Origin of the sequence: Thermaerobacter composti, from assembly GCF_033582035.1 — a bacterium.
GTDB classification, from domain to species: domain Bacteria; phylum Bacillota; class Sulfobacillia; order Thermaerobacterales; family Thermaerobacteraceae; genus Thermaerobacter; species Thermaerobacter composti.
In genome coordinates this window covers 1-57671 of the sequence record NZ_CP132508.1, presented here as the reverse complement: position 1 = coordinate 57671, position 57671 = coordinate 1, and the positions used below count along the sequence as shown (strand labels likewise).

The 57671-nt window shown below is 73.4% G+C and carries 45 protein-coding genes, 9 tRNA genes, 3 rRNA genes and 1 other RNA gene (1 of these 58 running past the window's edge); 3 read left to right on the top strand and 55 right to left on the bottom strand.

Annotated elements, in window-relative coordinates; translation table 11 throughout:
• The 22 genes from yabQ to metG form a co-directional block, all read right to left on the bottom strand.
• Positions 1–536, bottom strand: the 5' portion of a protein-coding gene (gene yabQ, locus Q5761_RS00290) for a spore cortex biosynthesis protein YabQ (RefSeq protein ID WP_318750759.1). Its footprint begins 124 nt before the window's first position; 536 of the gene's 660 nt are visible here — the first part of the coding sequence; its start codon is at positions 534–536; the stop codon falls past the left edge of the window.
• 46 nt (positions 537–582) lie between these two features.
• Positions 583–879 (bottom strand): sporulation protein YabP, encoded by a 297-nt coding sequence (yabP, locus tag Q5761_RS00285; RefSeq protein WP_135224659.1) that lies wholly within the window; start codon positions 877–879, stop codon positions 583–585.
• 615 nt (positions 880–1494) lie between these two features.
• Positions 1495–1767 (bottom strand): HU family DNA-binding protein, encoded by a 273-nt coding sequence (locus Q5761_RS00280; RefSeq protein ID WP_135224658.1) that lies wholly within the window; start codon positions 1765–1767, stop codon positions 1495–1497.
• Positions 1764–2732, bottom strand: a complete 969-nt coding sequence (gene mazG, locus Q5761_RS00275) for a nucleoside triphosphate pyrophosphohydrolase (RefSeq protein ID WP_318750758.1) — start codon at positions 2730–2732, stop codon at positions 1764–1766. The genes Q5761_RS00280 and mazG overlap by 4 nt, the downstream gene beginning before the upstream one ends.
• 38 nt (positions 2733–2770) lie before the next feature.
• Complete coding sequence (spoVT, locus tag Q5761_RS00270; RefSeq protein WP_135224656.1) at positions 2771–3331, bottom strand: stage V sporulation protein T; 561 nt, start codon at positions 3329–3331, stop codon at positions 2771–2773.
• 403 nt (positions 3332–3734) lie between these two features.
• Entirely contained in the window at positions 3735–7388 is a 3654-nt protein-coding gene (gene mfd / locus Q5761_RS00265; protein ID WP_318750757.1) for a transcription-repair coupling factor, read from the bottom strand.
• Positions 7385–8005 (bottom strand): aminoacyl-tRNA hydrolase, encoded by a 621-nt coding sequence (gene pth, locus Q5761_RS00260; RefSeq protein WP_318750756.1) that lies wholly within the window; start codon positions 8003–8005, stop codon positions 7385–7387. Before pth ends, mfd begins: the two co-directional genes overlap by 4 nt.
• Positions 8006–8092: 87 nt before the next feature.
• Positions 8093–8731, bottom strand: a complete 639-nt coding sequence (locus Q5761_RS00255; RefSeq protein WP_318750755.1) for a 50S ribosomal protein L25 — start codon at positions 8729–8731, stop codon at positions 8093–8095.
• Positions 8732–8943: 212 nt separating this feature from the next.
• Entirely contained in the window at positions 8944–9891 is a 948-nt protein-coding gene (locus Q5761_RS00250) for a ribose-phosphate diphosphokinase (RefSeq protein WP_135224653.1), read from the bottom strand.
• Positions 9878–11278, bottom strand: coding sequence for a bifunctional UDP-N-acetylglucosamine diphosphorylase/glucosamine-1-phosphate N-acetyltransferase GlmU (gene glmU, locus Q5761_RS00245; RefSeq protein WP_318750754.1), 1401 nt, complete (start codon positions 11276–11278; stop codon positions 9878–9880). The genes Q5761_RS00250 and glmU overlap by 14 nt, the downstream gene beginning before the upstream one ends.
• A 92-nt stretch (positions 11279–11370) precedes the next feature.
• On the bottom strand, positions 11371–11850 hold the full coding sequence (locus tag Q5761_RS00240) for an RDD family protein (protein ID WP_318750753.1): 480 nt from the start codon (positions 11848–11850) through the stop codon (positions 11371–11373).
• Between the two features lie 5 nt (positions 11851–11855).
• A complete protein-coding gene (locus Q5761_RS00235) occupies positions 11856–12335 on the bottom strand; it encodes a peroxiredoxin (RefSeq protein WP_135224650.1) in 480 nt (159 codons plus the stop codon).
• A 307-nt stretch (positions 12336–12642) separates the two neighbouring features.
• Positions 12643–12927 (bottom strand): SpoVG family protein, encoded by a 285-nt coding sequence (locus Q5761_RS00230; protein ID WP_135224649.1) that lies wholly within the window; start codon positions 12925–12927, stop codon positions 12643–12645.
• Positions 12928–13045: 118 nt separating this feature from the next.
• Positions 13046–14470: a threonine ammonia-lyase gene (gene ilvA, locus Q5761_RS00225; RefSeq protein WP_318750752.1), complete on the bottom strand. Its 1425-nt coding sequence runs from the start codon at positions 14468–14470 to the stop codon at positions 13046–13048.
• Between the two features lie 85 nt (positions 14471–14555).
• Positions 14556–15371: a pur operon repressor gene (gene purR, locus Q5761_RS00220; protein WP_135224648.1), complete on the bottom strand. Its 816-nt coding sequence runs from the start codon at positions 15369–15371 to the stop codon at positions 14556–14558.
• A complete protein-coding gene (locus tag Q5761_RS00215) occupies positions 15364–16236 on the bottom strand; it encodes an NTP transferase domain-containing protein (RefSeq protein WP_318750751.1) in 873 nt (290 codons plus the stop codon). Before Q5761_RS00215 ends, purR begins: the two co-directional genes overlap by 8 nt.
• 75 nt (positions 16237–16311) lie before the next feature.
• The gene (gene ispE, locus Q5761_RS00210) at positions 16312–17301 is read right to left on the bottom strand and encodes a 4-(cytidine 5'-diphospho)-2-C-methyl-D-erythritol kinase (protein WP_318750750.1); all 990 of its coding nucleotides are present in this window, start codon (positions 17299–17301) and stop codon (positions 16312–16314) included.
• 316 nt (positions 17302–17617) lie between these two features.
• The gene (locus Q5761_RS00205; RefSeq protein WP_135224646.1) at positions 17618–17905 is read right to left on the bottom strand and encodes a Veg family protein; all 288 of its coding nucleotides are present in this window, start codon (positions 17903–17905) and stop codon (positions 17618–17620) included.
• Positions 17906–18086: 181 nt separating this feature from the next.
• The gene (locus Q5761_RS00200; RefSeq protein WP_318750749.1) at positions 18087–18563 is read right to left on the bottom strand and encodes a ribonuclease H-like YkuK family protein; all 477 of its coding nucleotides are present in this window, start codon (positions 18561–18563) and stop codon (positions 18087–18089) included.
• A 47-nt stretch (positions 18564–18610) separates the two neighbouring features.
• Positions 18611–19552 (bottom strand): 16S rRNA (adenine(1518)-N(6)/adenine(1519)-N(6))-dimethyltransferase RsmA, encoded by a 942-nt coding sequence (rsmA, locus tag Q5761_RS00195; RefSeq protein ID WP_318750748.1) that lies wholly within the window; start codon positions 19550–19552, stop codon positions 18611–18613.
• A gap of 87 nt (positions 19553–19639) precedes the next feature.
• Positions 19640–20587, bottom strand: coding sequence for a TatD family hydrolase (locus Q5761_RS00190; RefSeq protein WP_318750747.1), 948 nt, complete (start codon positions 20585–20587; stop codon positions 19640–19642).
• Positions 20584–22662, bottom strand: a complete 2079-nt coding sequence (gene metG, locus Q5761_RS00185; RefSeq protein WP_318750746.1) for a methionine--tRNA ligase — start codon at positions 22660–22662, stop codon at positions 20584–20586. Before metG ends, Q5761_RS00190 begins: the two co-directional genes overlap by 4 nt.
• A gap of 1646 nt (positions 22663–24308) precedes the next feature.
• On the opposite strand from metG, the gene Q5761_RS00180 reads away from it, so the two are divergent.
• Positions 24309–24557 (top strand): AbrB/MazE/SpoVT family DNA-binding domain-containing protein, encoded by a 249-nt coding sequence (locus Q5761_RS00180; RefSeq protein WP_174266693.1) that lies wholly within the window; start codon positions 24309–24311, stop codon positions 24555–24557.
• 389 nt (positions 24558–24946) lie between these two features.
• Here Q5761_RS00180 and rsmI read toward each other — a convergent pair whose 3' ends face one another.
• The 21 genes from rsmI to Q5761_RS00075 all read right to left on the bottom strand — a co-directional run bounded on the left by rsmI (position 24947) and on the right by Q5761_RS00075 (position 41916).
• Positions 24947–26131 (bottom strand): 16S rRNA (cytidine(1402)-2'-O)-methyltransferase, encoded by a 1185-nt coding sequence (gene rsmI, locus Q5761_RS00175; protein ID WP_318750745.1) that lies wholly within the window; start codon positions 26129–26131, stop codon positions 24947–24949.
• Between the two features lie 5 nt (positions 26132–26136).
• Positions 26137–27087 carry a hypothetical protein gene (locus Q5761_RS00170; RefSeq protein WP_318750744.1) on the bottom strand — a complete coding sequence of 317 codons (951 nt, stop codon included), beginning with the start codon at positions 27085–27087 and terminating at the stop codon, positions 26137–26139.
• A gap of 25 nt (positions 27088–27112) precedes the next feature.
• Complete coding sequence (locus Q5761_RS00165; RefSeq protein WP_135225934.1) at positions 27113–27442, bottom strand: cyclic-di-AMP receptor; 330 nt, start codon at positions 27440–27442, stop codon at positions 27113–27115.
• Between the two features lie 5 nt (positions 27443–27447).
• Entirely contained in the window at positions 27448–28230 is a 783-nt protein-coding gene (gene tmk, locus Q5761_RS00160) for a dTMP kinase (RefSeq protein ID WP_135224638.1), read from the bottom strand.
• A gap of 384 nt (positions 28231–28614) precedes the next feature.
• Positions 28615–28689, bottom strand: a tRNA-Asn gene (locus tag Q5761_RS00155).
• Between the two features lie 32 nt (positions 28690–28721).
• A 5S ribosomal RNA gene (rrf, locus tag Q5761_RS00150) occupies positions 28722–28838 on the bottom strand.
• A 93-nt stretch (positions 28839–28931) separates the two neighbouring features.
• Positions 28932–31915, bottom strand: a 23S ribosomal RNA gene (locus Q5761_RS00145).
• 208 nt (positions 31916–32123) lie between these two features.
• Positions 32124–33731 (bottom strand): 16S ribosomal RNA (locus tag Q5761_RS00140).
• The 16S, 23S and 5S rRNA genes sit together here with 3 tRNA genes alongside, the layout of an rRNA operon.
• A gap of 300 nt (positions 33732–34031) precedes the next feature.
• Positions 34032–34104, bottom strand: a tRNA-Glu gene (locus Q5761_RS00135).
• A 4-nt stretch (positions 34105–34108) separates the two neighbouring features.
• Positions 34109–34179 (bottom strand) — tRNA-Gln (locus Q5761_RS00130).
• Between the two features lie 112 nt (positions 34180–34291).
• On the bottom strand, positions 34292–35821 hold the full coding sequence (gene gltX / locus Q5761_RS00125; protein ID WP_318750743.1) for a glutamate--tRNA ligase: 1530 nt from the start codon (positions 35819–35821) through the stop codon (positions 34292–34294).
• 202 nt (positions 35822–36023) lie between these two features.
• Positions 36024–36317 carry a pro-sigmaK processing inhibitor BofA family protein gene (locus tag Q5761_RS00120; RefSeq protein ID WP_318750742.1) on the bottom strand — a complete coding sequence of 98 codons (294 nt, stop codon included), beginning with the start codon at positions 36315–36317 and terminating at the stop codon, positions 36024–36026.
• 28 nt (positions 36318–36345) lie between these two features.
• Positions 36346–36825, bottom strand: coding sequence for a YaaL family protein (locus Q5761_RS00115; protein ID WP_318750741.1), 480 nt, complete (start codon positions 36823–36825; stop codon positions 36346–36348).
• 164 nt (positions 36826–36989) lie between these two features.
• Complete coding sequence (gene recR / locus Q5761_RS00110; protein WP_318750740.1) at positions 36990–37589, bottom strand: recombination mediator RecR; 600 nt, start codon at positions 37587–37589, stop codon at positions 36990–36992.
• Positions 37590–37605: 16 nt separating this feature from the next.
• On the bottom strand, positions 37606–37932 hold the full coding sequence (locus Q5761_RS00105; protein ID WP_167758944.1) for a YbaB/EbfC family nucleoid-associated protein: 327 nt from the start codon (positions 37930–37932) through the stop codon (positions 37606–37608).
• Positions 37898–40144 carry a DNA polymerase III subunit gamma/tau gene (gene dnaX, locus Q5761_RS00100; protein WP_318750739.1) on the bottom strand — a complete coding sequence of 749 codons (2247 nt, stop codon included), beginning with the start codon at positions 40142–40144 and terminating at the stop codon, positions 37898–37900. The genes Q5761_RS00105 and dnaX overlap by 35 nt, the downstream gene beginning before the upstream one ends.
• Positions 40145–40530: 386 nt before the next feature.
• Positions 40531–40794: signal recognition particle sRNA large type (gene ffs, locus Q5761_RS00095), an RNA gene on the bottom strand.
• Between the two features lie 62 nt (positions 40795–40856).
• A tRNA-Ser gene (locus Q5761_RS00090) sits at positions 40857–40943 on the bottom strand.
• Between the two features lie 208 nt (positions 40944–41151).
• Positions 41152–41238, bottom strand: a tRNA-Ser gene (locus tag Q5761_RS00085).
• Positions 41239–41258: 20 nt separating this feature from the next.
• Positions 41259–41759: a tRNA adenosine(34) deaminase TadA gene (tadA, locus tag Q5761_RS00080; RefSeq protein WP_135224631.1), complete on the bottom strand. Its 501-nt coding sequence runs from the start codon at positions 41757–41759 to the stop codon at positions 41259–41261.
• Positions 41760–41843: 84 nt separating this feature from the next.
• Positions 41844–41916 (bottom strand) — tRNA-Arg (locus Q5761_RS00075).
• Positions 41917–42287: 371 nt separating this feature from the next.
• Here Q5761_RS00075 and Q5761_RS00070 point away from each other — a divergent pair.
• Entirely contained in the window at positions 42288–42749 is a 462-nt protein-coding gene (locus Q5761_RS00070) for a QueT transporter family protein (RefSeq protein WP_135225933.1), read from the top strand.
• Between the two features lie 427 nt (positions 42750–43176).
• On the opposite strand, the gene Q5761_RS00065 is transcribed toward Q5761_RS00070, so the two are convergent.
• Together Q5761_RS00065 and Q5761_RS00060 are read right to left on the bottom strand one after the other, a co-directional pair.
• A tRNA-Arg gene (locus Q5761_RS00065) sits at positions 43177–43251 on the bottom strand.
• Between the two features lie 21 nt (positions 43252–43272).
• Positions 43273–43364 (bottom strand) — tRNA-Ser (locus tag Q5761_RS00060).
• Positions 43365–43554: 190 nt separating this feature from the next.
• On the opposite strand from Q5761_RS00060, the gene Q5761_RS00055 reads away from it, so the two are divergent.
• Positions 43555–43824, top strand: a complete 270-nt coding sequence (locus Q5761_RS00055) for a DUF2619 domain-containing protein (RefSeq protein ID WP_135224618.1) — start codon at positions 43555–43557, stop codon at positions 43822–43824.
• Positions 43825–43914: 90 nt separating this feature from the next.
• Here the strand turns inward: Q5761_RS00055 and Q5761_RS00050 are convergent.
• From Q5761_RS00050 to dnaA, 10 genes are all read right to left on the bottom strand, one after another.
• Positions 43915–44001: transfer RNA gene (locus Q5761_RS00050), tRNA-Ser, on the bottom strand.
• 51 nt (positions 44002–44052) lie between these two features.
• Positions 44053–45333 (bottom strand): serine--tRNA ligase, encoded by a 1281-nt coding sequence (gene serS, locus Q5761_RS00045; protein WP_135224617.1) that lies wholly within the window; start codon positions 45331–45333, stop codon positions 44053–44055.
• Between the two features lie 202 nt (positions 45334–45535).
• On the bottom strand, positions 45536–46642 hold the full coding sequence (locus tag Q5761_RS00040; protein ID WP_318750738.1) for an AIR synthase family protein: 1107 nt from the start codon (positions 46640–46642) through the stop codon (positions 45536–45538).
• A gap of 308 nt (positions 46643–46950) precedes the next feature.
• Positions 46951–49383, bottom strand: a complete 2433-nt coding sequence (gene gyrA / locus Q5761_RS00035) for a DNA gyrase subunit A (RefSeq protein WP_318750737.1) — start codon at positions 49381–49383, stop codon at positions 46951–46953.
• Positions 49384–49619: 236 nt separating this feature from the next.
• Positions 49620–51527, bottom strand: a complete 1908-nt coding sequence (gene gyrB / locus Q5761_RS00030; protein ID WP_318750736.1) for a DNA topoisomerase (ATP-hydrolyzing) subunit B — start codon at positions 51525–51527, stop codon at positions 49620–49622.
• A gap of 115 nt (positions 51528–51642) precedes the next feature.
• The gene (remB, locus tag Q5761_RS00025) at positions 51643–52089 is read right to left on the bottom strand and encodes an extracellular matrix regulator RemB (protein ID WP_167758842.1); all 447 of its coding nucleotides are present in this window, start codon (positions 52087–52089) and stop codon (positions 51643–51645) included.
• A gap of 56 nt (positions 52090–52145) precedes the next feature.
• Positions 52146–53546, bottom strand: coding sequence for a DciA family protein (locus Q5761_RS00020; protein ID WP_318750735.1), 1401 nt, complete (start codon positions 53544–53546; stop codon positions 52146–52148).
• A complete protein-coding gene (recF, locus tag Q5761_RS00015) occupies positions 53543–54826 on the bottom strand; it encodes a DNA replication/repair protein RecF (protein WP_318750734.1) in 1284 nt (427 codons plus the stop codon). Before recF ends, Q5761_RS00020 begins: the two co-directional genes overlap by 4 nt.
• Before the next feature lie 25 nt (positions 54827–54851).
• Positions 54852–55961 carry a DNA polymerase III subunit beta gene (dnaN, locus tag Q5761_RS00010; RefSeq protein ID WP_318750733.1) on the bottom strand — a complete coding sequence of 370 codons (1110 nt, stop codon included), beginning with the start codon at positions 55959–55961 and terminating at the stop codon, positions 54852–54854.
• 339 nt (positions 55962–56300) lie between these two features.
• Positions 56301–57671 (bottom strand): chromosomal replication initiator protein DnaA, encoded by a 1371-nt coding sequence (dnaA, locus tag Q5761_RS00005; RefSeq protein WP_318750732.1) that lies wholly within the window; start codon positions 57669–57671, stop codon positions 56301–56303.

The following is a 57671-nucleotide window of genomic DNA, read 5'->3' as shown; positions in this document are numbered from 1 at the left end:
AGGACGAACCGGCGCAGCCGCGCCGCCACCGGCGCGATCAGCGCCCGGTGGACGGGCGCCAGCAGCGGGGCGAGGAGCCACCGGAGGGGGCGCGTCACCGGCATCAGCAACCAGCCCACCAGCGTCCGCAGGCCCGCCATGCCGCGACGCACGGCGCGCGCCAGGGCGCCGGCGGCCCGCCGCGTCCCCCGCCCCAGCCGGATCACCCCCCCGCCGACGGATCGGTACGTCGCGGTCAGGGCCGGCAGGAGGACGGGGGATCCGAGGCCCGCGTACAGGCCTAGGCCAAGCGCCAGCCCGAGCAGGGTGAAGGCGCGCACCTGGCCCCAGTTGCCCAGGCCCCAGGCCAGCACGACCAGGGGGAGAGCGATCGCCCAGAAGGCGGCGTCCAGCAGCGCATCGAGCCAGGGCCGCCGGGTCGGGCCCCCGTCCAGGACCCGTCGCAGGGCCCGAAAGACGTCGAACAGGAAGCCGAGGATGATCCCCAGGGCCACGTCGACGGCCATCATGTAGGTCTGCACGGTCAGGGAGAACATGCCGGGCCTGACCCCGCTTCCCCCTGGCGCCCGACGGGGGGACGCCTCACTGGAAGAGCCGCTCCAGCAGGTGGCGGCGGTCGCGCCGGCGCGGGGTGGAGTCGTCGTAGGCCAGCTGCGCCACCCGGCCCGTCATGCGCAGCCGGCCCTCCTCCAGGTTGAGCTCGTGGATGTGCAGGCCCTCGCCGCGGACGGTGAGCCGACCCATCACGGTATCGAGCACCACCGTGCGGTCGTCGAAGTTCTCCACCCGTTGCACGCCGTCCAGCTCCAGCCGTTCCCGGCCAACCAGCGTCAGGTTGTGGCGTCCCCGGTTGCCCGGCGCAGCCTGGCCCTCGGCCACGGCCCGGACCCCCTTCCTGCGGCCCCGGCGCCGGGCCCCCGCCGGCCGGGCCGAACCGGGGCCACCCCGTGGTTCGCCGGGACGGCCTCGAGGCGGCGGGGACCCCGCGGGATGGATCCACGGCGCTCTCGATCATGGATATGCCTGGACGGGGAGGCTATGTGCCGGGCCCCTGGCCGCGCCGATCAGGGGCCCGGCCCGTGGACGGGGAGGCCCGGTTCGGGGCCCGGGGACGCCACGGCTACGGACCGCGCCCCGGGAGACGGCGGTCGCGTGCCCGACCCGAGGGTGCGGCGATGCGCGATGGCCCTCGGCCCTCCGGTGCGTCGCTCTTGGCGTGCGATACGGCGACGCGCGGCCGCCTTCGGCCTCTCCAGCTGGGCGACGCGGGGTGGTCCTTGGCCTCGCCGGTGCGGCGAAGCGGGGTCGTCCATTGGCCTCTCCGACTGGGCGACGCGGGCGACCACGGGCGGCAGACAGGACGAGCGCCGGCACCGGTCCCGCAGGGACCGGTGCCGGCGCTCGCGTGCCCCATGCCGCTGGCGCGGGTCGGCCGCCCCCTCGGTCCGGTCACGGCCTCGGGCAGCGGCCTCCGGCGCCCAGGGAGCCGACGCCCTACTTCACCATCTCCCGCAGCTGCTTGCCGGGCTTGAAGGCCGGGACCTTGGCCGCGGGGATGGTCAGCGTCTGCCCCGTCCGTGGGTTGCGCCCGGTCCGCGCCTGGCGCGTGCGTACCTCGAAGGTGCCGAAGCCCACCAGCGAGACCTTCTCACCCTTGGCCAGCGCCTCGCTGACGGACTCCACGAAGGCGTTCACCGCCCGCTCGCTGTCCTTCTTGTTCAAGCCGGTCTTCTCCGCGATGGCGTTCACCAGCTCGGGCTTGTTCACCCACGCTTCCCTCCCCTCGCGTCGGGTCGAATTCCGCTTGTGTGTTCTGCGGACGAGGCCTGAATCCTCCCGCGCTCCTGGGCCTTGGCGGCCTCCCACAGCCGGTCGAGCTCGGCCGGCGACAGCTCCGCCAGCGTTCGCCCCTGGCGACGGGCGTGCTCCTCCATGCAGCGGACGCGGCGGCGGAACTTGCGCACCGCCCCCAGCAGGGCCGTCTCGGCGTACACCCCCCAGTGGCGGCCCGCGTTGACCAGGAGGAACAGGACGTCGCCCAGCTCCTCCTCGATCCGCCGGCTGTCGCCCGTCGCCACCGCCGCGTCCAGCTCCGCCAGCTCCTCGTCCAGCTTGGCGCGCACCCCGCGGGCGTCGGGCCAGTCCAAGCCGCTCCGGGCCGCCCGCTCCTGCACCCGGTAGGCCTCCACCAGGGCCGCGGGGGCCCCTCGGGCGACATCCGGCGAGGCGTCCTCGAGGTCGCGCCCCGGCGCGGCCGCCGCCTCGGCTGGGCCGGCCTCGGCCTGCGCCGCCTCGGCCTGCTTGATCGCCGTCCACAGCCGTTGGACCTCGGCCGGGCTCCGGGCCTCGGCGTCACCGAACACGTGGGGATGGCGGCGGATCAGCTTGTCCGCCAACGCATGGCAGACGTCGGCGATGGTGAAGGCCCCCGCTTCCGCGGCGATCTGGGCATGCAGGAGGACTTGGAGCAGGAGGTCACCCAGCTCGTCGGCCAGGTGGCGGGCATCCCCGGCGTCGATGGCCTCGACCAGCTCGTACGCCTCTTCCAGCGCGAAGCGCCGCAGCGACCGGTGCGTCTGGGCGCGATCCCAGGGACAGCCGCCCGGGGCCCGCAACCGCCGGACCAGTTCCACCACCCGGGCGAATCCGTACGGGTCGTTGGCGTCCCCGGCGGCGGGCGTGCCACCGGTTCCCGCGGCGCCGGGCCCTTCGCGACCTTGGCCTTCCCTCACGGCAACCCCCCCGGGCGGGGGTTGGACGCGCGCACCCGTCAATCCTCCATCTGCTTGCGCAGTACGGCGGCGGCCGTCTCGGCCAGCTTCAGCTCCAGCTCGCCCATCTGCACGGCGGGATCCTTGGAGGCCAGGATGACGGCGCCGATCACGTCCCCCGTGGCCAGGATGGGCGCGATCACGTACGCGGAGAATCGCTCGTCGGTCTCGTCGTCGGCCAGGAGGGTGCCCCCTTCGGGGTGCTGGGCCGGGCGGTTGCGCAGCACGGGCTGCCGCTGGGCCATGGCCGCCTCCACGGCGCCGCCGATGCGCTTCTCCATGAACTCCTTGCGCGGTGCGCCGGCCACGGCGATGATGGCATCGCGGTCCGCCACCAGGGCGATGTGGTTGACGGCCTCGTGCAGCGAGTCCGCCAGTTCCTTGGCGAAGTCGCCCAGCTCCCCGATGGGCGAGTACTTCTTCAGGATGACCTCGCCGTCGCGGTCCACGAAGATCTCCAGGGGGTCGCCCTCGCGGATGCGCAGCGTGCGTCGGATCTCCTTGGGGATCACGACCCGGCCCAGGTCGTCGATGCGGCGCACGATGCCCGTCGCCTTCATCGTCACCCCTCCTCGCCTGGTTCGTCCGGTGGTCCGCGCGGTCGTCGTCCGGTGCCTCGTTCCGGCGTCGGGCCTGCGCAACCAGGCGCCGGGCCCGGGCCGGGCGCGGGGGGCCCGGTTCCGCGCCGGGGCGGTCAACGCTCTCCGGGATAGGTTCTTCGCACGCAGGCGTCCCTTCTCGAGGGACGATCATCGCGAAGACAGTGTGCCGCCAAGAAATTTCCGCTATTCTGCCACGCTGCCACCCGGTGGCCCCCCGCGGCCGCTCGCTGCCTCGCACCCCGCCGTGCTGGACCCACGGACTCAGGGAGGAGGGCTCCCGCGGACGGCTGCTCCGGCCGGGGTCCCGGCGGCCGGTTCGTCCCCCGGTCGGGAACGCCCGCCCGTGTCCCGGCCCTGCTCCTCACCGCCGGGACGGTCGGGACGCCCCCGCCGCCGTCGGTTGCGCCTCCCCGGCCTGCGGCCCGGCCGCCCCCGCGGACGCCGCGGCCCCCTCGCCGCCGCCCGGGGTGTGACGCCACAGCTCCCGCAGGATGCGCCGCAGCGCCGTCAGGACCTCGCGTTCCCCCAGTCCATCGGTGCGGAAGAACGCGGCCGGCCGGCCCCGCACCGGCTGGAGCCGCCGGCCCAGTTGGGGCCGCAGTGCCTCGCAGGTGCGCGCCAGCGCCTCCGCCTGCGGCGGCACCGCCTCCAGGTCGATGCGCGTCCCCTGCTGCTCGATGCGGAAGACGCCACAGCGCGAGGCCAGCTGCCGGATCTCGGCCAGCGCCAGGAGGTTGCGCACGGGCTCAGGCGGCGGGCCGTAGCGGTCCTGCAGGGCTTCGCGCACCTCGGCCAGCTCGGCCGGCGTCTCCGCCAGGTTGACGCGCTTGTAGAACTCGATCTTCTGGCGGGCGTCGCGGATGTAGCCGTCGGGGATGTGGGCGTCGACCACCAGGTCGACCACCGGCTTCAGCCGCGCCGGCCGCCGGCGGCCGCGCAGCTCGGCCACGGCCTCCTCCAGCAGCTGGGCGTACAGGTCGAAGCCGACGGACAGCATGAACCCGTGCTGCTCGGGTCCCAAGAGGTTGCCGGCGCCGCGGATCTCCAGGTCGCGCAGCGCCAGCTTGAAGCCCGCGCCCAGCTCGGTGAAGTCCTTGATCGCCTGGAGGCGCTTCTGGGCGTCTTCCGTCAGGACCTTGTCGCGCCGGTAGGTGAAGTAGGCGTACGCCACCCGGTCCGATCGCCCGACCCGCCCGCGCAGCTGGTAGAGCTGGGCCAGACCGAAGCGGTCGGCGTCCTCCACGATCAGCGTGTTGACGTTGGGCATGTCGAGGCCGGACTCGATGATCGTGGTGCAGACCAGCACGTCCGCCTTGCCCGCCATGAAGTCGACCATCACCCGCTCCAGCTCGCCCTCCGGCATCTGGCCGTGGGCCACCGCGAAGCGAGCCTCGGGGACCAGCCGCTCCAGACGCCGTCGTACCGCCTGGATGCTCTGGACCCGGTTGTGGACGTAGAACACCTGGCCGCCCCGCCGCAGCTCCCGCTGGATGGCGTCGCGGACCAGGGACTCGTGCCACTCCACGACGAAGGTCTGCACCGGGAAGCGGTTCTCCGGGGGCGTGTCGATGCGGCTGAGGTCCCGGATGCCCGCCAGCGCCATGTGCAGCGTGCGGGGGATCGGCGTGGCCGACAGGGTGAGCACGTCCACGTTCTGCTTCAACTGCTTGAGCCGCTCCTTGTGGGCGACGCCGAAGCGGTGCTCCTCGTCGATGATCAAGAGCCCCAGGTCCTTGAACCGCACGTCGGGCTGCACCAGCCGATGAGTGCCGATGACGATGTCGATGGTCCCCTGGGCCAGGCCGGTCAGGATCTCCGCCTGCTCCGCCGGCGACGCGAAGCGGCTCAGCGTGCGGATGGTGACGGGGAACGGGGCGAAGCGTTCCTTGAAGGTACGCTCGTGCTGGTAGGCCAGCACGGTGGTGGGCACCAGCACGGCCACCTGCTTGCCGTCCTGCACGGCCTTGAAGGCGGCCCGCATCGCCACCTCGGTCTTGCCGAAGCCCACGTCGCCCACCAGCAGCCGGTCCATGGGCACGGGCCGCTCCATGTCCGCCTTGACGGCGGCGATGGCGGCCAGCTGGTCCGGCGTCTCCTGGTAGGGGAAGGCGTCCTCGAACTGCCGCTGCCACGGCGTGTCCGGGCTGAAGGCGTGGCCGCGCACGGCCTGGCGCGCGGCGTAGAGGGCCAACAGCTCGCCGGCCAACTCGCGCACCGACTCCTTGACCCGCTGCTTGACCTTGTGCCACTCGCCGGAACCGAGCTTGGCCAGCCGCGGCTGGTGCCCTTCGGCCCCGACGTACTTCTGGACCAGCTCGATCTGGTCCGTCGGCACGTAGAGCCGGTCGCCGCCGGCGTACTGGATGGTCAGGTAGTCGCGGTGCACCCCCTGGATCTCCATGGTGCGCAGGCCGAGGAACCGGCCGATGCCGTGGTGCACGTGGACCACGTAGTCGCCCGGCTTCAGGTCCACCAGGCGCTCCAGGGCCTGCGCCTGGGTCTCGGCCCGTTCGGCGGCGGCCGTGGGGCTGCGACGGCGGGCCACCCGCCGGCCCAGCACCTCGCGCTCCGTCAGCACCACCCAGCGCAGGGCGGGCACCTCGAAGCCCTCGCTCAGGGCGGCCGGCGCCACCCGCACCTCCCCGGGGTCCGGGACGCCGAGGGCGGATGCGCTCCGCGCCGCCACGTCCCCCGCGGCCAGGGCCTGTTGCACCCGACGAGCCCGCTCCTCGTCGCCCGCCACCACCAGGACCCGGTAGTGCTGGCGCTGCCAGGTGCGGATCTCCTCTTCGAACAGATCCCACTGGCCGTGGAACATGGGCGCCGGCCGAGCGGTGATGGCAAAGACCTGCCGCGGCTCGGGGCCCTGGCCGGGCGCCCGCGCCAGCAGGGAGAGGTACAACACCGGCCGCGAGGCCAGGGCGCGCCACAACCCGCCCGCGTCCAGGTACAGGGATGCCTGAGCGGGCAGGATCTCCCCGCGGACCAGGAGATCCGCCTGGCGCTCCTGCCACTGCCGCTCCCGGTCGGCCACCGCCTCCTCGAGGGCACGGGGCTCGACCCCCACGGCCAGGGCGGGTCCCGGCGCGTAGTCCAGCAGCGTGGCCATCTCGGCCACGAAGAGGGGGAGGTACCGCTCGGCCAGGTCCACCGCCCGCTCGGCCTCCAGGCGCGCCAGGTCCTGCTCCAGCCGCTCCAGCAACTGGCGCACCGCCCCGCCGCGGCGCTGCCGGGTCTGCTCCCGCAGCCGCTCAAGCTCCTCTGCCAGGCGGGCCAGGCCGCGGCGCCAAGCCGGTTCGTCCAGCACCAGCTCGCGGGCCGGCACCAGCTGCGCCCGGTCCAGGCGCTCGGTGGAGCGCTGGGTCGTCGGGTCGAAGCGGCGCAGCGACTCGATCTCGTCGCCGAAGAACTCGATGCGCAGGGGCTCGCCCGCGGGCGGGTAGACGTCGACGATGCCGCCGCGCGCGGCCAGCTCCCCGGGGCGCTCCACCTGCTCGACCCGCTGGTAGCCCGCCGCGACGAGCCGGGCCAGCAGCGCATCGCGCTCGAGCCCCTGTCCCGGCTCCAGGTCGAGGAGACCGGCCGCCCACTGCTCGGGGTGGGGCAAGCGGCGCGCGACGGCGGCCACCGGGGCCACGACGATGCACGGCCCCTGCCGGATGCGGGCCAGGGCCTGGAGGCGGGCGGCGGCGAGTTCGGGGCTGGTCGCCAGGACCTCGAAGGGCAACACCTCGATGGCGGGGAAGACCACCACGCCGTCCGCCGGCACCCAGGCGCGCAGGTCGGCGGCGAGGGCGTCCGCCGCGCCCTGGTCCGCGGTGAGCACGAAGAGGGTCCGCCCTGTGGCGGCGGCCAGGGCCACCAGGAGGCTCGCCGCCGCCGACCCCGCGATGCCATGGACCGCCTGGGCGGGCAGTTCCCGGCGCACCCCTCCCGCCAGGGAGGGGAACTCCGGCAGCTGCTGCCACAGGCGCAGGAGCTCGTCGGTGAGGTCTTGGGCCGGTCGCCCCGTCATGTCTCGCCTCCGCCTCCGACGGCCGGGTCCGCCCCCGCGGACGGCCACGGCGTGGGCCCGTTGTAGCGGGACATGGCCCGCTCGAGCCCCGCGGCCAGCACCGCCAGGATCGCCTCCACCGCCCGCCGCACCGCCGCCTCCACCAGCGGCCGTTCCATGGGGGCAAAGGGGGCCAGCACGTAGTCCGCGGCGTCGACCCCCCGCGGCGGGCGCCCGATGCCCACCCGCAGGCGGGGGAAGTCGTCCCGCCCCAGGGCGGCGATGATGGACGCCATGCCGCGATGGCCGCCCGCGCTGCCCCGCGGGCGCAGGCGCAGGTGCCCCAAGGGCAGGTCCATGTCGTCGTAGACCACCAGGAGGTCCCCCGGCGCCACCCGCCAGGCCCCCACCACCTGACGCACCGCCTCTCCGCTGCGGTTCATGTACGTCTGCGGTTTGAGCAGGACCACCGGCTCGTCGCGCCAGGAGGCCTCGACCCACAGGGAGGCGAAGCCCCGGCGCCAGTCGGCCGCGCGCAGCCGCCGGGCCAGGGCATCGACCACGGCAAAGCCCACGTTGTGCCGGGTCCCTTCGTACTCGGGCCCGGGGTTGCCGAGCCCGACGACGATCCGGGGCACGGTGCCGCCCCTCCATCCCTCCGAAGATCGAAGCGATCCACCGGGCCGGGCGGGGCCGCCGCCGATCCCGTCCCCGCCGGCCCCAGCTCAGCTCGCGCCCCCGGCCGGCGCCGCCGCACCAGTCCCTCCCGCGGTGCCGCCCGCCTCGGACTCGGTCCCGGCCTCCGCCTCGGGCTCCAGCTCCTTGGGCGGCAGCAGGACCGCCACGATCTCGTCCGGTTCGTTGAGCACCCGCACCTCGGCCGGGATCGGCAAGTCCCGCACGCGCAACTCCTCGCCCACCGGCAGATGGGCCACGTCGGCCTCGATGGCCGCCGGCAGGTGCCGCGGCAGGCACTCGACCTCCAGCTCCGCCAGCTGGTGCTGCACGATGCCGCGCTTCTCGGCCTCCTCGACGCCCGTGAGGACGACCGGTACCTCCGCGCGCACCGGCTCGTCCTCCTTCACCTCGAACAGGTCGACGTGGAGCAGATCGCCCCGCACGGGGTGCCGCTGGATCTCCTTGATCATGGCGTTCAGCTGGCGGGACTCCCCGTCGCGGACGAGCTCGACCCGAAAGACGCCGCGGGCCTCGCCGGACGCCAGCAGCCGGTGGAACTCGCGGGCGTCCAGCCGCACGGGGAAGTTCCCGCTGGGCCCGTAGAGCACCGCCGGGATGCCGCCCTCCCGGCGCACCCGCCGGGCGTGGCCGGGTTCCCGGGGTACCGCACGTAGCACGGCTTGCACCAGGACGTCCCTCCCGACCGACAGGTTTGGCGCGCCGCCACAAGCCGGCGCTAGTTTAGCCCGCGGGCGCCCTGGGTGTCAAAGGCGCGCGGTCGCACCCGCCGGAGCGCCGACCGGCCCGGGCGACGCGGGGCCGACCGCCGCGCCGGCACGACCGCGCTCGGCGATGGCCGCGATGCCCGTCCCGAGGCGTCGCGGCCGCTGGCCAGCGATCAGGTGAAGAGGCGGCTGACGGAGAGGTCCTCGTGGATGCGGACGATGGCCTCGCCGAAGATGGGCGCGACGGAGAGCACCTTGACCCGCGCCTTCTCCGCCCCCGGCGGCAGGGGGATGGTGTCGGTCACCACGATCTCCTCGATCGGCGCCTCGGCCAGCCGCTGCAAGGCGTTGCCCGAGAAGACGGGGTGCGTGCAGCAGGCGTACACCGCCTTGGCCCCCAGCGCGATCAGCGCCTCGGCCCCGTGGCGGATGGTGCCGCCGGAGTCGATGATGTCGTCGATCATGATGGCGGTGCGGCCTTCCACGTCGCCGACCACCGACATGACCTCCGCCACCCCCGGCTCCGGCCGCCGCTTGTCGATGATGGCGATGGGGACGCCCAGCCGATCCGCCAGCTCCCGGGCGCGGGTGACGCCGCCGTGATCCGGCGAGACCACCACCGGCCTCTCCAGCCGCTTGCGGGCGAAGTAGTCGGCCAGCAGCGGCACCGCGGTGAGGTGATCCACCGGCACGTCGAAGAAGCCCTGGATCTGGCCGGCGTGCAGGTCCATGGTGACCACGCGGTCGGCGCCGGCCACGGTCAAGAGGTTGGCGACCAGCTTGGCCGTGATGGGCTCCCGCGGCCGGGTCTTGCGGTCCTGCCGGGCGTAGCCGTAGAAGGGCACGACCGCGTTCACCCGCCACGCCGACGCCCGCTTCAAGGCGTCCAGCAGCACCAGGAGCTCCATCAGCGTGTCGTTGGGCGGGTGGCAGGTCGGCTGGATGACGAACACGTCCGCCCCGCGGACGCTCTCGTTGACCGAGACCCGCACCTCGCCGTTGGCGAACCGGCCCAGCTCCAGGTCGCCCAGGGGGACGCCGATGTGCTGCGCGATGGCCCGCGCCAGGGCCGGGTTGGCGCTGCCGGCGAACAGCTTGAGCCGCCCGCTATCGTACGCCATCGCCGTTCCTCCCCCGTACCCGCTGGCGCCAGCGGGCCGCCCACCCTTCCTTGTTGACCTGGCGCTCCCGGGCGATGGCCAGGGCGTCGGCGGGGACGTCCTGGGTGACGGTCGAACCGGCGGCGACGTACGCGCCGCGGCCGACCCGCACGGGGGCGACCAGGTTGGCATTGCAGCCGATGAAGGCGCCGTCCTCGATCACGGTGGCGTGCTTGCGGTGGCCGTCGTAGTTCACCGTCACCGTCCCGGCCCCGATGTTCACGCCGGCTCCGACCCGCGCGTCGCCCAGGTAGGAGTGGTGGTTGACCTTGGCCCCCTCGCCCACCTGGGCGTTCTTGAGCTCCGCGAAGTTGCCGATCCGCACGCCGGGGGCGATGCGACAACCCGGGCGCACATGGCTGAAGGGGCCGACGCGGCAGCCGTCGCCGAGCTCGCTCTGCTCCACCACCGAGTACCAGACCTGCACGTCGCGCCCCAGCACGCTGCCGACGATGTGGGCTCCCGGCCCCAGCCGGCACCCCTCGCCGATGCGCGACCCCGCGGCCAGCACGGTATTCGGGTAGATCACCGTGTCGCGGCCGATCTCCACGTCGTCGTCGATCCAGGTGCTGGCGGGATCGATCAGGGTGACGCCCGCCGCCATCCACCGCCGTCGGATGCGCTGGCGCAGGGCGGCCTCCGCCCGGGCCAGGGCCTCGCGGTCGTTGACCCCCTGGACCGGCTCGGGATCCGGCGCGGGGACGGTCTGCACCTCGAGCCCCTGCTCCCGCAGGAGGCGCACCACGTCCACCAGGTAGTACTCGCCCTGGGCGTTGGCGGGGGTCAGCCGCCGCAGGGCGGCGAACAGCGGCTCCCGCCGGTAGCAGGCGATGCCGGTGTTGACCTCCCGGATCGCCCGTTCGGCGGCGGTGGCGTCGGCCTCTTCCACGATCCGGACCACCCGGCCGCCAGCGTCGCGGACGATCCGGCCGTACCCCGTGGGATCGTCCAGCTCGACCGTCAGCAGCGTCGCCGCCGCCTGGGACCGGCGGTGGGCGGCGATCAGGCGCTCCAGCACCGGCCCCTCGAGCAGCGGCATGTCGCCATAGAGCACCAGGACGTGGTCGGCTTCCCCCACGGCCGCCTCGGCCGCCAGGACGGCGTGGCCGGTTCCCAGGGGCTGCGACTGGACCGCATAGGCCACCCGTTCGCCCAGCCGGTCCCGCACCCGCTCCGCCTGGTGGCCGACCACCACCACGATCCGGTCGACACCCGCCGCCTCCGCGGCGCGCACCACGTGCTCGACCATCGGCCGGCCGGCCACCTCGTGCAACACCTTGGCACGGTCGGAGCGCATGCGCTTGCCCAGGCCGGCGGCCAGGACGACCGCACACAGCCGTTGGTCCACTTCGGCGCCCTCCCCGGGGCAACGACTCGACCCCAGCCGGGGCCCATCGGCCGGGGCGGCTGCAGGCCATCGGCCCACCCTGGGCGGCGGACCTACCGGCCCCCTCCGCGGGCGGCGGGTCCCGGTGCCTGCCGCCAGGGCACCCACCGGATGGCGTGGGTCCCCGCGACGGCGTCATGCCAGGCACGCCGCGGCCGCCCCTCGCTCCCCCCCAGCAGCGGCCACCAGCCCGCGCCCAGGGCCACCGTCCCCGCCACGCGCGCGACGAACCGGACCAGGGCCCGCCGCGTCCCCGGCGGGCGGCCGTCGGCGCCGACGACGCGCACGCCCACCGCCAGCTTCCCCAACGTCATCCCCCAGCGGCCCTCGCCCACGGCGAAGTACGCCGCGGCGGTGGCCGCCATCACCGCCAGCCCCAGGCCCACGGCCGCCCCGCCCCAGCGGGCGTCGGCCACCGCCAGGACGGTGAGGCCCGTCACGTTGCCGAAGGCGCTCAGCAGCGCCAGGTCGATGGCGCCGGCGACCCAGCGCAGGACCACCGGGGCCGGTTCGTCCCGATCCCGTGGCGCCACCGCCCTCAGCCCTGGAGTTCGGCCAGGGTGCGGCGGATGGCCTCCTGGTCGGGGAGCACCTTGGGGTCGTCGGTCACCCAGCGGTAGCGGATCACGCCGTCCTTGTCGATGACGAACGCCGCCCGCTTGGCCACGCCACGCAGGCCCATCAGCTCGTCGTAGTACACGTCGTACGCCTTGGCGACCTCCTTGTTGAAGTCCGACAGGAGCGGGAAGTCGAACCGCTGCTGTTCCGCCCACGCCCGCAGGGTGAAGGGGCTGTCGACGCTGATGCCCAGCACCTGGGCGTCGAGGCCGCTGAACTGCTGGTTGTACGTATCCCGCAGGGCGCACATCTCCTGCGTGCACACGGAGCTGAAGGCGAAGGGGAAGAAGTACAGCACCACGTTCTTCTTGCCGCGGAACTGCCCCAGGGAGATGGTCTCCTCGGGTCCCGTCGCCGGCAGCCGGAAGTCCGGGGCCTTGTCCCCCACCTGAGCGGCCATCGTCATCCCTCCCGTTGGGCTTGCGCTCGTGGCGCGGTGGCGCCCCACCCTCCACGCATCGGATGGCGCCCCACCCTCCGTGTATCAGATTCGCGGTGCCCGGGTAAAGGGCCGTGCCGCCCGCCCTCGCGGCGGACACGGTGCGCGGCGCCGGGACGGCCGCCGGGGGCCGGTCCCGTCCCCCTTCGCCGCCGGGCTCGCCGAGGGCGCCACGACGCCAGGGGGCGGCCACCCGCCCGCCCCCTGGCGTCACCGCCTCCGCCGGCTCCGGTCGGCGCCCCTCCTCGCCGCCCTCCCCGCCGGCGACTCAACCCACCTGCCCGGCGGCCATGGCCTCGACGTGCTGCCGGTAGGCCGCCAGCACCGCCTGCTGGATGCGATCCCGTGCCTCCGCGGTGATGGGGTGGGCGATGTCGAAGTACTCGCCGCTGGCGGCGCGCTTCGAGGGGAAGGCGACGAACATCCGCCCTTCCGCGCCCTCCACCACCTTCAGCTCGTGGACGACGAACTGGCCGCCGAAGACCACCGAGGCGAAGGCTCGCATCCGGCCCGCCCCCTTGACCGGGCGGATCCGCACTTCCGAGATGTCCACGGCGTCACCCCCTTTCGCCGGGGGGATTCGACCCGTGGGCAACCATTTCCTGCCACAATCCCGAAAGATTCCTTCGCTCCCCGCAGACCCGCCCGCGCCGCCGGCCGTCGGCCTGGCGTCAGCCGCGGCGCGGGGCCGGTTCGTCCGCCACGCCGTGCACCACGTACCCGTGTGCCGCCAGGGCTCGGCAGATCTCGTCCACGTGCCCCGCGTCCCGGGTCTCGATGATCAGCTCGACCTCGGCCTCGCCCAGGGCCACCTCGTGTCGCAGGCGGTCGTGGTAGACCGCCAGGATGTTGCCCCCGCGGTCGGCGATCACCTTGAGCAGGGCCTGCAGGGAGCCGGGCCGGTCGGCCACCAGCGTGCGCAGCCGGATCAGGCGGCCGTCCTCCAGCAGCCCCCGCTCGATGATCCGCGCCAGCAGGTTGACGTCGATGTTGCCGCCGCTGACCACCACCGCCACGCGACCCGCGTCGGGGACCTTGCCGTGGAGCAGCGCCGCCAGGGCCGCCGCTCCGGCCCCCTCGGCCACCAGCTTGGCCCGCTCGAGCAGGAGCAGGATCGCGCGGGCGATCTCGTCCTCGCTGACGGTGACCATGTCGTCCACGTAGCGGCGGATCAGGCGGAAGGTCATCTCGCGGGGCGCCTTGACGGCGAGCCCGTCGGCGATGGTGCGGGCCCGCTCCACGGGCTCGAGCCGCCCGGTGGCGAAGGCGCGCGCCAGGGCCGGTGCCGCCTCGGGCTGCACCCCCACGATCCGCACCCCCGGCCGTCGGGATTTGACGGCCACCGCGATGCCGGCGATGAGCCCGCCGCCGCCCACCGGGACCACCACCGTGTCCACGTCGGGCAGGTCGTCCACGATCTCCAGGCCGACGGTGCCCTGCCCCGCCACCACCAGCGGGTCGTCGAAGGCGTGGATGAAGGTCAGGCCGCGCTCCGCCGCCAGCTGGCAGGCCCTCTCGTAGGCCCCGTCGTAGCCTTCGCCGTGGAGCACGACCTCCGCGCCGTAGCCGCGGGTGGCCACCACCTTGGTGGTGGGCGCCGTCGCCGGCATGACCACGGTCACCGGGATGCCCAGCCGCGCGCCCGCCAGGGCGACCCCTTGGGCGTGGTTGCCCGCCGAGGCGCAGATCACGCCCCGGGCCCGCGCGGCGGCGTCGAGGCGCGCCAGCCGGTTGAAGGCCCCCCGGACCTTGAACGATCCCGTCTTCTGCAGGTTCTCCAGTTTCAGGAAGACCTCGGCGCCTGCCATCTCCGAGAACGCCGCCGAGCTCAGCAGCGGCGTGCGGTGGACGAACCCGGCGATGGTGGCCGCGGCATCCCGGATCGCCGGCAGGTCCACCGCGGCGGGCCCATCGCTCGTCGGCCCCGCCGGCTCCCAGGGACCGGCCGACCGGGCCGGCCGTCCCGGCCCCGCCGCACCGTCCCGCCCCGCCGCCGTCCCATGGCCTCGGGCCCGGCCCGGCCCCCGGCTCGGGGACGTCTCGGGCCCGCCGGCCCCCGCCTGGACCGACGGGTTGCCATGGGTCCCTTCGGTCATCGCCGGCACGCCTCCCTCCTGCAGGTCCCCGGCCGCCGCCCGGCCCTCGCGCGGACGGCGCCACCGCGGCCGGTGGGTCGCGGGTCTAGCGCCCCAGGCTGGGCCGGACCCGCACCTGCCGCCTCACGGTGTCCACCCCCTCCAGGACGACCACGGCGAAGTAGTCGTCCACCAGCTTGCGGGCCGGCTCGGCGGTGGCGATCACCACGCCCAGCCCCACCACCCGCGCCCCGACCTCCCGCATCAGGTCCATCATGCCGCGGGCGGTGCCGCCGCCCTTCATGAAGTCGTCCACCAGGAGCACCCTCGCCCCCTGGGGTACCGCCCGCCGGGGCACGGACATGGTCGCAATGCGCTGCGACGACCCCGACACGTAGTTGATGCTGACCGACGGGCCCTCGGTCACCCGGCTGTCCCGCCGCAGCAGCACCAGCGGACGGCCCAGGGCCCGGGCCGTCATCAACCCCAGGGGGATGCCCTTGGTCTCCACCGTCGCCACCAGGTCCGGCTCCTCGGCGCGGAAGCGGGTGGCGAAGAGGGCGCCGAGCCGTTCCGCCCAGGTCGGCGCGAACAGCAGGTCGGTCATGTAGAGGAACCCGCCCGGGAGCACGCGTTGGGGGTCCCGCAACGCCGCCGCCAGCTCCTCGGCCAGCTGCCGCGCCGCCTCCTCGCTCACCCGCGGCTCGTAGGTCACGCCGCCGGCCACGCCGGGGTAGGTGCGGATCGTGCCGAGCCCCTCCTGGTCGAGGACCGCCTTGATGAGGGCCAGATCGTCGCTGATGGTCGACTTCGCCGCGGCGAACCGCTCGGCGAACTGGCCCAGGGACCAGAGGTGCCCCGGTCGGTCGGCCAGGAGCTTGACCAGCGCGGCGATGCGCTCGCTCCGTCGCAGTTTAGCCAAGGGTTCGTCCTCCTCCGGGCGCCACCGCCCCCGACCCCCCTGGCCCCGCTCCCCGGGGCCCGTCGCCGGACGAACCGGCGGCCGCCCGCAGCCGGGCCTCCGCCTGGCGGTAGTCCGCCACCTTGTCCACGTCCATCACCAGCTCCGGATCGACCACCTCGACGGCGTGGCCCCGCAGCCCGGCCAGGCCGCCGAGGCGCCGCTCCAGCTCGGCCACCGTCGCCCGCCGCGTAAGGACGCGCCAGAGCACGGCGGGCCCGAACAGCAAGGCCAGCTTCCACGGCTGCTTGCGCGCGGCATACAGCGACTCCGCCCACCGCAGGGCCTGGGGAGCCGCCGCCAGCCGCAGGTACAGGGCGTTGCCGCCGGTGAACTCGCCGTCGCCCAGGCGCACATAGGTCCGGCTGGCGCCCGGGAAGCGGGCTTCGACCGTTTCCCGCCGGGCGATGGGGTAGGCGATATCGGCGCCGGGCGGGACGGCCGCCAGGAACCGCTCCAGCATCGCGCCGGTGACCAGCGGCACGTCGCCCGTGACCAGCAAGGCCCCGACCGCACCGGGCAGCGCCTCCCGCAGGGCTTCGAGGCCGATGCGCACGTTGCCGAGCAGGTCCGCGCCCGGGCGGACCACCCGCAGCCTGCCCGCGGCGCGGGCGCCGGCCAGCTCCGCATCGTCGGGTCCCGGATCCGGCCCCACCAGCACCACGGCGCCCAGCGACGGCGCGGCGAGGCACGCCGCCGCCACCCAGGCCGCCATCGGCCGGCCGGCCAGCGGGACCAGGCCCTCCCACTCCGCCGGGTGGATCGCCCGCAACGCCCCCGTATTGCGGCGGCCCGCCAGGATCACCGCCCCGATCCCGTGATCCACGCTGCCTTGCACGTCCTCCGCCCCTTCCGCCGTCCCGCCCCCTGCGCCGCCTCCCCCGGCACCCCGGCCGGCGCGTCAGAGCGTCCGGACCAGGCGCACCCCGGCAAAGGCGTCGGCCAGGCGCTGGCAAGCCCGGCGCGCGGCCTCCTCCCGCGCGAAGATCCCCCACACCGCCGGCCCGCTGCCGCTCATCCGCGCCAGCACGGCCCCCTCGCGGTACAGGGCGTCGACCGCGGCGCCCACCTCCGGGACGTGGGCGGCGACCAGGGGCTCGAAGTCGTTCCGCGCCAGGCGGGCCAGGGCGTCCAGGTCGCGGCGGGCCACCGCCGCGGCGACGGCGCCGCCGTCGGGCCGCCAAACGTCCTCGGCCGCCCGCGGCCGCCACCGGTCCCATTGGGCATACGCCCAGGCAGTCGACACCATCCGCTGCACGGGCACCAGGACCACCGCCAGGCCGGGCCACGCGGGCAACGGCTGGATCCGCTCCCCCTTGCCGCGGACGCGGGCCGCCCGGCCACCCACCAGGAAGGGCACGTCGGCCCCCAACCGCTCCGCCAGCCGGCGCAGGGTGGCCGCATCGAGGGCGACCCGCCAGAGGCGCCGCAGGGCGCGCAACACGGCGGCGGCATCGGCGCTGCCGCCGCCCAGTCCCGACCCCGCGGCGATGCGCTTGACGAGACGGATGTCCGCCCCCAGGGAGAGGCCGCACGCCTCCTGCAGCAGGCGCGCGGCACGCCACGCCAGGTTGGCCGGTCCCGTCGGCACGCCGCCGCCCCCCAACTGGACCGCGGCGGCAGGCGACGCCCCGGCGCCCGCGGCGTGCGGACCGGCCTCCGGGACGGCGGCGTCGGGGGCGGGTTCGACCGCCAACCGGATCTGCCCGTCCCTCCGGAGCCGCAGCTCCAGATCGTCGTACCAGCTGATCCGGTGCAGGATGGAATCGATCTCGTGGTAGCCGTCGCCGCGCCGCGGCCCGATGCGCAGGTGGAGGTTGATCTTCGCGTACGCCCGGATCCGCAGCACCCCGGTGACGGCCGCCGTGCCGCACGCTGCCCGGAGTCCCACTGGCGTCCCTCCTGCTGGCGGGATGGCGGTCGCGCCGCGACCACCGGCCTGGGCCGCCGCCCCGGGCCGCCCCGACGGCGCCCCGCGCGGCCGGCGGCAAGCCGCTATGCTCTTCGTTCCCCCCGCCGGCGGCTCCTCTCCCTGCCGCCGGGCAAAGGGGCTGGCAAAGAAAAGGAGCACCGCCTCCGCGGTGCTCGACGGGGTTCGCCGCCTCCGCATCGCCTCCGGGTTCGCTCCGCCTCCGGCGCCGACCGCCGCTGCGTCGGCCGCCGGCGAGACCGCGTCGCGCCGACCGGCATCGCCGTCCGGGCGCCCATCAGCTGGCGGACGAAGCCGAGTAGTTCAGCTTCTTCCGCTCCTTGCCGTTGTACACGCTGACCTCGACCATGGCGGTCAGGAGGTCGGTGTAGGTGTAGGACAGCCTGCGGTTCTGGTACTCCTCGTCCAGCTTGACGACGAAGAGGTTGGGGTAGGTCTTCTCCAGGGTGCCCTCCCGCTCGACGATGCGCCGGCGCCCCTTGTTGGCGCGGATGCGGACCCGCTTGCCCACGTAGTTCTCCAGGTCTCGCCGGATCTCGGCGAGCACGTCCCGCGACTCGGCCACAGGAACACCCCTTTTGCCCCGCAAGCTCACGGCCGATTATACCGCAAACGGGCCCGCGAGTCAAAAGCGGTAGTCTACCAGAGCCCTTTTTCGAGTGTCAAGCGAGAATTTGTCGGCTGGAGCACGCGGCGCCGCGCGTCCGCGCGGCGCCGTCGCCCGGGGCGCTGCGGCCCGGGCGCCCTCACTTGGTGTGGCGGTCGGCCACGGAGGAGGCCGCGTACGCCTCGGGCTTGATCTTGGCGTCGAAGCCGCTGCCGACCACCATCCCGACGATCTCGCGGATCAGGTCGCGGGTGTCCCCCTGCATGCCCACGTCCAGGTGGATCTCCACGTTGGGGAGCGTCCCGCCGCGCGCGGCGAGGCGCTCCGCCAGCCGCGTGGCCAGGGAGAGGCTCAGGCTGGCCTCGTAGAAGATCTTCTGGCGCAGGCTGCCGATCTTGCGCTGCTTGCGCGCCTGGTAGAAGTAGCGGGCTCCCTTGCCCAGCCGGTGCACCACCACGGCCGTGACGAACTGGGTCTGCTGCCGCACCTGGGAGTCCGTGCCGATGATCAGCTTGTACTGGGCGTCGGGATCGTCACGGATGTAGTCCAGGATCTCGGCGCACATGGCGTCGAAGCTCAGGGCGCCCCGCGTCGGACTGATGAAGGGCGTCTGCACGGCCACTCCCCCCGGCCGGAAGCCCGCGTCTTCCCGTTCTTCCGGGGTCAATTATATCCCAGGGACGTTCCCCTGCCGGAGCCGGGTCCTGCCGGCGAGGGGAACAAGTGGTTGGCCAAGCGGGCAAACCCTTCCAGGTCCACGTCCTCCGGCCGCGCCCCGGGGTCGATCCCTGCCGCCCGGCACGCCGCCTCCGCCTCCTGGCGGCCTACCGCCGGGTGGGCCGCCAGGGCGTTGGCCAGCCGCTTGCGCCGACGGCCGAAGGCCGCCCGCACCAGGGCGAACAGGGCGGCGGGATCCGCCACCGTCACCGGCGGGCGGGGGTGGGGCCACAGCCGCACCACCGCGGAGTCCACCGCCGGCCGCGGCCAGAAGGCCCCGGCGGGGACCGTGCCCAGCCGCTCCACCCGCGCGTGGTAGGCGACGAACACGGTCAACGCCCCGTAGGCCGCCGTCCCGGGAGGGGCGAGCAGCCGTTCGACCACCTCCTCCTGGAGGGTCAGCACCGCCCGCTCCCACCGCAGCGGCGTCGTCAGCCAGCGCACCAGGAAGGGCGAGGTGATGGCGTAGGGCAGGTTGCTGACCAGCTTGACGCGGTCCCGTGGCCTGCCGGCCCCGGGTTCGCCCCCCGCCGCGCCGCCCTCCGGGGCGGCGACCAGTCGCGCCAGGTCCACGCGGAGGACGTCGGCCACCACCAGCTCCAGGTTGGCCAGCGGCCCCAGGCGCTGCCGCAGCGCATCGGCCAGGCGCCGGTCCACCTCCACCGCCACGACCCGGCCGGCCCGCCGCACCAGCCGCTCGGTCAGGGCACCCAGCCCCGGGCCCACCTCGAGCACCAGGTCGTCGGGCCCCGGTTCGGCCGCGGCCACGATCCGCTCGGCCCAGCCCTCGTCCACCAGGAAGTTCTGTCCCAACCGGCGGCTGGGCCGGACGCCGCAGCGCTCCAGCCACCGGCGCAACACCGCACGCCTGGTGATGGGCTCGTTCATCCCGGACGAACCCGCCTCCCCGGCCGCCTGCGCCTCCGGCCCGCCGTCGCCCGTCGGCCCCTGCCCGGGTCCGCGTCCCGGCATCCCTCAGCCCATGGGCGGGGGTGCCGCGCCGCCGACGCGAACCCCGCCCCCCCTCGCCTCCGCCAGGGGCAACCGGAAGAGGCGGACGGCGTTGGCCGTGGTGCGGCGGGCCAGTTCGTCCAGCGGCATCCGCCGCTCGCGGGCGATGCGCTCGGCCACCAGGCGCACCCACGCCGGCTGATTGCGCCGGCCGCGGTACGGATGGGGCGCCAGGAAGGGCGCATCCGTCTCTACCAGGAGCCGGTCCAGGGGCACGGCGCGGGCCACCGCGCGCGCATCCTCGCCGTTCTTGAAGGTCACGGGGCCGTCCAGGCCGACGAACCAGCCCGCCGCGGTCCAGCGCAGGGCCCATTCGGGGCCCGCGCTGAAGCAGTGGAGCACCCCCTCCACCCGCGGCGCCTGGGGGGCGGTGAGGAGCGCCCAGAGCTCCTCCACGGCGTCCCGCTGGTGGATGACCACCGGTAGCCCGCGCTCGGCGGCCAGCTCCAGCTGGGCCTGCAGCGCCCGCCGCTGCACGGCCTCCTCCGCGCGGCCGCGGTGGAAGTCGAGGCCGATCTCGCCGATGGCCACCACCCGCGGGTGGTCCGCGAGACGGCGCAGCTCCGCCAGGGCCGCGGGGGTCGCCTCCCGGGCGCTGTGGGGGTGGATGCCCACCGCCGCGTACACCGCGGCGTGGCGCTCGGCCAGGGCCACCGCGCGGCGCGAGCTGGCGAGGTCGACGCCGATGGTGATCATCGCCGCCACGCCCGCGGCCCGGGCGGCCGCCACCACCTGTTCCCGGTCCGGGTCGAACTCCGGGAAGTCGAGGTGGCAATGGGTGTCCACCAGGACGATCCCCGCGCCGGCCGCCGGCTCCGGCGCCGGCCGGTCGCCGGCGGCCGAGCGCTGCCGCCGGCTGCCGTCCGTGCGGTCGCCGCCCGGGCTGGCGCCGGAGATCGCCTCGTCCCTCACCGGATCCGGCTCCCTTCCGCGATGGGCCGATCGGTGGTCAGCAGCGCCAGGCCCTGACCGTCCTCGGCCGCCAGGACCATGCCCTGGGACTCCACCCCGCGGATCACCCTGGGCCGCAGGTTGGCCACCACGATCACGGTCTTGCCCACCAGCTCCTCCGGGCGGTAGTGGGCGGCGATGCCCGCGACGATCTGCCGCCGCTCGTGGCCCAGGTCGACCTCCAGGCGCAGCAGGCGGTCCGCCCGCGGGTGCTTCTCCGCCTTCACGACCCGCGCCGTCCGCAGCTCCAGGCGAGCGAAATCGTCGATGGTCACCGGGTCGGAGGCGCCGTCGGGGCCGGGGCGGCCCGAGGCGGGGCCCGATGCGGGATCCGCCGCCGGCGTCGGCTCCGCGGACGGGCGGGTGCCGGCGCCCGCTGCCCCCGGGCGCCCTGCAGCCGCCGCCCCCGGGGCGCTACGGCCGGCGACGGGACCGCCCGTCCCGTCGCCGGCCGTCGGCACCACGCCGCCCTCGCGGGCCGGTTCGTCCCCCGGGATGCGGGGGAAGAGGGGCTGGTCCCGCACCACGCGGGCGCCGCCGGGCAGCTGCCCCCACGCCAGCCCCTGCTGCCAGCTGGCCGGCCGGTACTCGGGGCCGAGCCCCAGCTGGGACCACAGCCGCTGCGGCGTCTCCACCAGGAAGGGCGAGAGCAGCACCCCCACCACCCGTGCCGTCTCGGCCACGTCGTAGAGCACGGCCTCGAGCCGCTCCCGGTCTCCCGCGCGGCGCAGCGCCCAGGGCGCCTGCTCGTCGATGTACTTGTTCGCCCGGCCGATCAGGTCCCAGATGGCCTGCAGCGCCGCCGGCAGGTCGAACCCGGCCATGGCCCGCTCCACCCGTTCCGCGGTCGCGCGCGCCGCGGCCGCCAGCACGCCGTCGCTGGCCGCACCGGGAGGCTCGGGGATGCGACCGTCCAGGAACCGCTGGATCATCCCCGTGGTGCGCCAGGCCAGGTTGCCCAGGTCGTTGGCCAGGTCGGCGTTGAACCGGCGCACCAGGGCCTCCTCGCTGTAGCTGCCGTCGTCGCCGAAGGGGACCTCCCGCAGCAAGAAGTAGCGCACCGGATCGACGCCGTACTTGTCGATCAGCTGCACCGGGTCGATCACCTGGCCGCCCGCCCGCGACTTGCCGATCTTGCCCCCGTCGATCAACAGCCATCCGTGGCCGTAGACGCAGCGCGGCAGCGGCTCGCCCAGGGCCATCAGCAGCGCCGGCCAGATGATGGCGTGGAAGCGCAGGATGTCCTTGCCGATCAGGTGGACGTCCGCCGGCCAGAAGCGGCGGTAGAGCTCGCCGTCGGGCCAGCCCAGGGCGGTGATGTAGTTGGCCAGGGCATCGATCCAGACGTAGATCACGTGGTCCGGATCGAAGGGCACGGGGATGCCCCAGCGGAAGGAGGTGCGGGACACCGAGAGGTCCTGCAGCCCCTGGCGGATGAAGGCCACCACCTCGTTGCGCCGGCTGGGCGGCTGGACGAACTCCGGGTGCCGCTCGATGTGCTCGAGCAGCGGCTGGGCGTACTTGGACAGCCGGAAGAAGTAGCTCTCCTCCTGGAGCCGCTCCACCGGCGCCTCGTGGACCGGGCACCGCCCGCCGTCGAGGAGCTCGGCCTCGGTGTAGTATGCCTCACAGGCGGTGCAGTAGAGGCCCTCGTAGACCCCCTTGTAGATGTCCCCCTGCTCGTAGAGCCGCTGGAAGATCTGCTGCACCCGCCGCTCGTGGCGCGGCTCGGTGGTGCGGATGAAGTCGTCGTAGCTGATGTGCAGCCGCCGCCACAGCTCCTTGGTGGCCTCGACGATGGGGTCGATGTACTCCAGCGGCTCCTTGCCCGCCTTGCGGGCGGCGCGCTCGATCTTCTGGCCGTGTTCGTCGGTCCCGGTGAGGAACCAGGTGTCGTCGCCCCGCAGGCGGTGGTACCGCGCCAGGGCGTCGGCCGCCACCGTGGTGTAGGTGTGGCCGATGTGCAACCGGTCGTTGGGGTAGTAGATCGGCGTCGTGATGTAGAACCGTCCCCTCGCTGCGGACGAACCCGGCACCGTCGCTCACCTCCGAGAGAGCGCCAGCCCCCGCGTCCCTAGGGGCGCCAGATCCCACGAGAACGCCAGCCCCCACAGGGAGACAGGGCCAAGAAGAAAGAGCCCCACGCCCAGCAAGGGCGAGGGGCTCCCGCGGTACCACCTTGCTTCGCCCGCGCCTCGCGGTCGCGGGCCTCGGCCCCCCGCTCCCCCACCCGCAGGCGTTGCCGGGCGCCTCCGGTGGGAGGCATCCCTGGGCCCTCGACGCGTCCCTCGGCGGAGGGGCGGAGACGCGTCCCCGGGTGGAGAGCGGGGTTTGCGCGATCACGGGCGCACCCGTCCGATCCTACTGCGCTGCGGGGGCATGGCGGAGCTCCGGGGCGAGCGCATCGACGCGATCCGCTGCGCGGCGGCCTGCGCTGCGTCGGCGGACGGTCCGCGCCACCTCGCGCCTGGGTGCTCCGGTGGCCGGCGCGCCCGTGGTCGGCGCGCGCGGGCGGTGGATCACGTCGGCCCTCGGCCCCCTTGCGACGCCGCGAAGCCCCTGCCCTTCGCCTCCGCAACGGTTCGGATGGCGGCTCCAGGGCCATCCTCGCCGGGCCGCGGAACGGGCTTCCACCGTCTCCCGCCTCGCTGGGCCGCGGGTACCCGGCGACGCCTCCCCTTCCTCGCCTTTGCTCAGATCGGTCGCCTTCGTGCGAGCGGTCGCCTTCGTGAGCGATCGCCTTCGTTCTAGGAATGCGGAATGCGCGTCAGGAACCCAGGACGGTCGCCTTGGCCTGTCGCCTTGGTACCAGAGGCGATGCGTCGCGCCCATGGATCGCGCCGCCCCTGGGACCCCGCCCTCGCGGCCGGCGCCGCCCGGGCGGCAGCCGGGGCCGCCCCGGCCGCGGACCGGATCCTCGCCTGCCCGGGCGCCCGGGCGCCCGACCGCCCGCTGGCCGAGGCCATCGACCCGCCGCCGGTGGGCTGCCCCAGGTCGGGTCCCGGGTGCTCGCCCGGCGCAGGCCCGAGGGCGCGCCGCAAGGCGTGCCTCGCGTCACCTTGCGCCGTATTTTGGCCCCTCCCGGCGGGGAGTGTCAAGGCGTGGGCCGGTCGTGACACCCTGGTGAGGCCTCTCCTGCGCCTTCCCCCCGCCAGCGCCTGCCGATAATCCCCACCGAATAGGGTAGGCGTCGCCTAGCCAGCCGCCGGGGCCCCGAGGAGCCCGGACGGGTGTGCACCACCGGCTGGGACGAGGCGGCCCCCGCCCGGGCCGGAGCCGGGCGGGTCGGCTTGGCCCGGGCCGGGACAGGCCGTCCCCCGATGAGCTCTCCGATGAGCCCCCCGATGAGGGAGAGTGTGACGCCACCCGCGACGAGGCGAGCGTGACGACCAGGGTGATGCCATGGGTTCCGGCCCGCTCGGACCTGCGTGGTCGCGCTGCTCCGGGGTGGCGATGGCACGCAGGGCGCCCTGGCCCGGCACGGGTTCCGGTCGTCGCCTGCCCTGGGGTTGCTTGTCTCCGGCACTTCGAGGGCGGACCTCGCCCGCGCAGCCCGTAGCGTTCTAGCTTGTCTCGATCTTTCGGGTTGTCGAGCCGTGTCTTGACGTTTTTTGGTACCGGTGCTAGGGTCTTGGCTAGAGGGGCAGGAGAAACCGTTTATAAGGGGGCCTCTGGGTAGATGATGAAGTCCACGGGGATCGTACGGAAGGTGGACGAACTCGGCCGTGTCGTGATCCCCATCGAGCTGCGCCGCACGCTGGACATCCAGGAGAAGGATTCCCTGGAGATCTACGTGGACGGCGACAAGATCATCCTGCGGAAGTACGAGCCGGCTTGCATCTTCTGCGGGAACGCCTACAACGTGGAGAACTTCAAGGGGAAGAACGTCTGCAAGAGCTGCATGGCCATCATGGCCACGCGGGCCAGCTGAGGGCAGGGCCCGCGCCGGCCGTCGCAGCCCCCGGGGCCGGGGGCACCCGCGACGGGTTCGGGGGCAGGAACCCGAGATGGTCCGCCGGAACACGGGTGGCAAAGGGGCAGGTCCGGCGGGACGAACCGGCACCACCGGCCGCGCCCGACGACGGAGGGCGCCGGTCGGGGGCGGTCGCGGGCGGGGTGCCCGGCCTTGGGGCAAGAGGGCAGGCCATGCGGAGTCGATTCGGTCTTCCACCCACGTATCGCGTCCAGGCGTGCGGCACAGCCGTCGTGTCGGGATGGACGAGGTAGAGCTGCGATGGGAAGGCATCCCTGCGCCCCGACCACGGGGAGGACCGTGGAAGCCACGGGTGCAGGGCATTCTCTCGTGGATGCGGTGGATCGTCAGCGGCTGGGGCCATCGTCCCGGCCGCGCTTTTTCTCCTGGGAGGCTGAGGCCCCTTCCGGAACCGGGCCCGTGTCCACGGCCCCTGGTCCTGGGGGCGCACCGTGGTCCAGATAGGCGCGGTACACCAGGCTCCGGCGCAGCCCGTGTCGCCGCGCCACCGTGCGCGCCGCGGCGCTGGGGGAAGCGCCCGCGGCCACCTCGGCGGCGACCTCGTCGGCCAGCTGGGCCGGCGAGGGCAGGGACGGGGATGACTGCGGCCCCGCCTCGCCCGCCGGCGGCCGGGGGGCCGGTTCTTCCGGATCCGATCGGCCCGCGCTCCGGGAGGCAGGATCGGCTTCGGCCTGCGGCCCGGCGGACGGGCGGCTGCGCGGACCGTCGGGCAGGCCGGCGGGTGCGATCACCAGCGTGTACTCGCCCCGCGGCTCCTCCGCCTGGAGCACGGGCACCAGCCGCGCCACCGGTCCCCGTCGGATCTCCTCGTGCCGTTTGGTCAGTTCGCGGGCCACGGCGAGATAGGCGTCCGGCAGCAACGCGAGCAGATCCGCCAGGGTCGCGCGCAGGCGGTGGGGCGCCTCGTAGACGATCACGGCGCCGTCCCAGCCGCGCCATCCCCGCATCCGCTCCCGCCGACGCTCGGCGTCCCGCGGCAGGAAGCCTTCGATGAGGATCCGCGTGGCCGGGATGCCGGCGGCGGAGAAGGCGGCCAGGGCCGCGCTGGGGCCGGGCAACGGGACCACCGGTCGCCCCTCGGCGGCGACCCTTGCTACCAGGCGGGCGCCTGGGTCGGCCACCCCGGGTGTGCCGGCGTCGGTCAGCAAGGCCACCACCTGCCCGGCCGCCAGCCACCGGGCCACCTGCTCCGCGCGCATCGCCTCGTTGTGCTCGTGGCACGAGACCACCCGCTTCCGGATGCCGTAAGCGGCCAGCAGTCGACGGGTGCGCCGGGTATCCTCGGCAAGTACCCGATCCGCCCGGCGGAGCAGGGCGAGCAGCCGGAGGGTCACATCGCCCAGGTTGCCGATGGGCGTGGCGCAGACGTAGAGGGTTCCGGGCCGGATCCAGTCCGCCGCGCCCCCTTCTTCCCCCGCCGGGTCCGCGGGGCCCTGGTCGGCACCCTGGCCCGGGCCGACGCGGGCGGAAACGGTAGGACCGGTCGCTTCCGCGCTGCGGCGCTCGTCCACCGGCGTCACCGTCCCCTGGGCCGACCCCCGGCGCCCCGCCCGCCGGTGGTCCGATGCCCGGGCCGGCCCGCTCCCGCCGGCGCCCCGAGGCAGGGAGCCCTCCGGGCGATGGCCCAGCACCGCGCACAGAAGACCTCGAGGGCCAACGACCGATTGGCGTTGGCTTGCCAGGCGCGCCGGAAGTCGGCCAGCGCCCGGGTCCAACCCAACCGCCGGGCGGGGTCGTCGCCGGCCTCCTGCCGCCGGAGGAGCCAGATCAGGACGTCCGCCGCCGCCTCCGCCTTGTCGCCCCATTCCGCCAGCCTGCGGGCCGCATCGAGGGCGTCGACCAGGCCGCCGTGGGCCAAGGCGGCCGCCACCTGGCTGAGCGCCTCGGCCTCGGCGGCGCAGGCCGGTTCATCCAGATACGCTCGGGCCTGGGGGGCCGCATCGCCGTTCACCCGCAAGGCCCAAAAGGCCGCCTCCAGCCTGGTTCCGGCGGCCTCCGCCAGTTCGCGGGCCCGGTCTTCCCGCGGCCGCGGTCGGAAGGGGACGATCCGGCAGCGCGAGCGCAGGGTCGACAGCACCGCCGTCGGGTGGTCCGTGGTGAACACGAAGACCACGAAGGCGGGTGGCTCTTCGACGGACTTGAGGAGGGCGTTGGCCGCCTGCGGCGTCAGGCGGTCGATGTCGAACCACAGGACCACCTTGCGGGATCCCAGCTGGGGGCGCAGGGGGAGCGCGGCCAGCACGCGGCGCACGGTGTCGATGCCGTGCCCCTCGGGCACGAGCAGATCCGGATGGGTCCGCGCCGCCACCTGCCGGCAGGCGGCGCACGTCCCACACGGCGCACCCTCACGAGGCTGACGGCAGAGCAAGGCGGCCGCCGCGGCTTGCGCCGCCTCGCGCTGCCCCGCGCCCGGAGGCCCCGCCAGGAGGTAGGCATGGCTCACGCGGCGGGACCAGAGGGGTGCCATCGGCGTTGCCGTCGCGCGGGCGGCCTCAGACATGTTCGAATCGCTCCACCTGGAGCACGAAGATGGTCGCCCCGCCGACGATGACCTCGACGGGATAGGGGACGTAGGTGTCCACGGCGCCGCCGATGGGCCCCAGAGGGGTCACCACCTGCTCCCGTGGCCGGCACACGCGCTTGATGATCGCGACCACCTCGTCGACCTGGGCGTCCTCCGCGCCGACCAGCAGCGTGGTGTTGCCCTCCTTGAGGAAGCCGCCGGTGCTGGCGAGCTTGGTCGCGCGGTAGCCCCGTTCGACCAGCTCCTCGATGAGGCGGCCGGCGTCCTTGTCCTGCACCACCGCCACCACCAGCTTCACCGTGGTCACCCGCCCCTCTCGTCTCGCGTCATCGCGCGCGTCGACGCCGTGCCCTGGGTGGCCCGCTTTGGCGTGAGGGCGTCGGACCGCCCGGCGGGCCAGGCCGCGCCGCGGGCGAGACGTCGTTCCAGGGCCCGGCGCACGTCGGCCGCCACCGCCGGCTCGGGGCGGCTGGCGTCCACCAGCACCACCCGGTGCCCCTCCGTGCGCGCCAGGGCCAGGTAGGCTTCCCGAACCCGTTGGTGGAAGGCGTCGTCACGCCGTTCGATGTCGTCCCCGGGCCGTCGGCGCCGGGCCCGGGCCACCTCCGGCGGACAATCGAAGACCAGGGTGAGATCGGGCAGAAGGCCTCGGGTCGACCAGCGGTTGACGCTCCATACGGCATCCCAGCCCAGGCCGAGCCCCGTGCCCTGGTAGGCGAGGCTGGAGTCGAGGTAGCGGTCGCAGACCACCGTCTCGCCGGCGAGGAGCGCCGGCAGGATCACCGTCTCGACCAACTGGGCGCGGGCCGCCGCGAACAGCAGCATCTCGGCCACGGGAACGGGGCGCCCCTCCCCGTTGAGCAGCAGCTGACGCAGGCGCTCGCCCAGCGGCGTGCCGCCGGGCTCGCGAACGAGGCGACACGGGATCCCGCGCGCCCGGAGCCAGTCCATCACCACGGCGGCCTGGGTGCTCTTGCCGCTGCCCTCGACGCCCTCCAGGGTGATGAACCACCCCCGACCGGCCTCCGAGTGACCGGACGGCTCCTGCGTGATCCGTCGTGCGGAGCGCTGCGCCTGGGGGGCCACGGCCTCACCTGCTACGGTCGACGGTGGCTTGGGATCCCTCGCGTCCTAGGGACCCCTCGCATCTAGGTTCGCCCTGCGGCCCGGCCGTCCCTCGCACCCGGCCGACACCGGTGGCGCCCCTCCCGCTCCGGGAACGGTTGCGAGCCGCCGGCAATCCCGGGCCCTCGCCAAGCCGGGGGTGTCCGCAGGCGGTGCGCCTGGCGGTCCCGCGGCGTGGCCTTCGAGCGTTCTGCGGCGCGGGCGCGCCACGACCGCGGCCGCGCCAGGGTCGACGCCACGGCGCGTTCTTCCCCCGCCATGCGTCGGCGAGCGGCCACGCCCCGTTGGCGCCGGCGAAACGACGAACGGGCGACGGTGATGGACCGTCGCCCGCCCTCGACGTCCTGGCTCCAGCGGCAGGATTCGAACCTGCGACCCCCCGGTTAACAGCCGGGTGCTCTACCGCTGAGCTACGCTGGAACGCTGACGTCCGCAATTATAGCAAAAAGGCGTTCCGGCGGCGACCTACTCTCCCGGGCGGTGGCCCGCCTAGTACCATCGGCGCTGGAGGGCTTAACGGCCGTGTTCGGGATGGGAACGGGTGGGTCCCCTCCGCCATGGCCACCGGAACGGGGTGGGGGTTTTGCCCCTTGAGAACGGCACAGGGATGGGGGTGGTGGGGGTGCGGGGCTGCGCTTGGCGATGGGCGGGGGGTGGGTTGGCGGGTGAAGGCCTCGACCGATTAGGACCGGGTCGCTGAAGACCTTGCGGTCCTTACACGCCCGGCCTATCGACCTGGTGGTCTACCAGGGGTCTTACTCCCTTGGCGGGATGGGAGACCTCATCTTGGGGTCGGCTTCGCGCTTAGATGCTTTCAGCGCTTATCCGGTCCCGACATGGCGTTCCAGCCGTGCCCCGGGCGGGACAACTGGGATACCAGCGGTCGGTCCTTCCCGGTCCTCTCGTACTAGGGAAGGCTCCCCTCAAGTCTCCTGCGCCCGCAGTGGATAGGGACCGAACTGTCTCACGACGTTCTGAACCCAGCTCACGTACCGCTTTAATGGGCGAACAGCCCAACCCTTGGGACCGGCTGCGGCCCCAGGATGCGATGAGCCGACATCGAGGTGCCAAACCTCCCCGTCGATGTGGACTCTTGGGGGAGATCAGCCTGTTATCCCCGGGGTAGCTTTTATCCGTTGAGTCACGGCCCTTCCACCCAGGACCGTAAGATCACTAAGCCCGGCTTTCGCCCCTGCTCGACCCGTCGGTCTCGCAGTCAAGCACCCTTGTGCCTTTGCACTCCGCGCACGATTTCCAACCGTGCTGAGGGTACCTTTGGGCGCCTCCGTTACCTTTTAGGAGGCGACCGCCCCAGTCAAACTGCCCACCTGCCACGGTCCCGGACCCGGCTGACGGGCCGCGGTTAGAACGCCCGCCGTCCAAGGGTGGTATTCCACCGTCGGCTCCCCCGAACCTGGCGGCCCGGGTTCGCAGCCTCCCACCTATCCTATACATGGCCGGCCGACGTTCAATGACAGGTTGCAGTCAAGCTCCACGGGGTCTTTCCGTCCAGCTGCGGGTCGCCCGCGTCTTCACGGGCCGCTCAATTTCACCGGGCCCCTCGCCGAGACAGTGCCCAGGTCGTTACGCCTTTCGTGCGGGTCGGAACTTACCCGACAAGGAATTTCGCTACCTTAGGACCGTTATAGTTACGGCCGCCGTTTACTGGGGCTTCGGTTCGGAGCTCGGGCTTGCGCCCTCACCCCTCCCCTTAACCTTCCAGCACCGGGCAGGCGTCAGCCCCTATACTGCGCCTTTCGGCTTCGCAGGGACCTGTGTTTTTGATAAACAGTCGCCTGGGCCTGCTCTCTGCGACCCCCCAAGGCTCCGGCCGCGCGGGCCTTCACCTCAGGGGGCACCCCTTCTCCCGAAGTTACGGGGTCAATTTGCCGAGTTCCTTAGCGAGGGTTTTCCCGCGCGCCTGAGGCTTCTCGCCTCGCCCACCTGTGTCGGTTTCGGGTACGGGCACCGGAAGCCTGGCTAGAGGCTTTTCTCGGCAGTGGGGGATCGGCCCCTTCGCCCCCGAGGGGGCTCGGCATCGCGTCTCGGGACTCCCCGGGGGATTTGCCTCCCGGGGCTCCCTACCCGCTTGCACCGGCCCTCTCCAGCGGCCGGCGGTACCTACCCTCCTGCGTCCCCCCATCGCTCGTAACGGCTTCGCGGTGGTACCGGAATATGAACCGGTTGCCCATCGCCTACGCCTTGCGGCCTCGGCTTAGGTCCCGACTAACCCTGAGCGGACGAGCCTTGCTCAGGAACCCTTGGGCTTTCGGCGGGCCGGATTCTCACCGGCCTTTTCGCTACTCATGCCGGCATTCTCACTTGCCTGCGCTCCAGCCGACCTCACGGCCGACCTTCGCCGCCCAGGCAACGCTCCCCTACCACGGGCCTGCGCCCGTCCACAGCTTCGGCGCCGTGCTTCAGCCCCGGGTCATTTTCGGCGCAGGGTCGCTCGACCAGTGAGCTATTACGCACTCTTTCAATGATGGCTGCTTCTAAGCCAACATCCTGGTTGTCTTCGCGACCCCACATCCTTTCCCACTGAGCACGGACTTGGGGGCCTTAGCTGGTGGTCTGGGCTGTTCCCCTCTCGAGCACGAAGCTTATCCCTCGTGCTCTAACTCCCCCGGTGCACCGCGCGGTATTCGGAGTTTGCCTGAGTTCGGTAACCCGGGAAGGCCCCTAGCCCAAGCAGTGCTCTACCCCCGCGCGTCAGCCCGGAAGGCCCACCCTCAAGTGGTTTCGGGGAGAACCAGCTATCTCCGGGTTCGCTTGGCATTTCACCCCTACCCACAGCTCATCCGATGGTTTTTCAACACCAACCTGGTTCGGGCCTCCACGCGGTCTTACCCGCGCTTCACCCTGGCCATGGGTAGATCACCCGGTTTCGGGTCGACCGCCTGCAACTCGCGCCCTCTTCGGACTCGGTTTCCCTCCGGCTCCGGACCTGCGGCCCTTAACCTCGCTGCAGACGGTCACTCGCCGGCTCATTCTTCAATAGGCACGCCGTCAGGGCCTCCGCCCCTCCGACTGCCTGTAGGCACACGGTTTCAGGTTCTCTTTCACTCCCCTCCCGGGGTGCTTTTCACCTTTCCCTCACGGTACTCGTGCGCTATCGGTCGCTCGGGTATTTAGCCTTGGAGGGTGGTCCCCCCAGCTTCCCACGGGGTTCCACGTGCCCCGTGGTACTCGGGCACGCACCAACGGAGACCGCGAACTTTCGCCTACGGGGCTCTTACCCTCTCCGGCCGGCCCTTCCAGGCCCGTTCGGCTAGCCCGCGGTTTGCTCACTCCGCCGGGGCCCTGCCAAGCCCCGCTCGTGCGCCCCACAACCCCCGGACGGCAACGGTGGCAGCCTTTCCCACCGCCCGGGTTTGGGCTCCTCCCCTTTCGCTCGCCGCTACTCGGGGAATCTCGGTTGATTTCTTTTCCTCGCGGTACTAAGATGTTTCAGTTCCCGCGGTTCCCCTCCCGGACCTATGGATTCAGCCCGGGATGACGGGGCATTCCCCCCGCCGGGTTTCCCCATTCGGGCATCCCCGGATCGACGCCTGCTTGCGGCTCCCCGAGGCTTTTCGCAGCTTACCACGCCCTTCATCGGCCCTTCGCGCCGAGGCATCCACCGTGTGCCCTTCCTACCTTCATCCCGCGCGCCACCCGCCCGCCGCAGCGCCAACCGCCGCCCCGCGAGCAGGCACGCCTCCCCATCCACACGCCCCTTCCCTATGCCGTTGTCAAGGTGCAAAACCCGGCGCCGTGGGGCGCCCTGGTCCTTGAGAAGGGAGCGGCGCGTTTCCTCGAGGCAGGATCGACCTGGAGGGGACCGGGGCGGGCCCCGGTCCGGCACTCCTTAGAAAGGAGGTGATCCAGCCCCACGTTCCCGTAGGGCTACCTTGTTACGACTTCACCCCAGTCACCGGCCCCACCTTCGACGGCTCCCTCCCCACCGGAAGGGCTGGGACTTCGCGCTCCCGCCAAGCCCCACCCCTTCCGGCGGGGTTGGGCCACCGGCTTCGGGTGTTGCCGGCTCCCGTGGTGTGACGGGCGGTGTGTACAAGGCCCGGGAACGTATTCACCGCGGCATGCTGATCCGCGATTACTAGCGATTCCGGCTTCACGCAGGCGAGTTGCAGCCTGCGATCCGAACTGGGACCGGCTTTTAGGGATTGGCTCCCCCTCGCGGGTTCGCAACCCGTTGTACCGGCCATTGTAGCACGTGTGTAGCCCTGGGCATAAGGGCCATGATGATTTGACGTCATCCCCACCTTCCTCCGGTTTGTCACCGGCAGTCCCCTGTGAGTGCCCGGCCAAACCGCTGGCAACACAGGGCGGGGGTTGCGCTCGTTGCGGGACTTAACCCAACATCTCACGACACGAGCTGACGACAACCATGCAGCACCTGTCACCGCGCTCCCCAAAGGGGCACCCCAGCCTTTCGGCCAGGTTCGCGGTGATGTCAAGCCCAGGTAAGGTTCTTCGCGTAGCTTCGAATTAAACCACATGCTCCACCGCTTGTGCGGGCCCCCGTCAATTCCTTTGAGTTTCAGCCTTGCGGCCGTACTCCCCAGGCGGGGTGCTTAGTGCGTTAGCTCCGGCACGGAAGGGGTCGATACCTCCCACACCTAGCACCCATCGTTTACGGCGTGGACTACCGGGGTATCTAATCCCGTTCGCTCCCCACGCTGTCGCGCCTCAGCGTCAGGGCCAGGCCAGGCAGCCGCCTTCGCCACTGGTGTTCCTCCCGATCTCTACGCATTTCACCGCTCCACCGGGAATTCCGCTGCCCTCTCCTGCCCTCAAGCCCGGCAGTTTCGAATGCACCTCCCCGGTTGAGCCGGGGCCTTTCACATCCGACTTGCCAGGCCGCCTACGCGCCCTTTACGCCCAGTGATTCCGGACAACGCTCGCCCCCTACGTCTTACCGCGGCTGCTGGCACGTAGTTAGCCGGGGCTTCCTCTTCCGGTACCGTCAGCCGAGGGCTCCTCACCCCCGACCTTCGTCCCGGACGACAGGGGTTTACACCCCGAAGGGCTTCCTCCCCCACGCGGCGTCGCTGCGTCAGGCTTTCGCCCATTGCGCAAGATTCCCGACTGCTGCCTCCCGTAGGAGTCGGGGCCGTGTCTCAGTCCCCGTGTGGCCGACCACCCTCTCAGGCCGGCTACCCGTCGTCGCCTTGGTGGGCCGTTACCCCACCAACCAGCTGATGGGCCGCGGGCCCCTCCGGCAGCGACCGCCTCTCCAGCGGCCTTTCCTCCACACCCCATGCGGAGCGCGGACCGTATGCGGTATTAGCCCCAGTTTCCCAGGGTTATCCCCCACTGCCGGGCAGGTTACCCACGTGTTACTCACCCGTCCGCCGCTAGGAGACCGGAGAGCAAGCTCCCCAATCTCCCCGCTCGACTTGCATGTCTTAGGCACGCCGCCAGCGTTCGTCCTGAGCCAGGATCAAACTCTCCTCCGGAATGCTCACCCATCCCGCAGAAGAGCCTCCGGCTCCCCGCGTCGTCCGTGCCTCACCCCACCAAGACCCAGGCGCTCCCCGCGCCCAGGCCCCGCAGAGTGAGACCTCCGGCTCGCAAGGCCTGCCTCTCCACACGCCACTCCCTTTTCAAGGACCAGGTGCGCCCGGCGCGGATGGCGCCGGCGGATCGTTATCCTAGCAGCCGCCCCGCCTGCCGTCAACCCTCGCGGCCGCGCCGCGGGCCGACCCGGAAGGCGGCTGCAGAGGCAACGCCCGGAATCGACGTTCCGGGCGCCGCGGTGCCCCGTACCGGACTCGAACCGGTGTCTCCGCCGTGAGAGGGCGGTATCCTAGGCCGCTAGACGAACGGGGCACTGCTGGGGATCCAGGATTCGAACCTGGACTACCAGGGCCAGAACCTGGCGGGCTGCCGTTACCCCAATCCCCACCGTCGCTCGCTTACGCTCGACTCCGGCGCGCCCGGAGGCCGTCCCTCGGACCGGTATCTCGCGGGCGCACGTCGGATTATAGCACGGTCGCCGCCGGGATACAACCGCAGCTCAGCCCCGGCCGCCCGCTGCCCCCGCGCCCGGACCGGCGGGCGTCGCGCCGCGGGCGGCGCGCCGCTGGCGGATCCACTCGATCGCGCGGTGGATGCGCGCCAGGCAGCGATCGCGCCCGACCCAGCAAATGACGTCGAACACCCCCGGCCCCACGGTCCGCCCCGACACCGCCAGACGCGTCGGATGGAAGATGCGGCCCGTGCCCACGCCCATGCGTTCGGCAAGACCGCGCAGCGCCTGTTCGATGGCGGCCTGGGTCCACGGCTCCACCCGCGACAGGGTCTCTGCCACGGCCTCGAGGATCGGGATCGCGTCGTCGCGGTCGAAGTGCTTGCGAACCCCGGCCTCTTCGTAGTCGGCGAAGTCGGCGAAGAAGTACCGGCTGGCCTCGACCAGCTCCCCCAGGGTGCGGACGCGCTGGCGCACGGCGTCCACGATGGCCCGCAGCCGCCGGCGCTCGTCCCCCTCGGGCGTCCCCTGGAGCAGACCGGCCTCCTGCAGGCGCGGGATGACCAGGTCCACCACCCGGTCCAGGTCCGCCGCGCGCAGATAGTGCCCGTTCATCCACGCCATCTTCTCGACGTCGTAGATGGCCGCGGTGCGGGACACCCGGTCGAAGTCGAACAGCCGGATCATCTCGTCCAGGGAGAGGATCTCCCGGTCGTCCCCCGGCGACCAGCCCAACAGCGCGACGTAGTTCAGGATCGCCTCCGGGAGGAATCCCTGCCGCCGGTACTCGTCGACCGCCACCGCACCGTGGCGCTTGCTGAGCTTGGTGCGATCCGGGGCCAGGATCATCGGGACGTGGGCGAACTGCGGCGGCTCCCACCCCAGGGCACGATAGACCAGCAGCTGCTTCGGGGTGTTGGAGAGGTGCTCGTCCCCCCGGATGACGTGGCTGATCGCCATGTGGTGGTCGTCGACCACCACGGCGAAGTTGTAGACCGGCATGCCGTCGGCGCGGGCGATGATGAAGTCGCCGATCTGGGCGACGTCGAAGGCGACCTCGCCCTTGACGAGGTCGTGGACCACGACCTGCCCACCCTCGGGCACCCGCAGGCGCACCGCCGGCCGGCGGCCCTCGGCCTCGAACCGCCGGCGCTCCGCGGGGGTGAGGTGCCGACAGCGACCGCTGTAGACGGCAGGCCGGCCCGCTGCCCGCGCCCGCTCCCGTTCCGCCGCCAGCTCCTCGGGGGTGCAGTAGCAGAGGTAAGCCTTGCCCGCGGCGAGCAGGCGGTCCAGCGTCTCCCGGTAGAGGTCGAGCCGTTGCGACTGCCGGTACGGCCCGTAGGGTCCGCCGACGTCCGGCCCCTCGTCCCAGTCCAGGCCCAACCAGCGGATGCTCTCCAACATGGGCGCGATGAGCTCGTCCCGGGACCGCTCCGGATCCGTGTCCTCGAAGCGCAGGATGAAACGGCCGCCGTGCTTGCGCGCGAACAGCCAGTTGAAGAGGATGGTGCGGACGCCCCCGATGTGGAGGTAGCCCGTCGGCGACGGCGCATACCGAACCCGCACCGGCTGGGACATCGGACGGCCTCCTCGCCACGCGGAATGCTCCCGCGGACGAACCGGCGCACCGGCGCCCGGGGCGCAGGGACGACCCACCCGGCAGTCGCCCGCGCTCCTCCCGGCCCTGCGACCGGCATCGGTCGCCCCGCGGGGCGGCCGTATCGTAGCAGAGCCCTTGGGCAGCGTCAAGGAAGGGCGAGGACGAGGGAGGCGGCGACCCTCAGGGTCGCCAGCGGGCCATGACCGCCACCAACGCCAAGGCGATCGCTCCCGGGAGCCCCAGGCTTCCGGCCAGCCACGCGGTGGCGGGGTTCCAGCCCACGTGCGCACCCAGGGGGGCCAAGAGCACGTTCAGCGCCAGGATCCAGCCCGTGCCCACCAGCAGGTCGCCCACCAGCCGCGCCACGGCCTCCCCGGCCGTCGACGCGCCGACGAGCCGCCACACCAGCGCACCCACCACGACCGCGGCCACGCCGGCGACAGCCCACGCGCCCTCCGTGGCGATGGCCCTCACCCCGCCTTCTGGGACCGCCCGGCCGGGGTCATGGCACCGCCCGCCGACCGTCGTCCGCGTCGGGTCGGGGTGGGAGCCCGCGGATCCCGCGCAGGCGGGCCTGTTTCAGCAAATAGGCGTAGCGCTTCTCCGCCGCCAGCACCAGGTGGATCGCCTGGTCCACCAGGTCGCGATCCGTCACGCACTCGAAGTAGCGGCGCGCCTGCTCCCAGTCGCGGCGCGCCTGGTCGATGGCGGCCACCCAGTCGAAGTCGCCGTCGGCCGGGCCGGCCGGCTCCGCGGCGGTGGCGGACGCAGGCGAGACGGCCTCCGGGGCGCCGGCGGCACCGGGCACGCGCCCCTGTTGGGGCCAGGGCGCCGTCGTCGGCCCCGGTCGGCCCGGGTCGGCAGCCAGGATCCGCGCGGGCGCCCTGCCCCGGGAGGCCGGTTCGTCCCCGTCTCGGGTGGCCGGGCGTCGCCAGCGGAGAGGCCACCGCCGCCGCCAGATCCGCCCCCATTCCACACGCATGGGATCCCACGCCCCTTGCCGGCCTGCGGGGTTCGGGGCATCGCACCCCTGTCCCATCGGTATGCGGGAGGCCAGGGTTGTTGAACCGCCCCTGGGAGGCCAGCGACCGGCACCAGGGAAGATGGACCCATGGCATGGGGTTTATGCGCGGCGGGCCGGGTCGGCTACAGGGCCTGGCGCCCCTGCAGCGCCCGGGTCAGCGTGAGCTCGTCGACGTATTCCAGGTCGCCGCCCTCGGGTACGCCCCGGGCGATGCGCGTGACGCGGATCCCGAGGGGCTTGATCAGGCGCGCCAGGTAGAGCGCCGTCGCCTCCCCCTCCACCGTCGGGTTGGTGGCCAGGATCACCTCGTCGACCGGAGGGTCCGCCTGGAGACGGGCCAGCAGTTCGCGGACCCGGAGCTGCTCGGGACCGACGCCATCGACGGGCGAGATCACCCCGTGCAGCACGTGGTAGCGGCCGCGATACTCCCGGGTTCGCTCCATGGCCACCACGTCCCGCGGCTGCTCGACCACGCAGATCAGCCGAGCGTCGCGGCCGGGGTCGCGGCACACCGCACACGGGTCGCGATCGGTCAGATTGAAGCACACGCTGCAGTACCGGACGCTGGCCCGCGCCCGGACCATGGCCTCGGCCAGGGCGCGCACCTCCTCCTGGGGGCGGAAGAGCAGGTGGTACGCCAGGCGCTGGGCCGTCTTGGGACCGATGCCCGGCAGCTTCTCCAGCTCGGCGATCAGCCGGGCAAAGGCCGGCGCGTGCTCCACGGCGGCATCCCGCCCCTCAGCGGCCCGGGAAGCCGGGCAGCTTGGGCCACTTGAGCCCCCCGGTCACCCGGGCCATCTCCGCCTGGACCAGCTCCTGGGCCTTGCGGTTCGCCTCGTTGACCGCGGCCACGATCATGTCCTGCAAGAGTTCCACGTCGTCGGGGTCGACGGCCTCCCGGGCGATCTCCAGCCGCACCAGCTCCTGCTGGCCGTTGACCACGGCCTTGACCATGCCCCCGCCCGCCGTGGCCTCGACCTCCCGCCGTGCCAGCTCCTCCTGCAGGCGAGCCATCTCCTGCTGCACCTTCTCAAGCTGTTTCAGCATCTTGCCCACGTTGCCCATGGGGCCGAAGCTCACGCCGCCACTCCTCCTTCACGGGGATCCATTGCCCGCCGAACAGTTCCCACGCCGCCTTCTGCACGTCGTCCAGGTCCGGTGGGTCCGGCTCGCGCCGGCGTTCCATGGAGGCGCCCCCGCCGGCCGGCCCGTCGTCGGCCGCCGCCGGCGCGGTCTCCCGGGCGTCGGCGGCCATCCCCGGGGCGGCAGCCCCGGTCGCCGGTCGCGGTGCATCGCCCCCGGACGCGGGGGCCGGGACGCCCACGCCGCGGCGCGCCGGCTCGGCCGAGGCCGTCGGCGCCGCCTTGCCACGGCCTCCTGCGTCCCGATCCCCGGACGCCGCGGATGCCGGCGGAGCAGCCCCTTGCGCCGCCGCTCCCGGCGTCGGCGGCGCGGGCTCCTGCCCCCCGTTGGCATCCTGCGGCGGGGGCGCCGTCGCGCCGGCCGGCTCGTCCCGGTCCCCGGGGTCGTCACCCGGCTCGTCCCCCGGGCTCCGCTCCCCGCGCCGGCGGTCGCCCCCATCCCGTGGCTCGCCCGCCGCCGGGGCTCGCGGGCGCTGCGCATCGGCCGCCGCGCGGGGGGATGGCCCCGCCGCCGCACCGCCCGCCGGCGACGCCGCTCCCTGGCCACCGCCGCTTCCGCCGCGGACGTCCGACCCGCCCGCCTCGACGATCACCCGCACTGGGACCGGAGTCCCCAGAAAGGCCTCGATGGCTCGGCGCAGCTGGGGCACCTTCACCTCCGCCGTTCGCGCCATGCCGGGCTGGGCAAAGGGAAGCTCCAGCACATCGCCCGCCGCCCGGGGCTGGCCCGCCGTGCGCAGCAGCGCGTGCAGCGCCGTCCACTCCCGTCGCCGTCGCAGCGACCTCAAGAAGGCCTGCCACCGCGCGGCGAGGACGGCCGCCGGCGCATCGTCCGCCCCTCCGGCTCCCGTTCCCTCCTGATCCGGCGCGATCGGCCCGGCATCCCCCGACGGGACCACCGGCCGCGGGCCGTCCTCGGCTCCGGCCGCATCGGCTCCGGTCCTGCCCTGCTGGTCCCGGCCGCTCGGCGCCCCCGCGGCCGACGGCTCGCGGTGCGCCCCCTCCGCTGCGGCCTCCGGGGACGAACCGGCCGCGCGGGTGGACCGTTCGCCCACAGCCCGGATCAGGGCCGCCTCCAGCGCCAGCCGCGGCTGCCCGGTCCACCGCAGCAGGGACTCCCCCTCGGACAGGGCATCGAAGCAGGCCAGGGCCGTCTCGTCGTCGAGGCTGCTGGCCAACGACGCCAGGGCCTCCGCCAGGTCGGGCCCGGCGTAGAGCAGGTGCTCGGCGCCGAGGCCGGATCGCAGGGCCAAGAGGTCCCGCCAGCAGGCCATCCAATCCCTCAGCGCCTGGGCCAGGTCGACCCCGCGGGAGGAGAGATCGGCCACGGCGCGCAGGCCCGCCCCCACATCGCCCTCGACCACCGCGCGGCAGAGGGCCAGGATGCCCTCCCCCGGCGCCAGCCCCAGCAGGTCGACGACGGCGGACGCCTCCAGGCGATCGCCGACCATGGCCAGGCATTGGTCGAGCAAGCTCAGGGCGTCCCGCAGGCCTCCTTCAGCCAGGCGCGCCACCAGCCGCAGGGCCGCGGGCTCGGCCTCCACCCCCATGGCGTCGCAGACCGCCTGGAGTCGTTGCACGATCTGCTCGGGGGTCAGGCGATGGAAGTCGAAGCGCTGGCAGCGGGAGACGATGGTCGCCGGCAGGCGATGGGGCTCCGTGGTCGCCAGGATGAAGATCGCGTGGGCGGGCGGCTCCTCCAGCGTCTTCAGCAGCGCGTTGAACGCCTCCGTGGTGAGCATGTGGACCTCGTCGATGATGTAGACCTTGTACCGCGCCCGGGCCGGGGCGTACCGCACGCGCTCCCGCAGCTCCCGGATCTCGTCGATGCCGCGGTTGGAGGCGGCGTCGATCTCCAGCACGTCCATGGTCGAGCCGTCGTTGATCTCGCGGCACACGTCGCACCGGTTGCAGGGTTCGACCCCATCGGGCGCGAGGCAGTTGACGGCCTTGGCCAGGAGCTTGGCGACGGAGGTCTTCCCCGTGCCGCGGGGCCCCGCGAACAGGTAGGCGTGGGCGACCCGGCCGGTGCGCAAGGCGTTGGCCAGCGTGCGGACGACGTGTTGCTGTCCCACCACGCCGTCGAACCGCTGCGGTCGCCAGGTGCGATACAAGGCCTGGTAGGGCTGGCTCAAGCGAGACCCTCCCCGCCGCGAGCTCGGGATGCCGTCGGGACGGCAGCCCTCTGCCCGCCATGGCCGGGGATCCCCAACCCCCGATCCATCGCTCGCCGAGCGCGGTCGCGCAGCCGGCCGCGCAGCCACCCGCACGCGCCATCCCGAGGCGCCGACCGCCCTCCAGGCGCGGTCCTCCTGGCGCACCGGAGCCGCCACGCGCGCCCGGGACCGCGACCCGGGGCCGCCCCGGCCCGACGCCACCGGCCCCGACGCCACCGGCGTGGGCTGCACCCCTCCCCCCGTCGTACGTCCCGCGACCGGCGATCCGGGCGGCGGAGCCGGCCCGAAGCACGGGAGGGGCGACGGCGGTAGCGGATCCGCCGTCGCCCCTCCCGCAAAGGTGGCCGTGCACCCATCGTCGACACCCGCACCCGGGCGCCGGCCGAACCGTGGGCTCCGGTCCGGCTGCCCCGCGGCACACGCGGTGGCTCGCTTACCGTTGCTCCCTTCCGGGCCTGGCGGGGTTCACGAGTCCGCGTTGCGCGGGACCGGGCCCTCAACGCCCCGTGTCCGGTGCTGACCCCGACCGCGAGCGCCTCGGATGGGAATTCGACCCCGCTGTAGCGGATTGCGGGTACAGGGCACCGCTACCTCCCCGTCTAGCACGGCCCAATCCCCATATCGCGGCAAGGTGAGAAAGGGCAAAAGGTTCGCCTCAAGACGGCAAGGGCGGAAGGGGTGGGATTCGAACCCACGGTGGGCTTGCGCCCACACACGCTCTCCAGGCGTGTGCCTTAAGCCGCTCGGCCACCCTTCCCCGCCGACACGGCGTCGTGACAGCCGTCGCGTCTCCCCGTCGGACGAACCGGCTCCCGCGCACCCTCGACGCAGCGTGCCGCCGCGCCGTCACCGCGCGGGTCGTCCTTGCCTCCGCCATGCCGACCGGCGTCGTCGCCAGCGGCCCCGGAGGCGATCCCCTCGACGACAAAGGCGCCCGGCCGGCAGGGTGCCGTGCCGGGCGCGTGCGGAAGGGGTGGGATTCGAACCCACGGTGGGCTTGCGCCCACAACGGTTTTCGAGACCGCCCCGTTCAGCCACTCCGGCACCCTTCCGTACGCCGAGCCTCCTGGCCTCAACCGCGCAGCCCGCGGAAGAAGCCCCGGAGCAACGCGGCGCTGGCGTCCGCCAGCACCCCGCCGCGCAGCTCGACTCGGTGATTCAGTCTATCATGCTGCACCAGGTTCATCAAGCTGCCGGCCGCGCCGGCCTTGGGATCCGGCGCCCCGTACACGAGCCGCGCCACCCGGGCCAGGACGACGGCCCCCGCACACATCGGGCACGGCTCAAGGGTCACGTAGAGCGTGACCCCCTCCAGGCGCCAGTTGCCGAGCCTCGCCGCCGCCTGACGCAGCACGAGGATCTCGGCATGGGCCGTGGGATCGCCCAAGCGCTCGCGCAGGTTGTGGCCGCGGGCGATGACCCGACCTTCGTGGACCGCGACGGCCCCGACGGGAACCTCGCCGAGATCCAGGGCTCGGCGCGCCTCCGCCAGGGCCGCCTCCATGAAAACCACGTCGGGATCGGCGCCGGCGAGCTCGGTTGGCGCCGGTTCGTCCGCATGGCGATGGGACATGGGGACCCCTCTCGCCCCAGCTGCACGGACGCCGGCGGCCGCAACGGCCCCACCGCCGCGTTGGACGGCTCACCGGCGCGAGGGTGCGCCCGGGAGGACTCGAACCCCCGACGCCTTCCTTAGGACGGAAGCGCTCTTCCACCTGAGCTACGGGCGCACGCCACCCCTGCACCCGCGATGCAGGGGCCGCGGGCTTATTCTACCATGGAGCGGGGTCGTCGGTCATCGCGGACGGCCCCGTGGGCGCCGCCAGGCCACCCCGGGGCCTGGCCGGCCGGCGCTCGGGCCGCGGTGCGGCCTGGCACGCCGGCGCCGCCTGCGGGCCGCGACGGGGCGGTGGCCGGTGAGCGGGGCGGCGCTACCGTCGCGGGCAGGCATCGTCCACCGCCGCCGTCCACCCCAAGGCGGGCGCCGGTGCCGGGCCCGGTGACCCGGGCGTCGCGACGGCCCGGCCGGGCACACCGGGTGCGCGCTGGCATCGCCGCGGCCGCCCTGGGCGGGATGGGGAGCGAGGGAGGCAGGACGTCCATGGACCTGCGCCGCTGGCTGCGCGCAGCGATGATCGCCGCGCTCTACGTGGTGCTCACCTGGGTCTTCCAGCCGATCTCCTTCGGTCAGATCCAGTTCCGGGTCAGCGAGGCCTTGACGTTGCTGCCCATGATCTGGGCCGAGGCCGTGCCCGGCCTGTTCGTCGGCGTCGCGCTCGCGAACCTGCAGAGCCCCTTCGGGTTGTGGGATGTGGCGGGCGGGTCGCTGGTCACGCTGGTCGCCGCCCTGGTGACCCGGCGGTGGCGGTTCCACCCCATCGGCTACCTCTCGCCCGTGGTCTTCAACGCGGTGCTGGTGGGCGGCTACCTCGCCTTCCTCACCCACACCCCGTACCTGCCCTGGGTGCTCTGGATCGCCGCGGGCGAGGCAGGGGTCGTGTTCCTGCTGGGCTACCCCTTGCTCCAGCTGCTGCGCCGGCGCATGCCGCCAGCGACCCCATAGACTCGCCGGTCGCCGCCTGGAGGCCGAAGTCGGCCGGCGCCCGCCCTAGAGGAAGGGAGGCGCCCCGGGCCCATGGTCGTGTCCGGCGGCGGGGGCGCGCCCGCGGCGGGTCCCAGGCGTTCACCTCGGCGACGAGGGGTCCGGGGAATCGACCCTGGGGCGGGCTCGACAGCGGCTGCCTGGGCGGGTCGGGCGCACGGCCCGGGCGCCGCATGCCTTGAAGGGTCCCCGCGGCCCCCTCCCGCGGGACGACGGCGATGCCACGCCCGCCCTGCACCGGCAGGTTGCTGCGGTGGAGCCGCTGCGGGCACGGGTGGGGGAAAAGCGGGCCGGATCCCAGCCAGATCGCAGCACTTTGAACGGGAACGGGGCCATACCCCGAGCGGGTATGGCCCCGTTTTCCCTTGTGCCATGCGGCTTTTTGATGTGCGCCGTGGAGGATTTGAACCCCCGACCTGCTGATCCGTAGTCAGCCGCTCTATCCGGGCTGAGCTAACGGCGCACACAAGATTCGCTCGCGCAGCGGAAGGGGAGGGATTCGAACCCTCGGAGGGGCTTTAAAGGCCCCTCAACCGCTTAGCAGGCGGCTCCTTTCGACCTCTCAGGCACCCTTCCCGGCGACAGCCCCAATCTTAGCACAGGGCCGCGACCCGCGCAAGCCGAGGGCGGCGCCCGCGCCGGCCAGCCCCTCGCGCCGCCACGCGCGGCCGATGTCGCCGCACCGCGCCCGGGGACCGCGCCGCGCCCGGCCATCATGCCCGCCGGTGTCGCGGCGTACGGTGGTGACGGAACGGAGGGGACGCCCGTGGCCCACAACGACCCCTATGCGACCGGCATGGCCCTCACCCGGTTGGTATCCGGCTGCCTCGAGGTGCTGGCCGCCTTGCTCATCTGGCGGGTCGCCCGCGTCGACCGGGCGCTGGAGATCAACGCCCTGCTGGCCGCCGTGGGTCCCCTGGCCATGGTGCTTGCGACGGCCATCGGGCTCGCCGGCGCGGCGGGTGCCATGCCGCCCCTGAAGCTGGCGCTGATCCTCGCCGGCGTCGCGCTGATTCTGATCGGCACCCGCCTGTGACCGCGCATCGGCGCGGCGCGGGGCCAGCAACCCCCAGCCCACGCGCCCGGACCGGCGGCGCCCCGCCCAGGCGGCGCGGGCCCTCTCGTGCGGAAGGGGTGGGATTCGAACCCACGGTGGGCGTGCGCCCACTGCGGTTTTCAAGACCGCCGCGTTCAACCACTCCGCCACCCTTCCACGCACCGCGACGCTGCGGCACCTTGGATTGTATCACGGGCCACGGCGCCATCAACCTGCCTGCAGCCGTTGGACGCCGCCCATGTACGGGCGCAGCGCCTCCGGGATCACGACGCTGCCGTCGGCCTGCTGGTAGTTCTCCAGCAACGCCGCCAGCGTCCGGCCCACCGCCAGGCCCGATCCATTCAAGGTGTGGACGAACCGCGGCCGGGCGCCGGGCTCGGGCCGGAAGCGGATGTTGGCACGGCGCGCCTGATAGTCCCGGTAGTTGCTGCACGAGGAGATCTCGACGTAGCGGCCGTAGCTGGGCATCCACACCTCCAGGTCGTATTGCTTGGCCTGGGCGAAGCCCATGTCGCCGGTACAGATCAGCACCACCCGATACGGCAGGCCCAGTCGCTGGAGCACCGCCTCGGCATCGGCCACCAGCCGCTCGTGCTCCTCGGCGGAGCGGTCGGGATGGACGAACTTCACCAGCTCCACCTTGTCGAACTGGTGCTGGCGGATCAGGCCGCGGGTGTCCCGGCCGGCCGACCCCGCCTCCGCCCGAAAGCACGGGGTGTAGGCCACGTGGTAGATCGGCAGCTGCGCCGCGTCCAGGATCTCGTCGCGGTAGAGGTTGGTCACCGGCACCTCGGCCGTCGGCACCAGGAAGAGGTCCGAGTCCGCCACCCGGAAGGCGTCGTCCTCGAACTTGGGCAGCTGACCCGTCCCGACCATGCTCTGACGGTGGACCAAGAAGGGGGGCAGCACCTCGGTGTAGCCGTGCTCTTGCGTGTGCAGGTCCAGCATGAACTGGATCAGCGCCCGCACCAGCCGCGCGCCGCGGTCGCGAAACACGGTGAAGCGCGCGCCGGTGATCTTGGCCGCCCGCTCGAAGTCCAGGATGCCGAGGGCCGGCCCCAGATCCCAGTGGGCCTTGGGCTCGAAGTCGAAGCGGGGCGGCTCCCCCCAGCGGCGCACCTCCACGTTGTCCTCGGCGTCGTCGCCCTCGGGCACGTCGGGATCGGGGATCATCGGGATGCGCAGCAGCCGCTCCTGGATCTCCTGCTCCAGCCGACGCACCCGCTCTTCGAGCTCCTTGATGGTCTCGCCCACGCGCCGCATGGCGGCGATCAGCTCGCTGGCGTCGGCTCCCTGGCGTCGCAACCGGCCGATGGCCTCCGAGGTCTCGTTGCGCTGGGCTCGCAGCTCTTCCAGCCGCTGGAGGTCACGGCGCCAGCGGGCGTCGGCCTCCAGCAGCGCGTCCAGATCGCCCTCCTCCACGCGCCGCCGGCGAAGCGCCGCGCGCACGACCTCCGGATTCTGGCGCACGAACCGCAAGTCCAGCAACAGCCGTTCCCCCCTTCGCTCCGATCCCCACCCGGCCCAGGTCTGCGCATCGGCTCCGCAGCCGCCGCAGCCGGAGGGCGGCGCCGGTCGCCGCCGTCGGACGCACGGCTCGGGCCGGGATGGGGGTCGCGCCACGGCCCGGCCGCCCGCCCCCGGTCCCGGCCGGCGGCGGCCCCAGGCGGTCGCCCGCCGGCCTTCCCGGTCACGAGGGCGTCCCGTCGCCGCCGAGCCGCGCCCGGGCGATCCACAACGCGTCGGTCCCCGGCGCCTCCAGGGGCTGCTCGGACCCTTCTTCGGTGATCACGCGCAACCGGCCGTCGTCCGTCACCCGGCCGATCACCGCCGCCGGGATGCCGGCCTCGGTCCACGCCGCCTGCAGCCGGGCCCCCGCCTCGGGCGGAGCCGCCACCACCAGCGCGCCGGAGCCGATGAGCCGCAGCGGATCCACCCCCGCCGCAGCGCAGATCGCCCGGGTCTCGTCCCGCACGGGGACGGCCGCCGCCTCGACGATGCAGCCCACCGCGTCGCCCTGGGCGTGGCGGGCCGCCGTCACCATCTCCCACACGGCGCCCAGCACGCCGCCCTCGGTGACGTCGTGCAGCGCGTGGGCGCCGCGCCGGGCCGCCAGCCGCGCCTCCGGCACGATGCTGAGCCACCGCCCCAGCTGCGCCGCCGCATCGAGCACGGCCCCGGGGACACCCCGGGCCGCCAAGGCCCGCCGGCAGTCGGTGGCCAGGATGGCCGTGCCCTCCAAGCCTGCCCACTTCGTCATCAGCAGCACGTCCCCCGGCCGGGCGCCGCCGCTCGGCATCAGGCCCTCCGGTGCGGTGCGGCCCAGGGCCGTGGCCATCACCAGGGGCTGGGCCAGGCCCGGGGTGACCTCCGTATGGCCGCCGGCGATCTGACAGCCCACCTCCCGCGCGGCCCGTTGGGCGCCGGCCATGATCGCCTCCAGGACGGCGGCGGGCGTCCCCGGCGGCAGCAGGATGGTCAGGAGCACGGCCACCGGCTCGGCGCCGGTGGCGGCCACGTCGTTGCAGTTGACGTGCACGGCCAGCCAGCCCGCGTCGTGACCCGCCCCGGTGATGGGATCGCTGGCGGCGACGCACAGCTCACCCTCCAGGTCCAAGGCGGCCGCGTCCTCGCCCGGGGCGGCACCGAGCACCACCTCGCGACGCCGGACCCCGATTCGCGGGAGGACCAGGCGTTCCAGGAGGGAAGCCGGCAGCTTGCCCTCCGGCAAGACGGCAGCGGCCGCCTTCGGATCGCCCGGGTCCCCCGACGCCGTTCGCCGTGGTTCCGTGTCCATGGCGCGTGGGCCTCCCCCGCTGGGTCTCTCGTCGGCCGGTTCGTCCCGATGGCGGTGGCGACCTGTTCTCGGGGGCCGCCTCGGCCCGGTCCGGCGCCAAGGCAAGCACGGCGCGGGCGCCAAGCCCGCTCCGGCGGCGCGCGACGGCGGGGCGCCGTCGCGGGCGGCGAGCGGCGACGGTTCACCGCACCGCGCCCGCCGCGGCCCGGGACCGCCGCCGTGGCGGACGGCCGCCGGCCGCGCCCCTACGGCCGCCGGCGCCGCCCCGCGACCCGTGACCCGAAGCCCGCGACGCAGGCGACGCCCCGTCACTCGCCCTTCTGGGCCAGCGTCGCCACCGCCGAGACCCGGTCGCCGGGTTCGAGGCGCATCACCGTGACCCCCTGGGCGGCCCGCCCCTGGATGGACACCTGCTCCGCAGGCACGCGCAACACGATGCCGCCTTGGGACACCAGCATGACCTCCTCGCCCGGCCGCACGACCTGGAAGCCGGCCACGCGGCCGTTGCGCGGCGTCAGCGTGATGGCGCGGATCCCCTTGCCGCCGCGGCCCTGCACGCGGAAGTCGCGGACCGGCGTCCGCTTGCCGAACCCGAGGTCGGTGATGAGCAGCAGGTGGGCGTCGTCCTCGGCGAGCGCCATGCCCACCACCTCGTCGCCGTCGTCCAGGCGGATGCCGATCACGCCGCGCGCCGTGCGCCCCATGGGCCGCACCTCGGCCACCGGGAAGCGGATCGCCTGGCCTTGGCGGGTCACCAGCAGCACGTCACCGCGACCGTCGGTCAGCTCGACCGCCACCAGTTCGTCCCCGGCGTCCAGGGCCAGGGCGATCAGCCCCCCCCGCCGGATGTGGCTGAACTCGGCCAGGGCGGTGCGCTTGACCACCCCGCGCCGGGTGCACATCAGGAGGTCGCGGTCCTCGCCGAAGTCCCGCACGGGGATCACGGCCGTGACGTGTTCGTCCCGTTCGATCTCGATCAGGTTGACCACGGCCGTGCCGCGGGCCGTGCGCCCCGCCTCGGGGATCTCGTGCACCCGGCGGTGGTAGACCTTGCCCCGATTGCTGAAGAACAGCAGGTTCTCGTGGGTGGTGGCGATGAAGAGCCGGGCGACGAAGTCCTCCTCGCGGGTCTGGATGCCCGCGACGCCCCGGCCGCCCCGGCGCTGGCTGCGGTAGGTGTCCACCGGCAGGCGCTTGATGTAGCCCCGGTGGGTCAGGGTGATGACCACGTCCTCCTCGGCGATCAGGTCCTCGACCTCGAACTCGGCGGCGCCCGCCACGATCTTCGTGCGCCGGTCGTCGCCGAAGCGGTCGCGGATCTCGCCCAGCTCCTGCTTGATGATGTCCAGCACCATCTTCTCGGAGTTCAGGACCGCCCGCAGGTACTCGATCTCCTTGAGCAGCTCCTGGTACTCCTCCTCGACCTTCTCGCGCTCCAGGCCCGTCAGGCGCTGCAGGCGCATGTCCAGAATCGCCTGGGCCTGCCTCTCCGTCAGGTTGAAGTTCTGCATCAGCCCGGTGCGGGCCTCGTCGACGGTGCGCGACTGGCGGATCAGGGTGATCACCGCGTCGATGTGGTCCAGGGCGATGCGCAGCCCCTCCAGGATGTGGGCCCGGGCCTCCGCCTTCTCCAGGTCATGGCGCGTCCGCCGGACGATCACGTCCTTCTGGTGGTCCAGGTAGTGGCGCAAGAGCTGCTTGAGGGTGAGGACCCGGGGCTGGCCGTCCACCAGGGCCAGCAGGATGATCCCGTAGCTCACCTGCATCGGGGTGAACTTGTAGAGCTGGTTCAGGATCACGTTGGGGTTGGCGCCCCGCGCCAGCTCGATGACCACCCGCAGCCCCGAGCGGTCCGTCTCGTCCCGCAGGTCGGTGATCCCCTCGATGCGCCGCTCCTGGACCAGCTCGGCGATCTTCTCGATGATCTTGCTCTTGGTCACCTCGTAGGGGATCTCGGTGACCACGATGCGCGCCTTGCCGCTGGCCGACGTCTCGATCTGGGCGTGGGCGCGGATGGTGATGATGCCCCGGCCCGTGGTGTAGGCCTGGCGGATGCCCTCCCGCCCCACGATGATGCCGCCGGTGGGGAAGTCCGGCCCCTTGATCACCCGCATCAGATCGCGATCGCTGGCGTCGGGGTGGTCGATCAGGTGGATGACGCCGTCGATGGCCTCCCGCAGGTTGTGGGGCGGGATGTTGGTGGCCATGCCCACGGCGATGCCCGCGGCGCCGTTGACCAGCAGGTTGGGGAACCGCGCCGGCAACACGGCCGGCTCCTGCTCCGTCTCGTCGAAGTTGGGGACGAAGTCGACGGTGTCCTTGTCCAGGTCGCGCATGAGCTCCATGGCCAGCGGGCTCAGGCGCGCCTCGGTGTAGCGCATGGCCGCCGGCGGGTCGCCGTCGATGGAGCCGAAGTTGCCGTGGCCCTCGATCAGCGGGTAGCGCATGGAGAAGTCCTGGGCCATGCGCACCAGGGCGTCGTAGACGGCGGCGTCGCCGTGGGGGTGGTACTTGCCCAGCACGTCACCCACGGTGCGGGCGGACTTCTTGAAGGGCTTGTCCGGGGTGTTGCCCCCCTCCCGCATGGCGTAGAGGATGCGGCGGTGGACCGGCTTGAGGCCGTCCCGCACGTCGGGCAGCGCCCGGTTGACGATCACGCTCATCGCGTAATCGATGTAGGATTGTTTCATCTCCTCCTCGATGTCGACGGGGAGGATCTTGCCGTGGGTGTACTCTGCCATCGCGTCGCTCCTCGTCCTCCACAGCGGCGACGCCCGCGCCGCGACCGGGACGGGGTCGGCCTCGCCGACGGGCGTGGCACCCGCGATGCGTTCCCGGGCGCGGCCACGCCGCTCCTCGCGGCCGTGCCGGTTCGTCCCCGGACCGTCGACGGCCCGAGGCCGTCAGGGGCTGGCGACGCCGCCGCACCCCCGCGGCCCTCGGGCTGCGGACGAACCGGCTCGGCGGGGTCGGCGGCTCAGCCGATGGTGTCCAGGAACCGCACCTTCCGGGCGTGCTGCTCGATGAACTCCCGCCGCGGCTCCACCCGGCTGCCCATCAGGATGGAGAAGATCTGGTCCGCGGCCATGGCGTCGTCCAGCGTCACCTGCAGCAGCGTCCGCGTCTCCGGGTTCATGGTGGTCTCCCACAGCTGCTCGGCGTTCATCTCGCCGAGGCCCTTGAACCGCTGGGCCGGCATGCGCTTGCCGATCTGGCGGAAGAAGGCCTCCAGCTGGTCGTCGTCGTAGAAGTAATGCTCTTCCTTGCCCATCCGCACCAGGTAGAGGGGCGGCTGCGCGATGTAGACGTAGCCCGCCTCGATCAGCGGCCGCATGTAGCGGAAGAAGAAGGTCAGCAGCAGCGTGCGGATGTGGGCGCCGTCCACGTCGGCGTCGGTCATCAGGATGATCTTGTGGTAGCGCGCCTTGCCGATGTCGAAGTCCTCGCCGATGCCGGTGCCGATGGCGGTGATGAGGGCGCGGATCTCGTCGTGGGCCAGGATCTTGTCCAGCCGTGCCTTCTCCACGTTGAGGATCTTGCCCCGCAGGGGCAACACGGCCTGGAAGCGCCGGTCGCGGCCCTGTTTGGCGGAGCCGCCGGCCGAGTCGCCCTCCACGATGAACAGCTCCGCCATCGCCGGGTCGCGGACGGTGCAGTCGGTCAGCTTGCCCGGCAGGGCGGTGACCTCGAGGGCGGACTTGCGCCGGGTGAGCTCCCGCGCCTTGCGCGCCGCCTCGCGGGCTCGCATGGCGGTGATCGCCTTCTCCACCACCCGCCGCGCCACCTGGGGGTTTTCTTCAAAGTAGGTGGCCAGGGCTTCGCCGGTGACGGAATCGACCACGCCCCGGACCTCAGAGTTGCCCAGCTTGGTCTTGGTCTGGCCCTCGAACTGGGGTTCGGGCAACTTGACGCTGAGGACGGCCGTCAGCCCCTCGCGGATGTCGTCGCCCGAGAGGTTCTCGTCGCCGTTCTTGAGCAGGTTCGCCTTGCGGGCGTAGTCGTTGACCACCCGCGTGAGGGCCATCTTGAAGCCGGCCTCGTGGGTTCCGCCCTCGTGGGTGTGGATCGTGTTGGCGAAGGAGTAGAGGGTCTCGACATAGGAGGTGGTCCACTGGAGGGCCATCTCCACCTCCACCCCGTCCCGCTCCGCCTTGTGGCTGATGGGCTCGGGGTGCAGGGGCTCCTTGGTGCGGTTGAGCAGGGCCACGAAGGAGCGCAGCCCGCCCATGAACTGGAACAGGTTGCGCTCGCCGGTGCGCTCGTCCGCGAGCTCGATGTAGAGGCCCGAGTTCAGCAGGGCCAGCTCGCGCAGTCGCCCGACGACGACCTCGTATTTGAACTCCGTGTCATCGAAGATCTCGGGATCGGGCTTGAACCGGACGTAGGTCCCCGTGTCCGCGGGGTCGGTGGTCCCCACCACCTCCAGCTCCGTCTCCGGCTTGCCGCGCCGATAGCGCTGGCGGTGGATGCGGCCGTCGCGACGCACCTCCACCACCAGCCACTCCGAGAGGGCGTTGACCACCGACACGCCCACGCCGTGGAGACCGCCGGACACCTTGTACGCCTGGCCGTCGAACTTGCCCCCCGCGTGGAGCATGGTCAGGACGACCTCCACCGTGGGCCTGCCCACCTTGGGGTGGATGCCCACGGGGATGCCGCCGCCGTTGTCGCGCACGCTGCAGCTGCCGTCGGCGTGCAGGGTGACGACGATCTCCGTGCAGCGGCCCGCCAGCGCCTCGTCGACGGCGTTGTCCACCACCTCCCAGATGAGGTGGTGCAACCCGCGGGACCCGGTGGAGCCGATGTACATCCCCGGCCGCCGCCGGACGGCCTCCAGGCCCTCGAGGACCTGGATCTGACTCTCGTCGTAGCCCGTGCGCGCCACGCCCGAGCCTCCTCATCGCGGGTGGGATGTGGACGAACCCGGCCTCCCGGCGCCGCCGCGACGCGCGCCCCGGGAGAACCCGTCAGACACGGCGTAGATTATACCAGAAGCGGCCTCAGTCCCGCCCTCGCGGCGCTTCCGACCCGCGCACCCGTCCCGGGCCGGGCCCGTCCGACGCCGGCATGCCGGCCCGCCGGGCACCGGCGCCCCGCGTCCCCCGCCCCTTGCGGGGGCGGCGCCGCGGCGCCAGGGCCGGCGCCGCGCGCCCGGCCGACCCCTCGCCCTCCGCGCCCGCGGGCTCCGTACCGCCCACCTGCTCCTCGAGCCGCAGGCTGCCCCGGCGCCGCAGGGTCAGCACCGAGATGGGCGAGAGGTAGACGCCCCGATCGGCCACCACGATGGAGCGCGGTTGACCCTGGGCGAGGTCGACGACCCGCCGGCCCACCTGGGCCAGGGCCACCAGGTCCCGGACCGCGGCGGACTGCCGCAGCAGCTGGGCGTCGAGGATGACCACGATCTCCCGGTAGGGCAGGATCACGTCGGAACCAATGTGCAGGAACACCGTCGACCCCCCACCTTGAGGGTACCGCATCGGCCGCGCCGGCATGGGTCCTGCCCTCACCGCCGCCGGTCGCCGGCGTCGGATCCCGCCGGCGGGCGTGCCCCGCGACGGGCGGGCCGCGGCGAGGCCGCCGGGCGGCGGGGGGACGGGCCGCTGCCCGCCGACGGGGGACCGAAGCACGCGTCCCACAGCGGTGCCAGCCGCGGCCCCAGCGCCTCGCGGGCCGCGGCGCCGTCCAGTCGCCCCGGGTCGGCACCGGTCCGCAACAGCGCATATCGCAAGAGCAGGGAGCGGGTCTCCGCCGCGGGCGGCTCCCCCTTCCGCAGCCGCGTCGCGGCCACGCGCAGCCGGGCTCGCCAGTGCTCCTGGAGCGCCGTCCGTTCCTCCCGGTACAGGCGGGCGACCGCCTCCACCGGTTCCCCGAGGGCTGCCGCCACCTGCCCGCAGGCCAGCCACGGGTCCCGCTCGAGCAGGGTGCGGACCCGCAGGCGCAACGCCTCCTGCCGCGCCGCCCGGCAGGCGGGGCAGAGGGCTTCTCCCGACGAGGCCTCCAAGCGTGGGGACCCGTTCCCCCCATGGCGCCCGGCGCCGGCCACCGCCATGGATCGGCCCGGATGGGGCGGATAGAGGCTGCCGCAGCTGGCACACGGCTGCCAGCCCCGCTCCAGCGCCCACCGGCGGCGCCGCCGGGCCGCCTGCAGCCAGCGCGCCGCCGCCGCCTGCAACTCCGCATCCTGGCACGCCCCGGCGGCGGCGCCCCCCGCGCCCTCCCCCCGTGGGCTCGAGGAGCCGGTGGACGGCGGCCCCGGCGCCGGCCGGGCTTGGGAAGCCGCCGCCCGCGGCGCGGTGACCGGCGGCCCGGTCATGCCGGTCTCCGGCGCGGCCGCGCCGTCGGGCGCCCGGGTCGCGGCGGCCTGGCCGACCCCATCGCCGCAGGCGGGGGAGCGCGGCACCGCGGCCCCCCTGGTGGTCGTCGGGCGGGCAGGACCCTGCCGGGGGCCGGGCCCGGTGGTGAACCGCAGATCCCGCAGCGCGGGGCCGCCCACCGCGGCGTTGAGATCGCGCAGGATGGTGGCCTTGAGGTAGGCCAGCTCCTGGGCCCACCCGGGGTGGCGCACGGCCACCCACAGCACGTCGCCCGTCAGCCGGTAGGGGCGGGCGCGCGCCGCGATGACCGGTCCCACCACCTGGTCCCACAGACGGAGCGCCCGATGGCGCCGCACCTGGGTGGCGAGCCCCAGTCGGGCCAACAGGGCATCCAGCACCGGACCCAGGGGCGCCGCGCCCCCGCGCCCCCGGCCCGGATGGGGCACCTCGGAACGGATGGGCGCGCGGGTGGGGCCACCGCGTCCGCTGTCGGTCGCACCGCCCCCGGCGGAGGCGCTCGCCGCCCCGTCCCGGTGCCCGGCCGGCACGCGGCCCCCGCAGCCTCCCACATCCGGTGGCTCCTTGCTCATGGCTCCTCCCGCCCGGCGGCGCAGGACCCCCCGGCGTCGCTCCCGCCCAGGGGCAAGGCGATCACCCGCGGCCTCGGTGCCTCGGGCCAGTCGGTCTCCTCCGTGGCCGTCACGATCACCTGGGGGAGGCCGGCCAGCCGGGCCAGCAGCTGTCGGCGCCGCCGCCCGTCCAACTCGGAGAGCACGTCGTCCAGCAGCACGACGGGCCAGCGGCCCAGCCGGCGTCGGATGAGCTCCACCTCGGCCAGGACCAGCGCCAGGGCCAGGGCGCGTTGCTGACCCTGGGAGGCGAAGGCCCGCGCATCCCGTCCGTCCAACCGGAGGACGACGTCATCGCGTTGGGGCCCCCAGAGGGTGGTGCCGCGCAGCAGCTCCTCCCGCGGGTCGGGGAGCGGTCCGTGCGGCGCAACCTCCCCCTCGCCCGCCGCCGGCGGCCCCATCCCGGCATCACCGGGCTCCTCCGGGGCCGGGGCGGGCGGACCGCCGCCCGCCGCAGCGCCAGCGGGGCCGGTCGCGGCGGGCCCCGTCGGTCGGGCATCGCCGTCCCCGGCGCCAGGCCCTCCCCCAGCGGGGACGGCGTCGCCCACCACGTAGACCATCTCCACCTTGCCCGGGCCGTGGGCGCCGCCGGCGCCGATCCGCGCCGCCGCGGCGGCGACCATCGGGGCCAGTTCGTCCACCAGGTCGCGGCGCCGCCGGCGGATGGCGGTCCCGTGTCGCAGCAGGGGCTCGTCCCAGATCCCCAGGAGCGACGCCGCGGCGCGACCCGCCCGGATGTCGCGCAGCAGCTGGTTGCGCTGGGCCAGCACCCGATGGTAGTCGTTGAGCAGCGCGCCGTAGCCGGGGACGACCTGCACCAGCAGCCGGTCGAGGAAGTCGCGGCGTGCGGCGGGCGCGCCCTTGATCAGGGCCAGGGTCTCGGGGGCGAAGTAGACCACGGGTAGCGCCCCGTGGAGGTCCGCCAGCCGACGGCGCGGCCGGCCATCCAGGCGGAGCGCCTTCCCCCGCTCCCGGTGGAAGGCCACCTCGACGCTGCGCCGTCCGGCGACGGGGTCGTCCCACTCCAGGCGGACGTAGCAGGCCGCGGCCCCCTCGCGGATGAGCTCGGCGTCCCGCGGCGTGCGCGGCGACCGGCCGGTGGCGGCGAAGTGGATCGCCTCCAGCAGGTTCGTCTTGCCGACCCCGTTGGGCCCGACCAGCAGGGTGAGGCCGGGTTCCAGCTCCAGGGTGGCCTGCTCGTAGCTGCGAAACTGGCGCAGCACCACCCGCCGGACGACCACGCGCCCCCCTCCCCGGCGGCCCACCTCAGGAGATCTTGACCGGCAGCACGATGTACACGAACTCGTCTTCCCCCACGCCGCGCAGGCGGCTGGCCTTGAGGGGCTCCGTCAGCTCGAAGAGCACTTCCTCGGCCTCGATGGCCTTGAGCCCGTCCATCAGGTAGCGGGCGTTGAACCCGATGACCATCCCCTCGCCGTCGACCTCGGCGGGGATCTCCTCCCGCGCCTCCCCCACCTCGGGGTCGCTGGCGGTGATCACCAACCGGCCGGGTTCGACCGACAGGCGGATCACCCACCGGGCCGCCTGGCGGCTGTCGGACAGCAGGGCCGCCCGCTCGCACGCCTCCTGGAAGGCGCGGGCGGGAAGGCGCACCCGGGTGGGGTACTCCGAGGGGACCAGTCCGAGGACGTCCGGGTAGGCGCCATCCAGCAGGCGGGTGATCAGCCGCACCTCCCCCAGCTGGAAGCCGGCCTGGGTTTCGTCCAGCAGCATCCGGCCGATCCCCTCGTCGGGCAGCAGCCGGGCCACCTCGGCCAGGCTGCGACCCGGGATGACGGCCGCCGCCGCCCCTCCCTCCACCGGGCGTTCCAGGGTCATGCGGCAGGCGGCGATGCGGAACCCGTCGGTCGCCACCGCCTCCAGCCGGTCGCCCTGGGCGCGAAAGCTGACGCCCGTCAGGATCGGCCGGGAGTCGTCGGTGGCGACGGCGAAGGTCGTGCGCCGCAGGAGGCCGCGCAGGGCGCCGTTGTCGAAGAGCACGGTGGTGCCGGCACCCACCCGCGGCACGGCGGGGAAGATGCCGGGATCGGTGCCGTGGATGGTGAACTGCGAGCGCTCCTGGATCAGGCGGGCGCGCAGGCCCTCCAGCTCCAGGTGCACCTCGCCGGGCGGCAGGCGCCGGACGATCTCGGCCAGGTGGCGGCCGGGCAGCACCACCGCGCCCTCCTCCTGGACCCGGGCGGGGGCCAGGGCCTCCACCGTCAGCTCCATGTCGGTGGCCACCAGCCGCAGCTGCTCGGGTTCCGCCACCAGCAGGATGCCGGAGAGGACGGGCAGCGTGGAACGGGTGGCGACGCCGCGGATGGCCACTTGCAGGGCGGCGTGCAGGTCGGCCTGGTCGATGACGAGCCGCAAGGTGGCCTCCTCCTCCACTGCGGGATGACGATCGTCCCCTTCGTCGCAGTCGTAGTAGGGGCTGTGGGCACTGTGGAAAAGCCCGTCGCGCCCCGATGTCGAAAGGTGTCGGAGACGGGGACAACCTGTCGATGACGGTGCCCCGCTTTCCCCACTTTCCCCGGCGGGCCGGCGACTCCTGCGGCGGGCCCCATCCTGTCCCCCGATGATCCACCGCCGGTCCACAGGCGGTCCACAGGCCGGGACGAACCGGCCCGGCCGCGGGGCGGCGGCCCGCGGGAGGCCCGACGGCCGCGCCGGGGGAGGCCCCTCGGGCCCCGTCGGGGGCCGGTTCGTCCGTCAGCCCTTGCGGATCAGGTCCATCAGCTCCTTGATCTGGCGACCCAGATGGGGATCGTGGCGCATGTCGTGGCTGATCTTCTCGTAGGCGTGGAGCACGGTGGTGTGGTCGCGGCCGCCGAACTCCTCGCCAATGCGCGGCAGGGACGCCTCCGTCAGCTCGCGGCAGAGGTACATGGCCACCTGGCGCGGGAAGGCGATGGCCCGGGTGCGTCGCCGCGCCTTGAGGTCGCGCACCTTGACGCCGTAGTACTCGGCCACCACCTCCTGGATGCGGGCGATGGTGACCTTGTTGGCCCGGGGCGGCGGGAGGATGTCCTTCAGCACCTCCTGCGCCAGGTCCAGGTCGATGTGGTGGTTGGTCAGCGAGGCGAAGGCGACCAGCCGGATCAGCGCGCCCTCCAGCTCGCGGATGTTGGTGTCGATGCGCTCGGCGATGAAGGCGATGACGTCGTCCGGGACGTGCAGCTTCTCCAGCTGGGCCTTCTTCCGTAGGATCGCCACCCGCGTCTCGAAGTCCGGCGGCTGGATGTCGGAGATCAGGCCCCACTCGAAGCGGGAGCGGAGGCGCTCCTCCAGGGTGGGGATCTCCTTGGGCGGCCGGTCGCTGGAGATGACGATCTGGCGGTTCGCCTCGTGGAGCGCGTTGAAGGTGTGGAAGAACTCCTCCTGCGTGCTCTCCTTGCCCGCCAGGAACTGGATGTCGTCGACCAGCAGGACGTCCACGTTGCGGTAGCGGTTGCGAAACTCCAGGGTCTTGCCGTCGCGGATCGCGTTGATCATCTCGTTGGTGAACGTCTCGCAGGACACGTAGGCCACCCGGCTGCCGTGCTTGCGCAGCACGTGGTGGGCCACGGCCTGCATCAGATGGGTCTTCCCGAGACCGACCCCCCCGTAGATGAAGAGGGGGTTGTAGGTGCGGGCGGGCGCCTCGGCCACGGCCAGGGCGGCGGCGTGGGCGAGACGGTTGCCCGAGCCCGTCACGAAGGTCTCGAAGGTGTACTTCGGGTTGAGGGGCTGGGAGAGGGTGCGCCAGGACGAACCGGCGTCGCTCGGCGCCGGTGCCAGCGGCGCCTCGGTGGCGGCGGCCACCTGGCCCGTGGCCGGCGGCGCGGGCTGCGGTTCGACCACCACCTCGAGGCGGACATCGTGACCCACCACGCGCCGCAAGGAGTCCACGATGGCGCCGGAGCAACGCTCCAGCACCCAGTCGCGGGCAAACTGGTTGGGGACCGCCAGGACGAGGCGGTCGCCCTCCAGGGACACGGGTCGGGTGTTGCGCAACCACGCCTCGTAGCTCGGCCGGGTCAGCTGGCGCTCGATGAGCTGAAGCGCCTCCGTCCACACCTCGGCCAGCTCGCCCTTCACCAC

What these genes read in the sequence shown, in the direction of transcription:
- gltX (WP_318750743.1), bottom strand. Translation starts at nt 35,821, where the DNA reads ATGTCCCAGCCGGTGCGGGTTCGGTATGCGCCGTCGCCGACGGGCTAC.
- Q5761_RS00180 (WP_174266693.1), top strand. Translation starts at nt 24,309, where the DNA reads ATGAAGTCCACGGGGATCGTACGGAAGGTGGACGAACTCGGCCGTGTC.
- Q5761_RS00250 (WP_135224653.1), bottom strand. Translation starts at nt 9,891, where the DNA reads ATGGCGTACGATAGCGGGCGGCTCAAGCTGTTCGCCGGCAGCGCCAAC.
- Q5761_RS00115 (WP_318750741.1), bottom strand. Translation starts at nt 36,825, where the DNA reads ATGCGTGTGGAATGGGGGCGGATCTGGCGGCGGCGGTGGCCTCTCCGC.
- Q5761_RS00070 (WP_135225933.1), top strand. Translation starts at nt 42,288, where the DNA reads ATGGACCTGCGCCGCTGGCTGCGCGCAGCGATGATCGCCGCGCTCTAC.
- Q5761_RS00040 (WP_318750738.1), bottom strand. Translation starts at nt 46,642, where the DNA reads ATGGACACGGAACCACGGCGAACGGCGTCGGGGGACCCGGGCGATCCG.
- gyrA (WP_318750737.1), bottom strand. Translation starts at nt 49,383, where the DNA reads ATGGCAGAGTACACCCACGGCAAGATCCTCCCCGTCGACATCGAGGAG.
- Q5761_RS00105 (WP_167758944.1), bottom strand. Translation starts at nt 37,932, where the DNA reads ATGGGCAACGTGGGCAAGATGCTGAAACAGCTTGAGAAGGTGCAGCAG.
- ilvA (WP_318750752.1), bottom strand. Translation starts at nt 14,470, where the DNA reads ATGACCGAAGGGACCCATGGCAACCCGTCGGTCCAGGCGGGGGCCGGC.
- mfd (WP_318750757.1), bottom strand. Translation starts at nt 7,388, where the DNA reads ATGACGGGGCGACCGGCCCAAGACCTCACCGACGAGCTCCTGCGCCTG.
- Q5761_RS00020 (WP_318750735.1), bottom strand. Translation starts at nt 53,546, where the DNA reads ATGAGCAAGGAGCCACCGGATGTGGGAGGCTGCGGGGGCCGCGTGCCG.
- Q5761_RS00235 (WP_135224650.1), bottom strand. Translation starts at nt 12,335, where the DNA reads ATGGCCGCTCAGGTGGGGGACAAGGCCCCGGACTTCCGGCTGCCGGCG.
- rsmA (WP_318750748.1), bottom strand. Translation starts at nt 19,552, where the DNA reads ATGAACGAGCCCATCACCAGGCGTGCGGTGTTGCGCCGGTGGCTGGAG.
- spoVT (WP_135224656.1), bottom strand. Translation starts at nt 3,331, where the DNA reads ATGAAGGCGACGGGCATCGTGCGCCGCATCGACGACCTGGGCCGGGTC.
- tadA (WP_135224631.1), bottom strand. Translation starts at nt 41,759, where the DNA reads ATGTCCCATCGCCATGCGGACGAACCGGCGCCAACCGAGCTCGCCGGC.
- Q5761_RS00170 (WP_318750744.1), bottom strand. Translation starts at nt 27,087, where the DNA reads ATGGCACCCCTCTGGTCCCGCCGCGTGAGCCATGCCTACCTCCTGGCG.